This is a genomic window from Arthrobacter sp. A2-55 (assembly GCF_025548615.1).
In the GTDB taxonomy this organism is placed as follows: Bacteria; Actinomycetota; Actinomycetes; order Actinomycetales; family Micrococcaceae; genus Specibacter; species Specibacter silviterrae.
On record NZ_JAJLOZ010000032.1, the window covers coordinates 1 to 46,907 of the forward strand.

Annotated in this window: 37 protein-coding genes and 2 tRNA genes; 25 read left to right on the forward strand and 14 right to left on the reverse strand. The window is 68.2% G+C overall.

Annotated features, from left to right (window positions below; all coding sequences use genetic code 11):
* Both LPN03_RS10525 and LPN03_RS10530 read left to right on the forward strand, forming a co-directional pair.
* The coding region (locus tag LPN03_RS10525; RefSeq protein WP_262454205.1) for a UrvD/REP family ATP-dependent DNA helicase at window positions 1–2,128 on the forward strand (2,128 nt) is incomplete at its 5' end.
* The gene (locus tag LPN03_RS10530; protein WP_262454206.1) at window positions 2,125–5,628 is read left to right on the forward strand and encodes an ATP-dependent helicase; all 3,504 of its coding nucleotides are present in this window, start codon (window positions 2,125–2,127) and stop codon (window positions 5,626–5,628) included. The genes LPN03_RS10525 and LPN03_RS10530, both read left to right, overlap by 4 nt.
* A gap of 46 nt (window positions 5,629–5,674) precedes the next feature.
* Here LPN03_RS10530 and LPN03_RS10535 read toward each other — a convergent pair whose 3' ends face one another.
* Window positions 5,675–6,931: a phosphotransferase gene (locus LPN03_RS10535; protein ID WP_262454207.1), complete on the reverse strand. Its 1,257-nt coding sequence runs from the start codon at window positions 6,929–6,931 to the stop codon at window positions 5,675–5,677.
* A 156-nt stretch (window positions 6,932–7,087) separates the two neighbouring features.
* On the opposite strand from LPN03_RS10535, the gene nudC reads away from it, so the two are divergent.
* Window positions 7,088–8,095 (forward strand): NAD(+) diphosphatase, encoded by a 1,008-nt coding sequence (nudC, locus tag LPN03_RS10540; RefSeq protein WP_262454208.1) that lies wholly within the window; start codon window positions 7,088–7,090, stop codon window positions 8,093–8,095.
* Window positions 8,092–10,239 carry an ATP-dependent DNA helicase UvrD2 gene (locus LPN03_RS10545; protein ID WP_262454209.1) on the forward strand — a complete coding sequence of 716 codons (2,148 nt, stop codon included), beginning with the start codon at window positions 8,092–8,094 and terminating at the stop codon, window positions 10,237–10,239. The genes nudC and LPN03_RS10545 overlap by 4 nt, the downstream gene beginning before the upstream one ends.
* Here the strand turns inward: LPN03_RS10545 and LPN03_RS10550 are convergent.
* Window positions 10,200–11,303: a ThiF family adenylyltransferase gene (locus LPN03_RS10550; RefSeq protein WP_262454210.1), complete on the reverse strand. Its 1,104-nt coding sequence runs from the start codon at window positions 11,301–11,303 to the stop codon at window positions 10,200–10,202. The genes LPN03_RS10545 and LPN03_RS10550 overlap by 40 nt on opposite strands.
* A 167-nt stretch (window positions 11,304–11,470) precedes the next feature.
* Here LPN03_RS10550 and LPN03_RS10555 point away from each other — a divergent pair, with 167 nt between their 5' ends.
* On the forward strand, window positions 11,471–12,262 hold the full coding sequence (locus LPN03_RS10555; RefSeq protein ID WP_165181942.1) for a M48 family metallopeptidase: 792 nt from the start codon (window positions 11,471–11,473) through the stop codon (window positions 12,260–12,262).
* Window positions 12,263–12,267: 5 nt separating this feature from the next.
* Here the strand turns inward: LPN03_RS10555 and LPN03_RS10560 are convergent, their stop codons facing one another.
* Window positions 12,268–13,668 (reverse strand): zinc-dependent metalloprotease, encoded by a 1,401-nt coding sequence (locus tag LPN03_RS10560; RefSeq protein WP_262454211.1) that lies wholly within the window; start codon window positions 13,666–13,668, stop codon window positions 12,268–12,270.
* Window positions 13,669–13,911: 243 nt separating this feature from the next.
* On the opposite strand from LPN03_RS10560, the gene LPN03_RS10565 reads away from it, so the two are divergent.
* The 4 genes from LPN03_RS10565 to LPN03_RS10580 all read left to right on the forward strand — a co-directional run bounded on the left by LPN03_RS10565 (window position 13,912) and on the right by LPN03_RS10580 (window position 19,415).
* The gene (locus LPN03_RS10565; RefSeq protein WP_262454212.1) at window positions 13,912–15,015 is read left to right on the forward strand and encodes a PDZ domain-containing protein; all 1,104 of its coding nucleotides are present in this window, start codon (window positions 13,912–13,914) and stop codon (window positions 15,013–15,015) included.
* 116 nt (window positions 15,016–15,131) lie between these two features.
* On the forward strand, window positions 15,132–18,161 hold the full coding sequence (locus LPN03_RS10570) for a UPF0182 family protein (RefSeq protein WP_262454213.1): 3,030 nt from the start codon (window positions 15,132–15,134) through the stop codon (window positions 18,159–18,161).
* Window positions 18,162–18,302: 141 nt separating this feature from the next.
* Window positions 18,303–18,376 (forward strand) — tRNA-Met (locus tag LPN03_RS10575).
* 148 nt (window positions 18,377–18,524) lie between these two features.
* On the forward strand, window positions 18,525–19,415 hold the full coding sequence (locus tag LPN03_RS10580; RefSeq protein WP_262454214.1) for an SDR family oxidoreductase: 891 nt from the start codon (window positions 18,525–18,527) through the stop codon (window positions 19,413–19,415).
* 356 nt (window positions 19,416–19,771) lie between these two features.
* Here LPN03_RS10580 and LPN03_RS10585 read toward each other — a convergent pair whose 3' ends face one another.
* A complete protein-coding gene (locus LPN03_RS10585; protein WP_262454215.1) occupies window positions 19,772–20,443 on the reverse strand; it encodes a TetR/AcrR family transcriptional regulator in 672 nt (223 codons plus the stop codon).
* On the reverse strand, window positions 20,440–21,291 hold the full coding sequence (locus tag LPN03_RS10590; protein WP_165181934.1) for an enoyl-CoA hydratase-related protein: 852 nt from the start codon (window positions 21,289–21,291) through the stop codon (window positions 20,440–20,442). Before LPN03_RS10590 ends, LPN03_RS10585 begins: the two co-directional genes overlap by 4 nt.
* Before the next feature lie 70 nt (window positions 21,292–21,361).
* Between LPN03_RS10590 and LPN03_RS10595 the strand changes: the two genes are divergently transcribed.
* The 7 genes from LPN03_RS10595 (at window position 21,362) to LPN03_RS10625 (ending at window position 30,696) form a co-directional block, all read left to right on the forward strand.
* Window positions 21,362–22,519, forward strand: coding sequence for an acyl-CoA dehydrogenase family protein (locus LPN03_RS10595; protein ID WP_262454216.1), 1,158 nt, complete (start codon window positions 21,362–21,364; stop codon window positions 22,517–22,519).
* Window positions 22,520–22,562: 43 nt separating this feature from the next.
* Window positions 22,563–23,786, forward strand: coding sequence for an acetyl-CoA C-acetyltransferase (locus tag LPN03_RS10600; protein WP_165181930.1), 1,224 nt, complete (start codon window positions 22,563–22,565; stop codon window positions 23,784–23,786).
* Window positions 23,787–23,790: 4 nt separating this feature from the next.
* Window positions 23,791–25,959 (forward strand): 3-hydroxyacyl-CoA dehydrogenase NAD-binding domain-containing protein, encoded by a 2,169-nt coding sequence (locus LPN03_RS10605; RefSeq protein ID WP_262454217.1) that lies wholly within the window; start codon window positions 23,791–23,793, stop codon window positions 25,957–25,959.
* Window positions 25,959–26,834, forward strand: coding sequence for a crotonase/enoyl-CoA hydratase family protein (locus tag LPN03_RS10610; protein ID WP_262454218.1), 876 nt, complete (start codon window positions 25,959–25,961; stop codon window positions 26,832–26,834). The genes LPN03_RS10605 and LPN03_RS10610 overlap by 1 nt, the downstream gene beginning before the upstream one ends.
* A 99-nt stretch (window positions 26,835–26,933) precedes the next feature.
* Entirely contained in the window at window positions 26,934–28,529 is a 1,596-nt protein-coding gene (locus LPN03_RS10615; RefSeq protein WP_262454220.1) for an acyl-CoA synthetase, read from the forward strand.
* The gene (locus LPN03_RS10620) at window positions 28,529–29,662 is read left to right on the forward strand and encodes a CaiB/BaiF CoA transferase family protein (protein WP_262454221.1); all 1,134 of its coding nucleotides are present in this window, start codon (window positions 28,529–28,531) and stop codon (window positions 29,660–29,662) included. The genes LPN03_RS10615 and LPN03_RS10620 overlap by 1 nt, the downstream gene beginning before the upstream one ends.
* On the forward strand, window positions 29,659–30,696 hold the full coding sequence (locus LPN03_RS10625) for an MBL fold metallo-hydrolase (protein WP_262454222.1): 1,038 nt from the start codon (window positions 29,659–29,661) through the stop codon (window positions 30,694–30,696). Before LPN03_RS10620 ends, LPN03_RS10625 begins: the two co-directional genes overlap by 4 nt.
* Before the next feature lie 69 nt (window positions 30,697–30,765).
* Here LPN03_RS10625 and LPN03_RS10630 read toward each other — a convergent pair whose 3' ends face one another.
* Window positions 30,766–31,302 carry a MarR family winged helix-turn-helix transcriptional regulator gene (locus tag LPN03_RS10630; RefSeq protein ID WP_165181922.1) on the reverse strand — a complete coding sequence of 179 codons (537 nt, stop codon included), beginning with the start codon at window positions 31,300–31,302 and terminating at the stop codon, window positions 30,766–30,768.
* Between the two features lie 193 nt (window positions 31,303–31,495).
* Between LPN03_RS10630 and LPN03_RS10635 the strand changes: the two genes are divergently transcribed.
* The 8 genes from LPN03_RS10635 to LPN03_RS10670 all read left to right on the forward strand — a co-directional run bounded on the left by LPN03_RS10635 (window position 31,496) and on the right by LPN03_RS10670 (window position 38,579).
* On the forward strand, window positions 31,496–32,263 hold the full coding sequence (locus LPN03_RS10635; RefSeq protein ID WP_262454223.1) for an electron transfer flavoprotein subunit beta/FixA family protein: 768 nt from the start codon (window positions 31,496–31,498) through the stop codon (window positions 32,261–32,263).
* A 12-nt stretch (window positions 32,264–32,275) separates the two neighbouring features.
* Window positions 32,276–33,241 (forward strand): electron transfer flavoprotein subunit alpha/FixB family protein, encoded by a 966-nt coding sequence (locus LPN03_RS10640; protein ID WP_262454224.1) that lies wholly within the window; start codon window positions 32,276–32,278, stop codon window positions 33,239–33,241.
* Between the two features lie 108 nt (window positions 33,242–33,349).
* Entirely contained in the window at window positions 33,350–34,282 is a 933-nt protein-coding gene (locus tag LPN03_RS10645; RefSeq protein ID WP_262454225.1) for a cytochrome b/b6 domain-containing protein, read from the forward strand.
* 76 nt (window positions 34,283–34,358) lie between these two features.
* Entirely contained in the window at window positions 34,359–35,498 is a 1,140-nt protein-coding gene (locus tag LPN03_RS10650) for an acyl-CoA dehydrogenase family protein (RefSeq protein WP_262454226.1), read from the forward strand.
* On the forward strand, window positions 35,495–36,631 hold the full coding sequence (locus LPN03_RS10655) for an enoyl-CoA hydratase/isomerase family protein (protein ID WP_410468582.1): 1,137 nt from the start codon (window positions 35,495–35,497) through the stop codon (window positions 36,629–36,631). The genes LPN03_RS10650 and LPN03_RS10655 overlap by 4 nt, the downstream gene beginning before the upstream one ends.
* Window positions 36,628–37,566 carry a 3-hydroxyisobutyrate dehydrogenase gene (gene mmsB, locus LPN03_RS10660; RefSeq protein WP_262454227.1) on the forward strand — a complete coding sequence of 313 codons (939 nt, stop codon included), beginning with the start codon at window positions 36,628–36,630 and terminating at the stop codon, window positions 37,564–37,566. Before LPN03_RS10655 ends, mmsB begins: the two co-directional genes overlap by 4 nt.
* A gap of 13 nt (window positions 37,567–37,579) precedes the next feature.
* Window positions 37,580–38,356 carry an enoyl-CoA hydratase gene (locus tag LPN03_RS10665; RefSeq protein WP_262454228.1) on the forward strand — a complete coding sequence of 259 codons (777 nt, stop codon included), beginning with the start codon at window positions 37,580–37,582 and terminating at the stop codon, window positions 38,354–38,356.
* Between the two features lie 149 nt (window positions 38,357–38,505).
* Window positions 38,506–38,579 (forward strand) — tRNA-Met (locus tag LPN03_RS10670).
* 81 nt (window positions 38,580–38,660) lie between these two features.
* Here the strand turns inward: LPN03_RS10670 and LPN03_RS10675 are convergent.
* The 7 genes from LPN03_RS10675 to LPN03_RS10705 all read right to left on the reverse strand — a co-directional run bounded on the left by LPN03_RS10675 (window position 38,661) and on the right by LPN03_RS10705 (window position 44,893).
* Entirely contained in the window at window positions 38,661–39,728 is a 1,068-nt protein-coding gene (locus LPN03_RS10675) for a sulfate/molybdate ABC transporter ATP-binding protein (protein ID WP_262454229.1), read from the reverse strand.
* Window positions 39,725–40,654 (reverse strand): ABC transporter permease, encoded by a 930-nt coding sequence (locus tag LPN03_RS10680; RefSeq protein WP_262454230.1) that lies wholly within the window; start codon window positions 40,652–40,654, stop codon window positions 39,725–39,727. Before LPN03_RS10680 ends, LPN03_RS10675 begins: the two co-directional genes overlap by 4 nt.
* Complete coding sequence (gene modA / locus LPN03_RS10685; RefSeq protein ID WP_262454231.1) at window positions 40,632–41,435, reverse strand: molybdate ABC transporter substrate-binding protein; 804 nt, start codon at window positions 41,433–41,435, stop codon at window positions 40,632–40,634. The genes LPN03_RS10680 and modA overlap by 23 nt, the downstream gene beginning before the upstream one ends.
* The gene (locus LPN03_RS10690) at window positions 41,432–41,839 is read right to left on the reverse strand and encodes a molybdopterin-binding protein (protein ID WP_165181902.1); all 408 of its coding nucleotides are present in this window, start codon (window positions 41,837–41,839) and stop codon (window positions 41,432–41,434) included. The genes modA and LPN03_RS10690 overlap by 4 nt, the downstream gene beginning before the upstream one ends.
* Before the next feature lie 134 nt (window positions 41,840–41,973).
* Window positions 41,974–42,957, reverse strand: coding sequence for an NAD-dependent epimerase/dehydratase family protein (locus tag LPN03_RS10695; RefSeq protein ID WP_165182001.1), 984 nt, complete (start codon window positions 42,955–42,957; stop codon window positions 41,974–41,976).
* A 74-nt stretch (window positions 42,958–43,031) separates the two neighbouring features.
* The gene (locus LPN03_RS10700) at window positions 43,032–44,003 is read right to left on the reverse strand and encodes an aldo/keto reductase (RefSeq protein ID WP_262454232.1); all 972 of its coding nucleotides are present in this window, start codon (window positions 44,001–44,003) and stop codon (window positions 43,032–43,034) included.
* Window positions 44,000–44,893, reverse strand: a complete 894-nt coding sequence (locus tag LPN03_RS10705; protein ID WP_262454233.1) for a helix-turn-helix transcriptional regulator — start codon at window positions 44,891–44,893, stop codon at window positions 44,000–44,002. The genes LPN03_RS10700 and LPN03_RS10705 overlap by 4 nt, the downstream gene beginning before the upstream one ends.
* A gap of 166 nt (window positions 44,894–45,059) precedes the next feature.
* On the opposite strand from LPN03_RS10705, the gene LPN03_RS10710 reads away from it, so the two are divergent.
* Window positions 45,060–45,911 (forward strand): aldo/keto reductase, encoded by an 852-nt coding sequence (locus LPN03_RS10710; protein ID WP_262454234.1) that lies wholly within the window; start codon window positions 45,060–45,062, stop codon window positions 45,909–45,911.
* Window positions 45,912–46,014: 103 nt separating this feature from the next.
* On the opposite strand, the gene LPN03_RS10715 is transcribed toward LPN03_RS10710, so the two are convergent.
* Window positions 46,015–46,800 (reverse strand): PspA/IM30 family protein, encoded by a 786-nt coding sequence (locus tag LPN03_RS10715; RefSeq protein WP_165181894.1) that lies wholly within the window; start codon window positions 46,798–46,800, stop codon window positions 46,015–46,017.
* Window positions 46,801–46,907 lie beyond the last annotated feature (107 nt).

The window sequence follows — 46,907 nt, forward strand, 5'->3', positions numbered from 1 at the left end:
TGCCCACCTGGTGGCCTCCGAAGTCCACGAACTGCGGCTGGTGGCTGAACGCATCCTGCACCTGCAGCACCTGGCCGGGCACAGCCTCAGCGAGATCGCCGTGATTGTCCGCACCGGCTCGGCGCTCGCGGAACTGCAGCGCTACCTCAGCGGGCTGGGCATTCCCGTCAAGGTGCCGGTGGCCGAAAACCCCGTCCGCGACGAGCCCGCCGTGCGTCCCCTGCTGGAGGCCTTCCGCGTGGCGCTGGACCCCTCCGTGCTGGATGCGGAACTGGCCGTGTCGCTGCTGACCTCGCGCCTGGGCCGTTCCACGGCGCTGCACCTGCGCCGCCTGCGCCAGTCGCTGCGCCAACAGGAGCTGCATTCCGGCGGCGGCCGGGCCAGCGACGAACTCCTCGTCGAGGCCCTCGGCAACGCAGAAAAACTGGCCCCGCTGGGCTGGGAGGCCCAGAACGCGGGCCGGATCGCCGCCATGCTCGCAGCGGGCCGGAATGCGGTGGCGGAGCCCGGCGCGAATCCTGAAACCGTGCTGTGGGCGCTCTGGGATGCCTCGGACTGTTCGGGGACGTGGGAATCGCAGGCGCTGCGCGGGGGGCCCACGGGCATCCGGGCGGACCGGGACCTGGACGCCGTCATGGCCCTGTTCCAGACGGCGGAGCGCTACGTGGACCAGCTGCCAGGCTCCAGCCCGCAGCAGTTCCTGGACTACCTCCTCAACCAGGAACTGCCCATGGACACGCTGGCTGCCCGCGCCCAGCGGAGCGACGCCGTGGAAATCCTGACCCCTGCCAGTGCCGCCGGCCGCGAATGGCCGGTGGTGATTGTGGCCGGGCTCCAGGAAGGCGTGTGGCCGAACACCCGGCTGCGCGGGGAAATGCTGGGCAGCCAGTTCCTCGTGGACGTGCTGGAGCGCGGCCCCGCCGTGGCCGCGCAGGTCGACCCTGCCGCGCGGCTGCGAGAAATCCGCTATGACGAGCTGCGCAGCTTCGCCGCCGCCATCTCCCGTGCCGGGCGCCAGCTGATCCTCACCGCGGCCTCGGGGCACGACCTCCAGCCGTCGCAGTTCCTGGACCTTGCGGCCCCGTACCTGCCCGTGACGGACTCCGGCGGCGAATCCCAGTACCCGGTCCGCCCCGTGGAACAGGTGCCGCGGCCCATGACGCTGCGCTCGCTCGTGGCGGAGCTGCGCCAGGAATCGGAAATGCATGCCGAGCCCGAATCCGCCCGGATCCTGGCCATGCTGGCCTCCGAGAACGTTCCCGGGGCCTCGCCGTCGGACTGGTGGGGGCTGCTGCCGCTGAGCTCCCAGGCCCCCATTGTGGCCGACGGCGAACCCGTCACCGTCTCCCCGTCCAAGGTGGAAGCCGTGCTGAAATCCCCGCTGAACTGGTTTGTGAAGGCGGCCGGCGGCGAGGCCACCACCGACTTCGCCCGGAGCCTGGGCACGCTGATCCACTCCATCGCCGAGCACATTCCCGAAGGTGCCGGGCATGAGTACTTGGCGGAGCTGGAAAAGCGCTGGCCGTCCCTGGGCATGGGGGACTCCTGGGAGGCCGACGCCGACTATGGGCGCGCGCAGGAAATGCTGCGCAAGCTGGCCCAATACGTGGTTGATGCCCGCCAGCAGGGCCGGAGGCTCCTGGGCGTGGAGATGGACTTCTCGGTGGACATTCCCGGCGGGGAGAGGGCGGCGCGGCTCCGCGGACAGGTGGACCGGCTGGAAGCGGATGCGGACGGAAACCTGGTGGTCATTGACCTGAAAACAGGCAAAACAAAACCCACCGGGGCGGAAATTGAGCACCACCCGCAGCTGGGCAGCTACCAGGCGGCCGTGCTGGCAGGGGCGTTTGCCGACGTCGCCGCATCGGCCGGCATTGTGTCCACGCATGCAGGTGGCGCCGCCCTGCTGCCCTTGGGCGACGGCACGAAATCCGTCAAGACCCAGGACCAGGCCGCCCTGGCCGCCGGCCCTGACGACTGGGCCACACCCAAGGTCCTGGAGGCGGCCCTGCTCATGGCCCGGGCCACGTTCCCGGCCCGCCACGGGGCGGACTGGACCGAACGCAGCGGCTGCCCCCTGCCGTCCATCTGCCCGCTGTGCCACGAAGGAAAGCAGGTCACCGAATGAGCCAAGCGGCCCCCGAACCCACCGCCGTCCTGGACCGCCTGCTCAGCCCCGCAGAACTCGCCGGGCTCCTGGGCCAGTTCCCGCCCACCGCGGAGCAGGCCGCCATCATCTGCTCGCCCCTGGAGCCGCTGCTGGTCATCGCCGGGGCCGGCTCCGGCAAGACCACCACCATGGCGGACCGGGTGGTGTGGCTGGTGGCCAACGGGCTGGTGCGCCCGGAGGAAATCCTCGGCGTAACCTTCACCCGCAAGGCCGCCGGCGAGCTTGCCTCGCGCATCCGCGGGCAGCTGGCCAAGCTCGGCACCCTGGCCCGCTCCGGCGCCGTCGAGCTTGCCCCGGCCGCGGCCGCCCTGGACGCCCTGGAGCCAAAGGTGTCCACCTACCACTCCTACGCCAGCGGCATTGTCACCGACTACGGGCTGCGCCTGGGCATTGAACGGGACGCCGTGGTGCTCGGTGCCGCCGAATCCTGGCAGCTGGCCAGCGACGTGGTCGAGGCGCACGACGGCGGCCACACCCACTTCACGGCCGCCAAGTCCACGCTCATCCAGTCCGTCATGGACCTGGCCGGCGAATGCGCCGAGCACCTGCAGGACCCCGCGGACGTGCGCGCGGAACTGGACGCTTGGGTGGCTGAATTTGAGGCCCTGCCCTACATTGACGGGACGGCCAAGCCCCGAACGCTGGCCGCCAACAGGCTGCTGGATATCCTGCGCACCCGCGCCACCGTGGTGGACCTGGTGCAGCGCTATGCGGAGGCCAAGCGCCGTCGCAACGCCCTGGACTACGGGGACCTGGTTGCACTGGCGGCCCGGATTGCCGGCGAGGTGCCGCATGCCGGGGAGACGGAGCGCCAGCGATTCAAGGTGGTGCTGCTGGACGAATTCCAGGACACCTCCCACGCCCAGCTGCAGCTCTTTGCCCAGCTGTTTGGCGGCGGCCACCCCGTCACGGCCGTGGGCGACCCCCACCAGTCCATCTACGGCTTCCGCGGAGCCTCCGCCGGCCAGCTGTTCCGGTTCCCGGAGATTTTCCGCAGGCACGACGGCGGCTGGGCGCCGACAGCCGAGCTCACCATTGCGTGGCGCAACTCGGCGCACATCCTGGCTGCCGCCAATGTCATGTCCGCCGAGCTGGCCGCGGCCCAGGTGCGCAAGGCCAATGCCCGGCTCGCCGCCGGGCTGACGGCGGGGGAGCGTGCCGCAGCCGGCCCGCAGGTGGTGGTCTCGCCCCTGCGGGAAAAGCCCCAGGCGCCCGACGGCGAGGTGGTGCTGGCCCGCTTTGACACGGCACTGGCTGAGGCTGAGGCCATTGCCGCGGAGGTGCTCTCGCGGAAGGGCGACTTCACCTCCCGCCGCGGTGCCCAGGGCGCCATGACCGTGGCCGTGCTGTGCCGCCGCCGGGCCCAGTTCGGCACCTTCCAGTCGGTGTTTGACGCCCACGGCATCCCCTACGAGATTGTGGGCCTGGGCGGGCTGATGTCCACGCCCGAAATTGTGGACCTCGTGGCCACCCTGCGCGTCATTGCCGACCCCGGCCGCTCCGACGCCCTGATGCGGCTGCTGACCGGTGCGAGGTGGCGGATTGGCCCGGCGGACCTCATGGCCTTTGCCGACTGGTCCCGGTACCTGGCCCGGCGGCGGGAGTGGGCGGCAAAGGCCGGCGTGGCCTTTGATGCTCAAGCGCTCCAGGCGGAGGGAGTTGGTGGTGCGGCAATGGACAGCGAAGCCGTTGCCGGGGACGGCACGGGGCCTGCGGAGGAGCGGGTGGTGACCTCCGACGTCGTCGATGCCGCATCCCTGGTGGAGGCGCTGGACTACCTCAGCCCGGACTTTTGGCCGGATTCCGCCCGGCCGCTGACGGACACGGCGCGCACCCGCCTGCTGGCGCTGCGCGACGAGCTGCGCGTCCTGCGCACCTTTGTGGGCGACGACCTCAGCAACCTGCTGGGAGTGGTGGAGCGGACCATGCTGCTGGACATTGAACTGGCCTCGAAGCCCGGCTCCAGCATCCACCATGCGCGGCGCAACCTGGACGCCTTTGCCGACGCCGCGGCCAGCTTCATGCAGGCCGCCGAACGGGTGGACTTGGCGGCGTTCCTTGCCTGGCTGGAAACGGCCGAGTCGGAGGAGGGCGGGCTGGAGCTGGCAGCCGTGGAGACGAATCCGGATGCGGTGCAACTGCTGACGGTGCACGCGTCGAAGGGGCTGGAATGGGATGTGGTTTTTGTGCCGGGCATGAACACCGGTGCGTTCCCCAGCGCCAAGGCCGACAGGTGGACCACGGGGGCCAAGTCGCTGCCGTGGCCGCTGCGCGGGGACCGGGACGACCTCCCCGCCTGGGACGTGAACGTGCCGGACGTGAAGACCCTCATGGAGAACGAGAAGCTGTTTGCCGATGACGTGAAGCTGCATGCGGAGGAGGAGGAACGCCGGCTGGCCTATGTGGCGTTCACGCGGGCGCGGGACTTTTTGATGTGCAGCGCCACCGTGTGGGGGATCGGGAAGGCGCCGCTTGAACCCTCACTGTTCCTCGCCGAATTGCTCCCGCTCAGCACCGGCGCCGCCCAAACCGCCCAGGTGGTCCACTGGGAGGAGGATCCGGAGGACGGCGCTGAGAACCCGGTGGCCGCGGGGGAGGAGTCCGCCCAGTGGCCGTACGACCCGCTGAACGGGCCCGTCATTGAGGGCCGTCCCGGGGTTGCCGCCCGGCCGGGCCGGCGCGAGAACGTCGAGGCGTCGGCCGCTGCCGTCCGCGCCGCCCTCGTTGAGGTTGGAGATCACCACCTCCCCTCCGAGCCGGGGGGCGCCGCGTTTCTTTCCGCCAACCCCCGGTGGGGGCGGGAGGCGTCCGTGCTGCTGGCGCAGGAGGGGGCCGAATCGGACCAGCTGCGGGTGGAACTGCCCCCGCACATTTCGGCTTCGCGCCTGGTGGCCTTGGGGGAGGATGCCGAGAAGGTTACCCGGGCCATGCGCCGGCCCGTGCCCGCCAAACCTGGGATGGCGGCCCGCAAGGGCACGGCGTTCCACGCCTGGATCGAGGAATACTTTGGCACCACGGGCCAGCTGGACCTGGACGAGCTCCCGGGGGCCGACTCCTACGTTGACGAGGCCTACGGCCTGGCGGACATGCAGGAGACATTCAGGAACTCTGCCTGGGCCGGCCGGACCCCGGCGGAACTGGAGGTCCCCATCGAAACCCGGGTGGCCGACGTCGTGGTCCGCGGGCGCATTGACGCCGTCTTCCGTGATGACGACGGCGGCTGGGACCTCATCGACTGGAAGACCGGCATGGTGCCGTCCAAGGCGCAGCTGGCGGTGCGCGGGGTGCAGCTGGCCGTCTACCGGCTTGCCTGGTCGCGCTTGAAGGGCGTGCCGCTGGAACAGGTCAGGGCCGCCTTTTACTACGTCGGGCAGGACAAGCTGATCCGGCCTGTGGACTTGGCAGGGCAGGCGGAATTGGAGGCGATCGTCACCAACGCGTACTCGTCCGGCAGTTGAGCTATTTCGTGGAAAACACAGTGACCCAGACCCTTGAGTCGGCGGGCTAGTTGTTGGAGGCCGGCTTGAGGGGAATGACTTTCAGCGCAGTCGTGTCGACGTCCTCGGGGGAACTGGCGGCTGGCATTCCCTCGTCCACCGCGTGGACGTCGTCCCCTGCCGGTTCGGCAGCGCCACTTTCCGATTCGACGGCGGAGGGGCCGCCGTCGTCGTCCGGTTCGGACTCGCTAGGCCCGGCCTCCGGGGCATCGACAATGGGCATCGCCCCCGTGGGTGCTTCACTGGCCGCGGCGGCAGTGGAACCCGGCACCGCCTCCCCGTCGGATCCGGACTCGGGCACGGGAGCCACGGGCGTCTCGGGCACGGGCGACGGCTCGGTGCTGATGGGCTGGCCGCCGTGGGCGTTGATGTCTGCCTCCAGGGTTGCCAGCATGGCTTCGGCGTCCGCCACCATGCGGGCCGAATCGGCAGCAAAGCCCTTGACCAGCCACTGGGCCAGGGCAAACTCGGCGCTCAGGGCGGCGCGGCGCAGCAGGTGCGGGTCAGGGGATTCGCGCCGTGCCGCCGAATAGGCCTGCACCACGGTGTCCACGAACTCCGGGTTGTTAATGGCCACCAGCCACGCAAAGTCGTCGGCGGGATCGCCCACGCGGAGGTCGGTCCAGCCCATGACGGCCGTGACCTGCGTGCCCTCGAGCAATATGTTGTCCTCGTGCAGGTCCCCGTGGACCACCGAGGCATTGAAGCGCCACAGGGCCACGTCTTCCATGGCATGTTCCCAGCGGCGCAGCAGGGACGGCGGGATCTTGCCCGTGGTGGCCGCCTGGTCCAGTTCATTGAGCTTGCGCTGGCGGAATTCATTGGCCGTGTAGCTGGGCAGGTCGGCGTTGGTGACCAGTTCCTGCGGCAGGTCGTGGATCGCGGCGATCGCGGCCCCGATTTCCATGGCCAGCGCGGCGCCGCCGGAGGCCATCTCCTCCACGGACTCGGCCTTGCCGGCAATGTGCGAGTACACAAAGGTGATCAGTTCGCCCTGGCGCACAGTCCCCGCCACAGTGGGCAGCAGGAACGGCAGCTCGGCCCGGATGCCGGGGGCAAAGGCGCGCAGCACCTGGCGTTCTGTCTCCAGCCGGGCACTGGCCTCTACGTGCTTGGGGGAGCGCACCCGCCAGCGCCGGTTTTCCGAGTCCACCAGCAAGGCGGAGCTGAAATCGGCGGCGTCGTCCGGCTCCGGGGCAAATGCCGTGACGTTAAGGCCGGGCACAGCCGCGCTGGCAACAGCGGCCAATTCGATTGCACTCATTCGTCTCACCCCTCCACCGTAAAGGTCCAAGCTGGCAACTGGCTGCGCTTGCGGCGGCGAGTCGCGATAAGTCGGCGGCGCGGCCTGCGCCACCCGCTGTCCACAGGCAGCCTTCCCGGAATGTAAAAAGTGGGGCAGACTGCGTACGGTAGAACCATGATCCAAGCCTTGCCTTCCCCCGCAGCCGTGCTCGAAAGAAACTGTGAACAACGCAGCGAGAGCGGGTACCTGGAGCAGGTGCAGGGCAGCCCGGACCACCGGATCGTCCTTTTCCGCCGAGGCCGTGCCCTCGTGGTGTCCGGCGGCCTGGCCTTTCTGGAGCCCGCCGGGGTGGCCGGCCGCCTGCCGGCCGGGACTGTGACCGTCTACCTCGGCCAAACCATAGATTCCGGACCGCTGCCGGCCGGAACCCACCTTGTCCTGAAGGTTGTCCCGGACGACGCCGGTGAGTTGCCTTGGGTGCCTGCCGGCACCTTTTTCTCGGGATACAGGGACGTGGGTGACACGCTGGGTGAAACGGATGCGGCCATTTTCATTCAGGCGCAGGCCGTGGCGAACTGGCACGGCAGCCACCGTTTTTGCCCGCGCTGCGGCGCGCCCACCATCCCGGAACACGCGGGCTGGATGCGCCGCTGCACGGAGGACGGCTCCGAACACTTCCCGCGGACCGATCCTGCGGCCATCGTGGCCGTTGTTGGTGCGGACGGGCGAATCCTGCTGGCCAGCAATTTTGCCTGGGAACCCAACAGGTACTCCACCGTGGCCGGCTTCATTGAAGCAGGTGAAAGTGCCGAACAGGGTGCCGTCCGGGAAATTGCCGAAGAAGTGGGCGTCCACCTGCACACCACCCACTATGCCGGGTCCCAGGCCTGGCCGTTTCCGCGGTCCCTCATGCTCGGCTTTGTTGCCTACACCGATGACACCCTGGCCATTCCGGACGGGACGGAGGTGCGGGAGGCGCGCTGGTTCAGCCGCGCCGAACTGCAGGCAGCCGTGCTGAGCGGGGAGGCCATCATCTCCCGGCGCCTCTCCATTGCCCGGGCCCTCATTGAACACTGGTACGGCGGAACCATCCTGGAACCCGGGGAAGGCCCGGACCGGGAAGATGCGGCATCCGTGGAACCCGGGGCCACCGGACACGCCCCCGCAGGCGGGCGGGCATGACGTACGACCCCCGGCAGGCAGGCCTTCCGGTCATGGACGAACGCACGGCGGAAGAACGCATCCTGGCCGGGCTGGACGATGAACAGCGCGCCGTCGCCACCACGCTGGCAGGGCCCCTCTGCGTCCTGGCAGGTGCCGGAACCGGCAAGACCCGCGCCATAACGCACCGCATCGCCTACGGCGTCCACACCGGCGTCTACAACCCCAACAGGCTCCTGGCCGTCACTTTCACGGCCAGGGCGGCAGCGGAAATGCGCACCCGGCTGCGCGACCTTGGCGTGGGAACCGTCCAGGCCCGCACCTTCCACGCCGCCGCCCTGCGGCAGCTGCAGTATTTCTGGCCCCACGCTGTGGGCGGCCAGCTGCCCGGGCTGCTCGAACACAAGGCCCAGGTCATTGCCGAAGCCGCACGGCGCCTGCACCTGCCCACCGACAGGGCCGCCATCCGTGACCTGGCAGCCGAGGTGGAATGGGCCAAGGTCTCCATGCTGACCCCCGAAACCTACGTGGGCAAGGCGGAGGACCGGGGTGAACCCGGCGGACTGGACAAGCTGGCCATGGGCCGGCTGTTCCAGTCCTATGAGGATGTGAAGGCGGACCGGAACCTCATTGACTTTGAAGATGTCCTGCTCATCACCGTCGGAATCCTGCAGGAGGACCCCCGGGTGGCGGCAACCGTCCGTGAGCAGTACAGGCACTTTGTTGTCGACGAGTACCAGGACGTGTCGCCCCTGCAGCAGCGCATGCTTGACCTGTGGCTGGGCGGGCGCGACGAGCTGTGCGTGGTGGGCGACGCCAGCCAGACCATCTACTCCTTTACGGGAGCCACGCCCAGGCACCTGCTGGACTTCCCGGCACGCTATCCCAAGGCCAACGTGGTGAAGCTGGTCCGTGACTACCGCTCCACGCCTCAAGTGGTGGGCCTGGCGAACACGCTGCTCAAGAGCCGGCGCAGCGGCGGACTGGCCGCGGACGCCCTCTGGTCCGCGCCGCTGGAACTCAGGGCGCAGCGGGCGTCCGGGCCGTTGCCGGAGTTCCTGGAATGCAGCGACGATGAGGCCGAAGCGGCAGCCGTGGCCGGGCGCATCAAGATCCTCATTGACCATGGCACCCAGGCCAGCGAAATTGCCGTGCTGTTTCGCACCAACGGGCAGTCGGAAGCCTACGAGCGCGCCCTGGCAGCCGCCGGGGTCGGCTACCAGCTGCGCGGCGGGGAACGCTTCTTTGCCCGCAAGGAGGTCCGCGACGCCATTTTGCAGTTGCGGGCAGCCTCGCGCTCGGCGGAAGATGAGCCCCTGGGCCAGCTGGTCCGCGACATCCTGGCCAACCTCGGCTGGCAGGCCGAGGCGCCGAAGTCCGGGGGGGCCGTGCGTGAACGCTGGGAGTCCCTCGCGGCGCTGGTGGCCCTCGCCGACGACCTCGTCGCCTCACGCAGCACGCCTGAACACGCATTCACCGTGGTGGACCTGGTGGCCGAGCTCCAGGAACGGGCGTCAGCCCAGCACGCCCCCACCGTCCAGGGCGTGACGCTGGCGTCCCTGCACTCCGCGAAAGGTCTGGAGTGGGACGCCGTTTTTCTGGTGGGGCTGAGCGAGGGCCTCATGCCCATCTCTTTTGCCGACACCGCGGAAACCGTGGATGAAGAGCGGCGCCTGCTCTATGTGGGCATCACCCGGGCCCGCGAGTTTCTGAACTTTTCCTGGTCCACGGCCCGCACGCCGGGCGGGCGGGCCAACCGCCGGCCGTCGCGGTTCCTGGACGGGCTCCGGCCCGGCTCGGCGGCAGGGACGGCAGCCGGGCCACGGATGGCGACCACCCGGAAGGCGCGCAAGACGGCAGCCCCGTCCGTGTGCCGGGTGTGCGGCAAGGTGCTCACCACCGGCGCCGAGCGAAAGATCGGCCGCTGTTCCACCTGCCCCGCCGGCTATGACGAGGCAGTCTTCGAGGAATTGCGTGCCTGGCGGCTGGGGGAGGCCACCTCGGCGGAGGTACCTGCCTTTGTGGTCTTCACGGACGCCACGCTGATGGCCATTGCCGAGGCCGCCCCGAAGGACCTGGCGGAGCTGGCAGCCCTGCCCGGCGTGGGGCCCTCCAAGCTGGAGCGCTACGGCGAGGCCGTGCTGGAAATCGTGGCCAGCGCCTGACGCTGCAGCTGGCAGCCGCAGTCCGGGTGGGCCGGGTACTCCTGCCTGCTCCACCGCCCATTGGCCGGATGGAACGTCATGACGGACGACCAGGCACCGGGCTGGTTCACGGCATCCAGAAACAGGAGGACCTGGGCCGCCGCCGTGCCCGCCAGGGCGGTGGCCAGCGCTGCCCCCTCCAGCAATTCCGTGCGTGGCCGCCGCCCTTCCGGCGCTGCCGGCCCGGCACTGCCCGCGGCGAGCTGCTCGCAGACCTCGTGCCACAGGGGATCGCCCGCGCCGCGGTGGCGCTCCACACATTCCGCGCACGCCGTTTCGCCGGGCAGCACCAGCGGCCCCACCGTGCCGTCCTGCTCGCGGACCAACACAAAGAGGTGGGGACGGTCAGTGCTCATGAACCGGGCGGCCGTTTCAGCGCTGACGGCGTCGTGGGCCACCACCACGGCCAAGTCCAGGCACCGGGCGTCCGGCCCGCCGGAGCCGCCGTCGTGCAGCACGTGGGCGTGGCAGCTGGGATCCTCCCGCAGCAGGTGGCGGCGCACCGCGGCTGAACGGGCAAGCCCGATGTCCGCCAACCTGAACGATCCCGGGCTGACATCCACTGCGGTGACTGTTTGGTCATCCTCCAGCAGGATGGTGCCCACCCCGGCACTGACCAGCGCCCGGGCCAGCGCCGCCCCCGTGCGGCCCAGCCCCATGACATGCACGACGCCGTGTTCCCGCCTGTCGATGTACGTCCGGCTGGGTGTCCGGTACAGGCCCAGCATGGCCGAGCGTTCCGGCTCGAGCCGTTCGGCACGAAAACCGTGCACCGCCAGGTCTGCGTCCCCAAAGAGCATCCCGTTCAGGGTTGCCAGGATTTCCTGCGCCCGCCCCTGGGTCAAGCCCAGGGACTCGGCGCAGCCCGCCACCTGGCCGTCAGGGATGCCACGGCGAAGTGCGTCAATGAAAAGCAGGTCGTCCGGCTGCAGCCCGTCAATGACGGTGCCCCCGGCCCCCACCCCGATTTGGATGCTGTGGGCTCCGCGGCGGACCACCCGAAGCCCGGGGTTGATGGTTGTCATGTCGGCCTCCTGCAGCACTGGCTCCCTGCCCGCGACCCGGGCAGGGATGCTGCCTTGATTTTGGCACGGGACCGGTAATCCTGCCCGAAGTTATCCACAGGCGGCAGTTGTCCACAATTTGGCTTTTCCGTTCGATGGCGCTGCCGCCGGCGTTGTACGGTCGATGCATGGCAGCACAAATCCTTCCGGCCTCCAACCGTCCGCCGCAGCCCGGCCAGCAGCGGCCCGAGCCCCGCCGTGCGCCCTTGGGCAGGGGAACGCCGGGGCCGCTCGGCGATTCCATCTCCGCGCACCGTGCAGCGAACGGTGCCCCGGTGGTGGTGAGGCGCACCCGCCGTCGCAAAACAGGCATCGCCGCGTTTTGGGAAGCGGGCCGGGCCGTCATCGCCGTGCCGGCGCGCATGACCCTGGAGGATGAGGACTACTGGGTGCCCCACATGGTCTCCCGCCTGGATGCCGACACGCGCGCCAGGGCCGGGGGCCGGCGTCGTGCTGCGCCCGCCAGCGATGACGCGCTGATGCAGCGGTGCCGGCTGCTGTCGGCGCGGTACCTGGGTTCGCGGGCCGAGCCGGATTCCGTGCGGTGGGTGCGCAACCAAAACGGCCGGTGGGGCTCGTGCACCCACGCACGCCGGACCATCCGCATTTCACACCATGTGCAGGGAATGCCCGAATGGGTCCTGGACTATGTCTTGCTGCACGAGCTGTCCCACCTGATCCACCCCAACCACAGCGCAGCCTTTTGGGCGGAGCTTGCCGGCTACCCCCACCTGGAGCGCGCCAAGGCATTTTTGGAGGGGGCTTCCTTTGCCTCGGCGCGCAACATCCAGGGCATGGCCGGCGACCTGGACGACGAATCCCCCGGTGACGGGGAATCACCGGGGGACCAGGGGGACGGCGTCGACGGGGACGCCGGCGGACCGGGCTCCGGGGAGCAGTGGGCCGCCGAACTGTTCTGAGGCAGTTACTGGCCCGTCTCAGGCCCTTCCGGGTGCTCAGGCCCTTCAGGGGTCTCTTCCGGGGGGACTTCGTCAAAGCCGCCGTCCAGGAGCTTCGCCAGGGCCGCGTCAACGTCGGACTCGGACGCATCCGAGGCGGAGCGGCGGGCGCTGAAGCCTGCAGCGTCATCCAGGTCCGCGGAGGTGGGCAGCAGGTCGGGGTGCGCCCAGATGGCGTCGCGCCCGGCAATGCCGCGCTGTTCCTTGAGGGAGGACCACAGCGCCGCAGCCTCGCGCAGGCGCCGCGGGCGCAGCTCCAGGCCCACCAGGGAGCCGAACGCGTGCTCGGCGGGGCCGCCGGTGGCCCGGCGCCGGCGGATGGTCTCGCGGATGGCCGCCGCGGCAGGCAGGTTCGCGGCCGCGGCGAAGGTGACTTCATCCACCCAGCCCTCCACCAGTGCCAGGGCCGTTTCCAGCTTGGACAGGGCGGCTTCCTGTTCCGGCGTGCGGGCCGGCATGAAGACGCCTTCGGACAGGGCGGCCTGCATTGCCTCAGGGTTGGAAGGGTCCAGGTTGTGGGCCAGGTCCTCGATGCGGGACATGTCGATGTGGATGCCGCGGGCGTAGGACTCAATCGCGCCCAGCAGGTGCCCGCGCAGCCACGGCACCTGCACAAACAGCCGCGCATGTGCGGCCTCGCGCAGGGCCAGGAACAGGCGGATTTCCTGCTCGGGAACTTCCAGCCCTTCGCCAAACGCCTTCACATTTGCCGGCAGCAGCGCCATTTGCAGGTCCGCCAGCGGAATGCCGATGTCGGTGGAGCCCACCACTTCCTTGGCCAGCGCACCCACGGCAGCACCGAGCTGCAGGCCGAACAGGGCCCCTCCCATGTTTTGCATCATGGAGGCCGCACCGCCCATCATGGACTTCATTTCCTCGGGGAGCTGCTCATTCATGGCGGTGGAAATGGCGAACGCAATGCTGTTGGCCACGGGCTCGGTGAGGCGCTGCCAGGTGCCGAGGGTTTCCTCCACCCATTCCGCGCGGGACCAGGCCTTGCCGATGATCGCCGTGGCGGCCAACTCGGTGAACGGATCCAGCCACATTTCGGCCAGCCGGAGCGCCTCATCCACCTCACGGGACTGGGCCGGTGTCACGGACGGGTCATCGCCGGCGGCCGCCTTCCTGGCGGCGTCCCGGGCCAGGTCCCAGTTGACGGGGGTGTCGGAGGATCCGCTCATCATGGCCTGGACCTGGGAGAACATTTGGGCCAGGACCTTGGGGTCCGACGGCAGGCCGGCAGCCTTGGCCAGTTCGGCAGCATCAAAGCCCTCCATGCCCTGTCCACCCAGCAGATTGGCCAGCATTTCGGACAGCGGATCCTTCGGCGTGTCGTCGTCGTCGTTGTTTGCTGGTGTGGGTGACATGATGGCCCGATCGTTGCAGGGGATGCTGATGAGGTTCACGTTACCGCCGCCGTGCACGCTTGTCTCCCCGCGGGTCAGTCCTGTTCGCTACAGGCAAAGGTGCCCCAAACCGCCACAAAACCGGGCGCCTGTTCCCGGTGCATTCACAGCCCGGACACGGGCTGACACAGTAGGCTGGTGGATGGTGTTCGCCGCCCGGCGGCACAGGGCCCACCGCCGCGCAGCCTGGAAAGGTACAAAGAATTGAGCCAGCAGAACCAGGAGGACCGGCCCGCCGCCGCACCCCGCACAGGGACCCGCGACAGGCGGCTGCCGCTCATGGCGGTCTCCGGCGTGGTGGCCCTGGTGCTGGCCGTTGCGGCCCTGGCCATACCGGTTCCCTACGTGGTTGAATCGCCCGGCCCGGCCATCAACACGATCGGCAAGGTGGACAACCAGCCAGTCATCAGCGTTGCGGGCCACGACAGCTTCCCGGCCCACACAGGCAGCCTTGACCTGACCACGGTGCACCTCACCGGCGGGCTGCCCGGGAGCCAGGTGAACCTTTTCGAGGTCCTCGCTGCCTGGCTCAACCCCTCGGACTCGATTTACCCCGAGGAGCTCATTTATGCGCCCGGCGTCAGCCAGCAGGCTGTCAACAGTGAAAACACCGCGGCCATGACCGGCTCCCAGGAAAACGCCACGGCCGCGGCCCTGACCGCGCTGAACATCGGCTACAAGACTGTGCTGGCCGTGGCCTCCGTGCCGGCCGACGGCGCCTCCGCCGGCATCCTCAAGCCCGACGACGTCCTGGTCTCCATTGGCGGCAAGCCCGCCTCTGCGCTAACCACCATCCAGGGCGTGCTGGCTGCCGGCCAGGGCGCCCCCGTCACGGTGGACGTATTGCGCGGCGGGGCTGCCAAGTCCGTCACGGTCACGCCCCGCAAAGGCACGGACGGAAAATACCTCCTCGGGATTGCCCTGCAAAACAAGTTCACCTTTCCGTTCGACGTGAAAATTTCGCTGAGCAACATTGGCGGCCCCAGCGCCGGCATGATGTTTGCCCTCGGCATCATGGACACCCTGACACCGGGTGAACTGACGGGCGGGCGGCATTTTGCCGGCACGGGAACCATTGACAACACGGGCAATGTGGGCGCCATTGGGGGCATTGCGCAAAAAATGGTGGGCGCCCGCAACAGCGGTGCCGACTACTTCCTGGCACCTGCCGCAAACTGCACCGACGTGGTGGGCCACGTCCCCAACGGGCTTCAGGTCATCAAAGTCGCTACCCTGAAGGAAGCATATGACGCTGTTTCTGCCATTGGCTCCGGCAAGGACGGATCCAGCCTGCCCACATGCAAGTAACAATTGAGCATCATGCGGAACCCGGCCGCGCCGCCATTCGTGGCACCAGTGTGGCCGGATTGCGCAAGGACCGCCCGGCACCACCGTCGAATCACCACCAGTAAGCAGAGGTAAGAGTGACATCCCGCCCAGCACCGTCCCCGAGCAGTTCCGCCAGGCCCAGACGCCGCAGTGCCCTCCTGCCCACCATCATCGTGGTGGCAGCGCTGGTCATTGGCCTGGTGATTTTCGCCGGCGTCTACACGGACTTCCTCTGGTTTGACCAGCTGGGCTACAGCACCGTGTTTTGGCGAGAGCGCCTGGCCAAGCTGATCATTTTCCTCGCAGCCTTCCTGGTCATGGCCGTTGCCGTGTACTTCTCCATCCGCGTTGCGTACCGGGCCCGCCCCATTTATGCCCCGGACAACGCCCGCGACGACAACCTCAACCGCTACCAGGTGCAGCTGGAACCCATCCGCCGCGTGGTGATGGTGGGCGTGCCTGTGGTGTTTGGGCTGTTCGCCGGCACCGCCGCCATGGCGCAGTGGGAGAAGGTGCTGCTGTTCCTGTACCGGGTGCCGTTCGGGAGCACCGACCCGCAATTCCACCTGGACATCAGCTTCTACACGAACACCCTGCCGTTCCTGGGCCTGCTGATCGGGCTGTTCATCAGTGTCGCCGTCGTTTCCTTCATTGCCGGCCTCCTCACGCACTACCTCTACGGTGCCGTCCGGCTGACCGAGCGGGGCATCTTCACCTCCCGCCAGGCGCAGATCCACATGGCAGTCATAGCCGCCGTGTTCCTGCTGCTGCTGGGCATCAACTTCTGGCTGGACCGCTACGCCACCCTCCAAGACAACGGTGGCTACCGTGCCGGCGCCATGTTCACTGACGTGCACGCCGTCATCCCCACCAAGTCCATCCTGGCTGCAGCCGCCATCATCGTGGCGATCCTGTTCGTCGTGGCCGCGTTCATGGGCCGGTGGAAGCTTCCCCTCATCGGCACCGGGATGCTGGTGGTCACGGCCATCGTGGCCGGCGGGATCTACCCCTACGCCATCCAGCAATGGCAGGTCAAGCCTTCCGAGGGCGACGTGGAAGCCACCTACATCGGCCGCAACATCGACATGACAAGGCAGGCCTACGGCCTTTCCGACATGACGGTGACCCCCTACAACGCGACGACGACGGCGACTGCCGGGGCCCTGCGCAAGGACGCCGACACCGCAGCGAACATCCGGCTGCTGGACCCCAACCTGATCTCCTCAACATTTGCACAGCTGGAACAGTACCGGCCGTACTACGAGTTCCCCAAGACGCTCAATGTGGACAGGTACACCATTGACGGCAAGGTTCAGGACGCCGTCATTGCCGTGCGTGAACTCAACCCGGCAGGCATCAACCCCGGCCAGCAGACCTGGTACAACCAGCACCTGGTCTACACGCACGGCTATGGCGTGGTGGCCGCCTACGGCAACACCGTCACCTCCGACGGCAAGCCGGTGTTCATGCAATCCGGCGTCCCCTCGACGGGCGTGCTCGGCACGGACACCAGCTACCAGCCGCGCACCTACTTTGGCCAGTCCATGACGGACTACTCCATTGTTGGCGCGCCCGAAGGCGCCACCCACGTGGAACTGGACCGCCCCCAGGGTTCCAGCACCACCTCCACCGACACCACCGGCACGGCCGGGGAGTCCATGACCACCTTCACCGGCAACGGCGGCCCCAGCGTGGGCAACTGGTTCAACCGGCTCATGTACGCCCTGAAGTTCCAGTCCTCCGACCTGCTGCTGACCAACGGGGTCAACAGCAAGTCGCAGATCCTCTACGACCGCACCCCGGAACAGCGCGTGTCCAAGGTGGCCCCGTACCTGACCATCGACGGCAACCCGTACCCCGCCGTCGTCGACGGGCGGATCAAGTGGATCGTGGATGGCTACACCACCAGCTCCTACTACCCGTATTCGCAGCAGCAGCAGCTCCAGGACGCCACCACCGACTCACTGACCACCGCGAACGGCGTGGGCGCCCTGCCCAACACGTCCGTCAACTACATCCGCAACTCGGTCAAGGCCACGGTTGACGCCTATGACGGTTCGGTGCAGCTGTACGCCTGGGACACCGAGGACCCCATCCTGAAGTCGTGGGAAAACATCTTCCCCACCACGGTCAAGCCGCTGACGGACATGTCCGCGGACGTCATGTCCCACGTTCGCTATCCGGAGGACCTGTTCAAGGTCCAGCGCGAGCTCCTGGGCCGCTACCACGTGACCGATCCGAAGACGTTCTACAACAACACGTACGCGTGGAGCGTGCCGGATGATCCCACCACGGCGGCCGTGGACAAGCAGCCGCCCTACTACCTGTCCCTGAAGATGCCCGGCCAGCAAAAGACTGCGTTCTCCCTGACCACCGACTTCATCCCGCAGGTGGTGTCGGGCACCGAATCCCGGAACATCCTGTACGGCTTCATGGCCGCCAATGGCGACGCCGGCAATGTCAAGGGTGTCAAGAGCCCCGACTATGGCAAGCTGCAACTGCTCGAACTCCCGCCGGACACCCAGGTGCCCGGACCGGGTCAGGTGCAAAACACCTTCCAGTCGGACCCCACCGTTTCGGAGCAGTTGAACCTGCTCAAGCTGGGACAGTCCGACATCAAGAACGGCAACCTGCTCACGCTGCCCATGGGCGGCGGCCTGCTGTACGTCCAGCCCGTGTACGTCCAGTCCACCGGCTCCACGTCCTACCCGACGCTGCAGCGCGTACTGGTCGCCTTCGGCAACAAGATTGGGTACGCCGCCACGCTCAACCAGGCGCTTGACCAGCTGTTCCAGGGCGACTCGGGTGCGCAGGCGGGTGACGCGAATGTCCAGAAGGACAAGTCTGCGGCGGGCAGCTCCGTTTCGGGCGGCACCGGCGGGGCCACGGGTTCAAACCCGGCACTGACCAAGGCGCTCAATGATGCCAGCCAGGCGATGAAGGACAGCCAGACGGCCCTGACCAAGGGCGACTTTGCCGCCTACGGCGTGGCACAGAAGGCCCTGGACGCCGCACTCCAGGCGGCCATCGCCGCGGAGGGTGCGGCCGCCAAGACAGGCACGACGCCGAGCGCCAGCCCCGGCGCCACGGCCAGTCCCAGCGCCAAGGCAACCCCGACGCCGTAGGCGACGGACCCACACGGCTGGCAGGGCATCCCTGAAGGGGTGCCCTGCCAGCTTTACTTGGCCGCCGGATGAACGGGAGACGAACGTCACGTGGCGCAAATTTGGCGGCAGGGGCGCCCCGGCGTAAAGTTGAGACCACATCGCGGGGTGGAGCAGTTCGGTAGCTCGCCGGGCTCATAACCCGGAGGTCACAGGTTCAAATCCTGTCCCCGCAACGAAAATATGGAAAGTTCCCGGTCCTCGGACCGGGAACTTTCCAGTTTAACTCCGGGCCCCGACTTTCCCACGCAGACTTTCCCACAGGGACTGTTGCCCGCATGGCTGGCGCCGTACAGTGGCCTCACGGGACCACGAGGAGGAGCCATGGCAGCGACGGACCATGAAGCAGGCACAGACGCAGGCCCAGACGCAGGCCCAGGCACAGGTGCTGCCAGCCTGGCCGGGAAGACAATCCTGATGTCGGGAGGGTCCCGTGGGATCGGCCTGGCGATCGCGCTGCGCGCCGCCCGGGACGGGGCCAATGTGGTCCTCCTGGCCAAGACGGACAAGCCTGACCCGCGGCTGGAAGGCACCATCCACACGGCTGCCGCCGCCATTGAAGCGGCCGGCGGCAGGGTGCTGGCCGTCGTGGGGGACGTGCGCAGCGACGAAGCCGTCTCGCGCGCCGTGGAAGGGGCGGTGAGCGCCTTTGGGGGCATCGACGTCGTGCTTAATAACGCCAGCGTGCTCACGCTGGCGGGCACCCTTGAGCTGACGCCCAAGCGCTACGACCTCATGCAGGACGTCAATGTGAGGGGGACGTACATGCTGACGCGGGCCGCGCTGCCGCACCTGCTGCACGCCGGGAATCCGCACATCCTCACGCTGAGCCCGCCGCTGAACCTTGCACCCCAGTGGCTGGGCAGCCACCCGGCCTACACGCTGGCCAAGTACGGCATGACGCTGTGCACGTTGGCGTTCGCCGCCGAATTCGCCGGCCAGGGGGTGGCCGCCAACGCGCTGTGGCCGCGCACCACGATCGCCACGGCAGCCGTAGCCAACATTCTGGGCGGGGCGGAGATGGTGCGGCGCTCGCGCACGCCGGAGATTGTGGCGGATGCCGCCCACGCCATCCTCACCACGCCGGCACGGGAGCTGACGGGGCAGGTGCTCATCGACGAGGACGTGCTGCGGGAACGTGGCATGGAAGACTTCAGCCAGTACGCGGTGGACCCGTCCGAGGAGCTCATGCCCGACTTGTACCTGAACCCCTAACCCGACGCTCCATCACGTTATGTGGTCTTTCCCCCGACGCTCGGTCACGTCATGTGGTCTTTCCCGTGACGCTCGGTCACGTTATGTGGTCTTTCCCCCGACGCGTCTGCACTTAGTGGTGCCGAGTCGCAGAATTCGTGCCGGAAGCTGATGGAGCGTCGGCTGGGAGGCCCCGAAAGGTGATGGAGCGTCGGCCGGGAGACCGCATAAGGTGATGGAGCGTCGGCCGGGAGACCGCATAAAGTGATGGAGCGTCGGCCGGGGGACCCCGAAAGGTGATGGAGCGTCGGCCGGGAGACCGCATAAAGTGATGGAGCGTCGGCTGGGAGGCCCCGAAAGGTGATGGAGCGTCGGGGTTAGATGGCCGGGATGGCTTCCTTCACTATGACGCGCAGGGTGCTCGACAGCAGCGCGTGCGCCTGGGCCCGGGTCAGCGTCTTGCGCAGCAGCCACTCGCGGGCGGCGCTGCGCGCCAGCTGGGCATAGACCCGCATCATGGCGCGCACCTCCTCCTGCCCCGTGTGGCGTCCGGCCAGCCCCATGGCCTCCAACAGCCGCTCCACGGAGTCGTTTTCCGCCTCCACCAGGATGCGTTCCAGGTCCGGATCCCGGCCCATGCCGCCGGAGCCCAGCGCCAGCCACGTGCCGCCTGTGCGCTCCAGCGCCTCCAGGAACCAGTGCACTGAGGCGTCGATCCGCTGGTCCAAGCTTCCCTCCGGCAGCCCGGCCACGGCCATTTCGGGGACCGTGGAGTTCAGCCGCACCACCTCCAGGTACAGCCCGCGCTTGTTGCCGAAATAGTGGTTCACCAGCCCCCGGGCCACCCCGGCAGCGGCCGCAATGTCCGTCGCCGACACGTCCTCATACGGCCGGTCGTTGAACAGCCGCTGGGCGCAGGCAAAAATTTGCTGGCGCCGCTGGTCGGGGGCCAGGCGCTGCCGCCGGGGGCCCGTCCCGCCACCGGAAAGTTCGACGCCGGGCACCTCGGTCTCCGGGTCGGGGCGGAGCCGCACGGGGGCCGCGTTCACGGCGTGGTCCCTGCGGAGCGCCAGGGCAGCCACGGCGGGAGGTCGGCCGGAACGGCCAGGGGGAACCGCGGTGCCCGTTTTTCCAGGAAGGAGGCCACTCCCTCCGCGGCGTCGGGGTTGGATCCCAGCCCGGCGATGAGTCGTGAGTCCACCGCATGGGCGGGGTAGGGCGATTCCATTCCGCTGAGCCGGTTGAGCATTTGCCGGATCACGGCAGTGGAGACCGCGGACGTGTTGGCGATGAGGTCTCGGGCCAGGGCATGCGCCGCCTCCAGCACCTGGTCCGGTTCGTGGACGGAGGTGACCAAACCGGCGTCGAGCGCTTCCTGCGCGCCAAAGAGGCGGCCCGTCAACATCCAGTCCGCAGCGCGCGTCATGCCCACCAGTCGCGGCAGGTACCACACCGAAGCACCTTCGGGAAAGATGCCGCGACGGCTGAACGGGAAGGAAAAGCGGGAGTCGGTGGAGGCCAGGCGGAAGTCACAGGACAGGGTGATGGTGATGCCGCCCCCCACGGCCACCCCGCGCAGGGCCGCGATGACGGGTTTGTCCATGCCATAAATGGTTTTGGAACAACGCCCCGCCGGCTCCTGCCACGATTCGGGGTCCACTCCCTCCGGGACCAGGTCGAAGCCGCCGCCGCTGAGGTCGGCGCCCACGGAAAAGTCCGGCCCTTCGCTGGTGAGGACCACCACGCGGACGGCGGGGTCGGCGTCGGCCGCCTTCAAGGCGCGCTCCAGTTCATGGGCCATGGTGGGCGTGTAGCCGTTGCGGGCCCCGGGCCGGTTCAGCGACACCGTGGCAACCCCGGCGTCGAACGTGCATTTGATGGCGGTGTACGTGCTCATGATCATCACTTTCCCGATTAACCCCGGCGTGCCATTGACACGCTGTCAATAGTTAAGCACTATTGGCAGTATGTCAACAAGTACTTATTCCGCGCCATGGATCGATGAGGATTTGCGCGACGTTGCCGCGCTGCTGCAGGACTATTTCATCAAGGAAGTGGCGCCGCTGGAAGAAAAATTCCAGGCCCAGGGCCACCCGGACCGGGAACTGTATGCGCGGGCGGGGGAGCTGGGCCTGTGCGGCATGAGCATCCCTGAGGAATATGGTGGCGGAGGCGGCACCTTTGCCAACCTGGCACTTTTGCTGCAGGAGCAGACCGCAGCCGGAGCGGGCTCCCTGGGCTTTGCCGTCAGCGAGGGCATTGTGGCCCACTACCTGCTGGCCTACGCCACCGAGGAGCAGAAGCTGCGCTGGCTGCCCAAGCTGTGCAGCGGCGAATGGATCGGCTCCATTGCCATGACCGAGCCCGGCGCCGGCTCCGACCTGCAGGGGATCACCACGCGGGCACGCCTCGACGGGGACCACTACGTGGTGAACGGTTCCAAAATCTTCATCTCCAACGGCCAGCTGTGCGACCTGGTGGTGATTGCCGTCAAGACGGACACCAGCCAGGGCGCCAAGGGCGTATCCCTCCTGGTGGCAGAGGTGGGCGATGAAACCCCCGGCTTCACAAGGGGCCGCAACCTGGCCAAGATCGGGCTGAAGGGGCAGGACACCTCGGAGCTGTTCTTTGACGGACTGCGCATCCCGGCCGCGAACATACTGGGCGGGACCGAGGGACAGGGCTTCTACCAGCTCATGAACCAGCTGCCGCAGGAACGGCTCATCACCGCCATCATGGCCCAGGGCATCGCGGAGGCCGCACTCGCCGCCACGCTCGAGTACACCAAGGGCCGCGAGGCGTTTGGCAAGCCGCTCTTTGAACTGCAAAACACCCGCTTTGAACTGGCCGAATGCGCCACCATCAACCGGGTCAACCGCGTCTTCCTGGACGACTGCATCACCCGGCACGTCGCTGGCGGGCTCGACGCCGCCACCGCCTCCATGGCCAAGTACTGGATCACCGACAGGACGGGGGAGGTGGTGGACCGCTGCCAGCAGCTCTTTGGCGGCTACGGCTACTGCATGGAATACCCGATCGCCGGCATGTATGCCGACAACAGGGTGCTGCGCGTGCTGGCCGGGGCCAACGAGGTCATGAAGGAACTCATTGCCCGTTCGCTCTAAAAACCCACAACGCTTGAAACCGATTGGAAGGACCTGGCCCAAGGTGAGCCCACAAGGAAACACACAAGCATTTGTCTATGACGCCATCAGGACCCCGCGCGGCCGCGGCAAGAAGGGATCACTGCACGGCACCAAGCCCGTGGACCTGGTGGTGGGCCTGATCAACGAGCTCCGCAGGCGCCACCCCGGGCTGGATGAAAACCTCATTGACGACCTCATCCTGGGCGTCGTCTCCCCGGTGGGGGACCAGGGCGCCGTCATTGCCCGCACGGCCGCGCTGGCCGCCGGCATGCCGGACACCGTGGCCGGCATGCAGATCAACCGCTTTTGCGCGTCCGGGCTGGAGGCGGTGAACACCGCGGCCCAAAAGGTCCTTTCCGGCTGGGACCACCTCATCATTGCCGGGGGCGTGGAGTCCATGTCCCGCGTGCCCATAGGGTCCGACGGCGGCGCCTGGGCTATGGACCCCGCCACCAACTTCGACACCTACTTTGTGCCCCAGGGCGTGGGTGCCGACCTCATTGCCACGATCGAGGGCTTCAGCCGAACGGACGTGGACAGCTACGCGGTGCGTTCGCAGCAGCTGGCGGCAGCGGCCTGGCGGGAGGGCCGCTTCGCCAATTCCGTCATCCCGGTCCGCGACCGCAACGGCCTGGTGGTGCTGGACCATGACGAGCACATGCGCCCGGACTCCACGGTGGAGTCCCTGGCGGCCCTGAAGCCCTCCTTCGCGGGCATGGGCGACGCCGGCGGTTTCGACGCCGTGGCCCTCCAGAAGTTCCACACCGTGGAGCGCATCAACCATGTCCACACGGCGGCAAACTCGTCGGGCATTGTCGACGGCGCCGCCCTGGTCCTGGTGGGCAGCGCCGACATGGGGGAGCGGCTGGGGCTGGTGCCCCGGGCCCGGATTGTGGCAACCGCAACGTCCGGTGCCGACCCCACCATCATGCTTACCGGCCCCACCCCTGCCACCCGGAAGCTGCTGAAAACGGCCGGGCTGACGGTGGACGACATTGACCTGTTCGAGATCAACGAGGCCTTCGCCGCCGTCGTGCTTAAGTTCCAAAAGGACCTGGGCATCCCGGACGACAAACTCAATGTCAACGGCGGCGCCATTGCCATGGGGCACCCCCTGGGAGCCACAGGCGCCATGATCCTGGGCACCATGGTGGACGAGCTGGAAAGGCGCAATGCCCGCCGCGCCGTCCTGACCTTGTGCATAGGCGGCGGCATGGGCGTGGCAACCTTGATTGAGAGGGTCTAAAAACGTGACTGACACCAAGAACACCATCCGCTGGGACCGGGACGCCGACGGGGTGGTCATCCTCACCATGGACGACCCGGACCAGTCGGCGAACACCATGAATGACGCCTACTCGGCGTCCATGCAGGCCGCCGTGGCCCGGCTCACGGCCGAAAAGGACTCCATCACCGGCGTCATCCTCACCTCCGCCAAGAAGACATTCTTCGCCGGAGGGGACCTCAACGACCTCATTGCGGCAGGGCCCGGGGACGCCCAGCGGATCTTCGACCTCGGCCAGGCCATCAAGGCCCCGCTGCGCGCGCTGGAAACACTGGGCCGCCCCGTGGTGGCCGCCATCAACGGCGCAGCGCTGGGCGGCGGCCTGGAAATTGCCCTGGCCGCCCACCACAGGATTGCGGCGGACACCCGCGGCTCGGTGATCGGCCTGCCCGAAGTCACCCTGGGCCTGCTGCCCGGCGGCGGCGGAATTGTCCGCACCGTCCGCCTCATGGGCGTGGCCGACGCCGCCATGAAGGTGCTGCTGCAGGGCCAGCGGTACAAGCCCCGCGACGCCCAGGCCATTGGACTGGTGGATGAGGTGGTGGACACCGTGGAGGAGCTCATCCCCGCCGCCAAGGCCTGGATTGCCGCGCACCCGGACGCCGTCCAGCCCTATGACCAGCCCAAGTACAGGATTCCCGGCGGCACCCCGGCCAGCCCCGGCTTTGCCGCCATCCTGCCGTCCTTCCCGGCAAACTTGCGCAAGCAGCTCAAGGGCGCCAACTACCCGGCCCCGCGGGCCATCCTGGCGGCCGCCGTCGAAAGCACCCAGGTGGACATCGACACGGCCCTGGAAATTGAGTCGCGCTACTTCGTGGAGGTGGTGGCCGGCCAGGTCTCCACCAACATGATCAAGGCGTTTTTCTTCGACATGGCGCACATCAAGGCCGGCGGCAGCCGCCCGCAAGGATTTGGGAAATACACCGCCAGGAAGGTGGCCGTCCTCGGAGCTGGCATGATGGGGGCCGGCATCGCCTATGTGTGCGCCCGCGGCGGCATGGAGGTGGTGCTCAAGGACATCTCGCTGCAGGCGGCGGAGCGCGGCAGGGAGCACTCGCGGACGCTGACCGCCAAGGCGGTGTCCCGCGGCAAGTCCACGCAGGCCGAAGCCGATGAATTGCTGGCGAGGATCACCCCTACGGCGAATGCGTCGGACACGGCGGGTGCGGACCTGGTCATCGAGGCCGTGTTTGAGAACGTGGACGTCAAGCAACAGGCCTTCCAGGAGATCCAGGACCTGGTGGCCGAAGGCGCCGTGCTCGGCTCCAACACGTCCACGCTGCCCATCACCCAACTGGCCGGCGGCGTCCGGGACCAGCCCCACTTCATCGGCCTGCACTTCTTTTCGCCCGTGGACAAGATGCCGCTGCTGGAAATCATCGCCGGCAAAAACACCTCCGACGAGACGCTGGCGCGCGCCTTCGACATTGCCCAACAGATCCACAAGACGCCCATTGTGGTCAACGATTCCCGCGGCTTCTTCACCTCCCGCGTGATCGGAACGTTCCTGAACGAGGCCATCGCCATGGTGGGCGAGGGCATTTCCGCGGTCTCCGTGGAACAGGCCGGTGCGCAGGCCGGGTATCCGGCCCCGCCGCTGCAGCTGGCCGACGAGCTGAACCTGACCCTCATGTCGAAGATCCAGAAGGAAACCAAGGCAGGCCTGGAGCACGACGGCGGCGTGCAAAAGTACCAGCCCCACCCCGCCTACGAGCTTCTGGACCGGATGATCGGGGAATTTGGGCGCAAGGGCAAGCTGGGCGGTGCCGGCTTCTACAACTACGACGGCGACCACCGCACCGGGCTCTGGGAAGGCCTGGCGGAAAACTGGGGCGGCACGGCGGAAATCCCCTTCGAGGACATGAAAGAGCGCATGCTTTTTGCCGAGGCCCTGGAAACCGTCAAGTGCCTGGACGAGGGGGTGCTGCGCAGCGTGGAGGACGCCAACATCGGCTCCCTCCTGGGCATCGGCTTCCCCGGCTGGACCGGCGGGGTGGTCCAGTTCATGAACGGGTACGCGGGCGGCCTGGCCGGTTTTGTGGCCAGGTCCCGTGAGCTTGCCGCCCGGTACGGCGACCGTTTCCTGCCCCCGGACTCGCTCGAGGCCAAGGCCGGGCGCGGGGAAAAGTACTGATGGCCGCCGGTTCCGCAGCGTCCGTGGCCGGTGGTGCCATGGGCCAGGCCTGGACGGCGTTCACCGTGGAGGCGGGGCCCGCCCCGGGTGTCGCCGTCGTCCGGCTGTGCGGGCCCGGCCGGGGCAACATGATGGGCCTGGACTTTTGGGCCGAACTGCCCCTGCTGTTCGCCGCGCTCGACGCCGACCACTTCGTCCGCGCAGTGGTCCTCGCCGGCACGGGGAAGCACTTCAGCGTGGGGCTCGACGTGCAGGAGGTGTTGGGCCCGTGGCTGCTGAAGCTCAATGCCGAAACCGGCCCCACGGCGGCCGTCCGGTCCGAGTTGCTGCGGCTCATAGGCCAATTGCAGGACGGCGTCACCTCCGTCGCGGCCTGCCGCAAGCCCGTCATCGCGGCGGTCTCCGGCTGGTGCATCGGGGGCGGGGTGGACCTCATCAGCGCCGCGGATGTGCGCCTTGCCTCGGCGGAGGCGAAGTTCAGCGTCCGGGAGGCACGGCTTGCCATCGTGGCCGACGTCGGCAGCCTGCAGCGCCTGCGCGGCATCATCGGCGAAGGCCAGCTGCGCGAGCTGGCACTGACGGGCAAGGACATTTCGGCGCAGCGTGCGGAGAAAATCGGCCTGGTCAACGATGTCCACCCAGACCCGGATTCCTTGCTGTCGGCCGCGCTGGAAATGGCCGCTGAGATGGCCGCCAATTCGCCGCTGGCAGTGGCCGGCACGAAGGCCGTGCTCAACGAGGAACGGGAGGAGCGCATTGCCCGCGGGCTGCGCCACGTGGCCCTGTGGAACTCGGCGTTCCTCCACAGCGGGGACCTCGCGGAGGCCGTTGCGGCCCTCGGGGAACGCAGGCCTGCCGAATTCCGGGGAAGGTGAGGGCCGGCGTCGAACGCCAACCGTCCGGCAGCCGTGCCGGGCGCCGTTTTACACACTGCTTTTTTGATTGTCACCCACGACATGGATTGAGGAGTCACCGTGTATCTGACCCAAGGACTGCACCGTTCGCTGCAAGCCACGCCCCGCGCCATTGCCACCATTTACAAGGACCGGCAGCGCACTTATGCCGAACATGGTGACAGGGTGGCGCGTCTTGCCGGGGCCCTGCAACAACTGGGTGTGGCTGCCGGGGACAGGGTGGGAATTGTCTCGCTCAACTCCGACCGCTTTGCCGAATACCTGATGGCCGTGCCGTGGGCGGGTGGCGCCGTGACGCCCATCAACATCCGCTGGACGCCCGCTGAAGTCGCGTATGCCATGAACGATTCCGGCACCAGGGTGCTGCTGCTCGACGACGCCTTCGCCCCCATGGCGGCCGTGCTGCGGGAGGCCGCCCCGGGCGTCCAGACGTACATCCACTGCGGCGACGGCCCCACCCCAGCCGGCATGCTCTCCTATGAGGAGCTGGTGGCCGGATCGGAACCGGTGGAAGACGCCTACCGGCACGGGGAGGACCTGGCCGGGATCTACTACACCGGCGGCACCACCGGCTTCCCCAAGGGGGTCATGCTCAGCCACACGAACTTCGTGACCTCGGGCCTGGGCACCGTGGCCACGGGCGAGCTGCTGGAGGCCGGCGCCACGCTGCTGCACGCAGCACCCATGTTCCACCTGGCAGACCTGGCCGCCTGGAGCGGGCTCACCATCCTGGGCGGAACACACCTGATGGTGCCGTTCTTCGAGCCGGTTTCCGTCATGGCCGCCATCCAGGAACACCGGCCCACCGACGTGCTGCTGGTGCCCACCATGATCCAGGTCCTGGTGGACCACCCGGAGTCGGCGAACTACGACCTGTCCTCCATGAAGCGGATGCTGTACGGCGGCTCCTCCATCGCCGAGGGCGTGCTCCGGCGCACCATGGAGCGGCTGCCGGGACTGCGCCTGGTGCAGGCCTACGGGCAGACGGAGGCTTCGCCGGTAGTCACATTGCTGTTGCCGGAGGACCACCACGGCGACTGGCTGCGCTCCGGCGGCCGGGCGGCGCCGCACTCGGAGGTGGCCGTGCTGGACCTGGACGGGCGCCCTGTGGCGGACGGCGACGTCGGGGAAATCTGCTGCCGCGGCGCCCACGTCATGCAGGGGTACTGGAACAAGCCCGAACAAAGCGCCGAAGCCCTGCGCGGGGGCTGGCTGCACACCGGGGATCTGGGCTACCTTGACGCCGACGGCTTTGTGTTCGTGGTGGACCGGCTCAAGGACATGATCATCACGGGCGGCGAAAACGTGTATTCGGCGGAGGTGGAAAACGCGCTCAGCATGCACCCGGCAGTGGCGTCCTCAGCCGTCATTGGCGTTCCCGATGAGAACTACGGCGAGCGCGTGCACGCCGTGGTGGTGCTGGCCGCCGGTTCTGGGACGGAAGGGGAGGCGGCCACCGCGGCGGCCTTGCAAGCCTTTTGCAGGGAGCACATTGCCGGGTACAAGGTGCCGCGCAGCTTCGAATTCCTGGAGGCGCTGCCAGTGTCCGGCGCCGGCAAGATCTTGAAGCGGGAGCTGCGGGAGGGCTACGCGGCGGCTCAGGAAACGGCGGCACAGGAACTGGCGGCGCAGGAAACGGCCGGGGCGCAGGGGTAGTGGGTGGAACGCTGGCGGGCCTGAGGGTGGTGGAACTGTCCGGCATGGGGCCTGCCCCGCACGCGGCCATGATGCTGGCGGACCTGGGCGCCGAGGTGGTGCGCGTGGTGGGCCCGGCACCTCCCGTGGGCGGGTACCGTGTGGACACCCACCTCCAGCGCTCCCGCACCACGGTGCGCGCAGACCTGAAGAACGACGGCGAGCTGGCCTCGGTCCGGTCCCTTGTCGCCGCCGCCGACGTTTTGCTGGAGGGCTACCGCCCCGGGACCGCGGAACGGCTGGGGCTGGGTCCCGCGGAGTGCCTGGCCGCCAACCCCCGGCTTGTATACGCCCGCATGACCGGCTGGGGCCAGGACGGGCCCCTGGCGCAGCGGGCCGGGCACGACATCAACTACATTGCCCTGACCGGGGCCCTCCATGCGATGGGCCCGGCAGACCGGCCAGTCCCGCCGCTGAACCTGGTGGGCGACTTTGGCGGCGGCTCCCTGTTTGTGGTCACCGGCATCCTGGCCGCCCTCTGGGAGCGGGAGCGTTCGGGGCTGGGCCAGGTGGTGGACGCGGCCATGGTCGACGGCGTCAGCGTGCTCTCCCAGCTCATCCTCGAGCTGCGCTCCGTGGGGCTGTGGAACGACACCCGCGGAGCCAACCTGCTGGACGGCGCCGCCCCCTTTTACCGCACTTATGAATGCGCCGGCGGCGGATTCGTTGCCGTGGGCGCCATCGAGCCGCAGTTTTACGCGGCGCTGCTGGAGGGACTGGGGCTTGCCGGTTCCGGAAGCGCCGGTTCCGGAAGCGCCGGTTCCGGGTCCGGCAGTGCAGGCCTGCCCGACCGGGACGACCCCTCCCAGTGGCCGGCGCTCGCCGCAGTCCTGGCGGCCGCCTTTGCAACGCGGACACGGGACGCATGGGCGGAACTGTTCGAAGCCACTGACGCCTGCGTGACGCCCGTATTGACGTTTGCCGAAGCCGCCTTGCATCCCCACGTGGCCGCCCGCGGGACGCTTTCAGGCTCCGGGGCTGACATTGTGGCTGCCCCGGCTCCGCGTTTTTCCCGATCGGTAGCGCCGCCGTCTGGGACGGATGCGGCGGCTGCGGACATCGAGTCAATTCTCAACGCCTGGAGGGCACCATGATCAGCATTACGGGCCACGACCAGTTCACGGCGTGGCAGAACAAGGTGATGCCGCCCGTGGAGGAAGTCCGCCCGGGCGTGTGGTCCATCCCAGTCCCGTTTCCGGGCAACCCCATGCGCTACACCCTCGCCTACCTCCTGCTGGGTGACGGCGAGGCAGCGCTCGTGGACCCGGGCTGGGAGTCCGCCGAAGGGTGGGAAGCGCTCAAGGCGGGCTTTGCCGCGGCGGGGGCAACGGCGTCGGACATCACCGGCGTCGTGGCCACCCACTACCACCCCGACCACCTGGGCATGGCGGCGCGGCTGCGGGCAGGCGGGAGCAGCTGGATGGCCCTCGGTGAAAGGGAACGGCTGCCGGCGGACTGGTCGGCGGACATGGGGACGTTTGTGGCCGGCGACCGCACACAGTTCACGGCGTGGGGTGTGCCGGAGGCCTTGTTGGGCGAGGTGACGTTCCGGGCGGGGCAGTGGGAGGGGCTGCGCAGCATCGCGGAACCCGAGCTCAGGCTGGCGGACGGTGCCGTGCTGCCTGTGGCGGGCCTGGCCGTGCGCGTGCTGGCCACGCCGGGCCACACGCCGGGGCACATCTGCCTGCTCGACACGACAAACTCACTGCTCCTGACCGGGGACCACGTCCTGCCGCGGATCACCCCGCATGTCTCCCTCGAGGCGCACGGGCACGACAATCCTGTGGGGGACTACCTCCGTTCGCTGGACGTCCTGGCCGACGGGAACGCCATGGAGGTGCTGCCGGCCCACGAATACCGTTTCCGGGGGCTCGCGGCAAGGGTTGCCGAACTGCGCCGCCACACCCTGGGGCGCTCCGGCGAGGTGGCAGCCGTGCTGGTGGCCGGGAACGCCCGGACGGTGTGGGACGTGGCGAAGGAACTAACCTGGTCACGCGGTTTCGACTCGCTGCGCCACTTCACCCTGCGCCTGGCGCTCGCCGAAACGGCCAGCCACCTGGTGTACCTGCGCGGGCAGGGTGCGACCGTGGACATTGACATCCCCCGCGGCGCCTCCCGGGTTCCTTGAAAACTGGTGAGGCAGGTGCTGCACCGCCGATCCGGCAACACGCAGGTGCTGCCAGCAATGCGGCAAGGCCTACAGCGGCTCGGGGCGCTCCGGCGGGTCCGTGAAATCGCCCGCGGCGCGGCGGAAGCGGGCCAGGATGCCGGTCAGCGTGAGGAGGTCCTCCTCGGGAATGCCGGGCTGTTCAAACACGGCGCCGTTGAGCACGCGGGTGGCCCTTTCCACCAGCGTGCGCCCGGTGCCGGTCAGCACCACCAGGGTGGCACGGCCGTCGGTGGGGTGGGCCTCCCGGCGCACGAAGCCGTCCTTTTCCAGCCGGTCCACCACATTGGTCACGGACGTGGGATGCACCTGGAGGCGGGCGCTGGCGCTGGCCATGGGAAGCGCCCCGTCACGGGAAAAGGACAGCAGGCGCAGCATTTCCAGCCGCGCATAGGACAGCCCCAGGGGCTTGAGCACGGCATCAACCCGGCTGTACATGAGCTGGTGGGCTCGCATCACGGAAGAGAAAGCGGCCATGCCGTCCGCCGCATCGGTCCAGCCGTGCACAATCCACTGGCGCCTGGCCTCGGCGATGGGGTCCATGGGCAAGGGAACTGAAGCGGCCATGGGAATCCTTTCTCGCGGCTGGCGGTTCGGCCGGCGGTCGGACTGGCAGCTGGGGCCGGCGGTGGGGCCGGAACTGGGGCGGGTGACCCGCAGCTAAGCAACAATTTACTTGGAATACCTAGTAAATACTAGTAGTTCCTAGTAATCTGGACGCAGTGCCACCATTTTGGCAATTCCAGCAAAGGGGCTGTACATGAAGATCGTTGTGTTGATCAAGCAAGTGCCTGACACCTCGGATGAACGAACGCTTGACCCTTCCACCGGGTGGCTCAACCGAGACGCCGGGGACAACATCTTTGACGAGATCAACGAGCGCGCCCTGGAAGTGGCGCTCCAGGTCAAGGACAAGGACAAGTCCACCGAGGTGGCGGTGCTGGCCATGGGGCCTGCCGAAGCTGCCAAGGCCATCCGCAAGGCGCTTTCCATGGGAGCCGATTCCGGCATCCACATCCTGGACGATTCCCTCGCCGGGGCCGACGCCGTCAGGACGGCGGCCGTGCTGGCCGCGGCGCTGAAGGACGCTGGCGCCGACGTCATCCTGGCGGGCAACGAGTCCACCGACGGCCGCGGCGGCGTGGTCCCGGCCATGATCGCCGAACACCTGGGCCTGCCCCTGGCAGGCTCGCTGTCCACCATCACGCTGGCTGGAGACAAGGTTTCCGGGGAGCGCCAGGACGACAACGGAACGCTGTCCGTCAGTTCCGGGCTCCCCGCCGTGGTGACCGTGACCGAGCGCACCGCCGAGGCCCGCTTCCCCAACTTCAAGGGCATCCTGACCGCAAAGCGCAAGCCCGTGGCCACCCTGGCGGTGTCCGGGCTGGACGTTCCGGCAACCCCTGCCCGCACGGTGATTGTCTCCAGTGCAGAAAGGCCGGCCCGTGTGGCGGGCACCAAGATTGTTGACGAGGGCAACGCCGGCACGCTGCTGGCCGAATACCTCATTGAAAACCGTTTGGTCTAGGAAGGGCTGGGCATGGCAAACATTGTGGTTTTTGTTGAACTGAACCGCCAGGGCGGCGTTTCGGCCTCGGCCCGCGGGCTGCTGGCTGCGGCCGCATCCCTGGGCACCCCCGTGGCCGTGGTGGCGTCCCCGGCAAACCTGACCGACGACGCCGTCGCCCACCTGGGCGGGCTGGGCGCCACCGCGATCTACCAGGCTGTGGGGGCGGATGCCGCCACCGTGCTGGGCACGCCCGCCGTGGACGCGCTGGCCAACGCCGTGGCAGCCCTGGCGCCCGCCGCCGTGCTGGCCGCACACTCCGTCGACGGGCGCGAGGTTGCAGCCCGGCTCGCCGTTCGGACGGGCGGGGCGCTGATTGCGGACGCCGTGTCCGTGCGGGAGGACGCCGGGCGGATCGTGGCCGGGCACTCGGTCTTTGGCGGCACATATTCAGTGGAGTCCGCGGTCGACGGCGGACTGCCCGTCATCACCATCCGCCAGGGAGCCATCGACGGTGCCGCCCCCGCTGCCACCGCCGAAGTCAGCACCGTGGCCCTGGCGCCCGGCAGCGGGGCCCGGATCGATTCCGCCAACGACGCCCCGGCAACCAGCAGCCGCCCCGAGCTGCGGGCCGCCAAGACGGTGGTCTCCGGCGGGCGCGGCTTGGGCTCGAAGGAAAACTTTGTCCTGGTGGAACAGCTGGCCGACGCGCTCGGCGCGGCCGTCGGGGCATCCCGTGCCGCCGTCGACGCCGGCTATGTGGCCCAAACGGCGCAGGTGGGCCAGACGGGCGTCAGCGTATCGCCGCAGCTCTACATTGCCCTCGGCATCTCCGGCGCCATCCAGCATAGGGCGGGCATGCAGACCGCCAAGACCATTGTGGCCATCAACAAGGACGGCGACTCGCCCATTTTTGACGTGGCCGACTTTGGCGTGGTGGGCGACGTGTTCACCGTGGTGCCGCAGCTGATGGAGGCACTGGCGGCCCGAAAGGCGTAACGGTGGCCGGCCCCAGCGGGCATCTGCCTCCCAGACCTGTTAGAAATAAGGCAGTTGAAAGGCGCCCGCGGTGCCGCAGGAAGTTTTCCCGAAAGAGGTTCATAACTGATGTCGACCCCCGCAAAGAATAAGTCCGGGAGCAGCAACCGGTGGGCCAAGCCTGCCATGGTGGGGGCCGGCGTCGTCCTGGTCCTGCTGGTGCTGGTGCTGGCCGCGCGCTGGTTCACGGGCCTGGACGGGGTGAAGTCGTGGATGGTGACGTACCCGGGCCAGTCCGAACTGCCCGCCACGGCGCCCGTCGGGTTCCCGGCCTGGCTGGGCTGGCAGCACTTTTTGAACGTGTTCTTCATTGTGCTGATCATCCGGTCAGGCTGGCAGGTGCGCACCTCCAAGCGGCCCCCGGCCCACTGGATCCGCAACAACAAGGGCCTCATCAAGACGAAGAACCCACCCACCAAAATCAGCCTGGACCTGTGGTTCCACCTGAGCCTGGATGCCTTGTGGGTGCTCAACGGGCTGATCTTCATCATCGTCATCCTCGCCACCGGACAGTGGCTGCGGATTGTGCCCACCACCTGGGACGTTTTCCCCAACGCCGTCTCGGCGGGGCTGCAATACCTGTCCCTGAACTGGCCCACGGAGAACGGCTGGGTGAACTACAACTCGCTGCAGCTGCTCACCTACTTCCTGACCGTGTTCATTGCCGCGCCGCTGGCGATCCTCACCGGCATCCGGATGTCGGGCGCCTGGCCGAAGAACGCCAAGGCATTGAACAGGGCCTACCCCATTGAGCTGGCCCGCAGGGTCCACTTCCCCGTCATGCTGTATTTTGTCCTGTTCATCATTGTGCACGTGACGCTGGTGCTGGCCACCGGCGCGCTGCGCAACCTCAACCACATGTATGGTTCCAGCGACGCCGTGAACTGGTGGGGCTTTGGCATCTTTGCCTTCTCCCTGCTGGTCATTGTGGGCGCCTGGTTCGCTGCCCGCCCCCTGTTCCTGAGGCCGATCGCCTCATTGACGGGCAAGGTCAGCAAGTAAGGTCCCGCACCCGGCCCACCAGGCACGGGCGGGACGGAACGATGGGCCAAGGCCCGCAAACGTCAAGGGAGACGCCATGTATTCACTCACCGAGGACCAGCAGGCAATTGTGGAAATGGTGCGTGACTTTGCCGCCACGTCGCTGGCCCCCCACGCCGCCGACTGGGACGAGAACAAGCACTTCCCGGTGGACGTGCTGGCCGAGGCCGGGGCCCTGGGCATGGGCGGCATTTACGTGGGCGAGGACTACGGCGGCTCCGGGATGACCCGCACGGACGCCGTGCTGATCTTTGAGGAGCTGGCGGCGGCCGATCCCTCCATCGCCGCCTACATCTCCATCCACAACATGGTGGCCTGGATGATCGACGCCTTTGGCAATGACGCCCAGCGGGCCCGCTGCCTGCCGGGACTGACCGCCATGACCGAGCTGGGCAGCTACTGCCTCACCGAACCCGGGGTGGGCTCCGACGCCGGTGCCCTGGCAACGCGTGCCGTGCGCGACGGCGGCGACTACGTCATCAACGGCACCAAGCAGTTCATCTCCGGGGCCGGCACCTCGGCCTGGTACGTGGTCATGGCCCGCACCCAGGACACCGGCAGCCACGGCATCTCCGCCATCATCGTCCCCAACGGCACGCCCGGCCTGTCCTTCGGCGCGGAAGAGAAAAAGATGGGCTGGCGGGCCCAGCCCACCCGCCAGGTGGTCTTTGAGGACGTCCGGGTCCCCGTCTCCAACCGGCTGGGCGAGGAGGGCGACGGCTTCATGATCGCCATGAAAGGCCTCAACGGCGGCCGCGTCAACATCGGCGCCTGTTCGCTGGGCGGGGGCCGGGCAGCCTTTGAAAAGTCCGTGGCCTACCTGAAGGAACGGCAGGCCTTCGGCGGCCCCCTCATCAAGCAGCAGCACCTCCTCTTTGAGCTGGCGGACATGGACACCGAGTTGGAGACCGCCCGCACCATGCTGCTGCGCGCGGCCGCGGCCCTGGAGGACGGGGACGCAGACCTGGTCAAGCTGTGCGCCATGGCCAAGCGCGTGGCCACCGACACCGGCTTCCACGTGGCCAACCAGGCACTCCAGCTCCACGGCGGCTACGGCTACCTCTCCGAATACGGCCTGGAGAAGATCGTCCGCGACCTCCGTGTCCACCAAATCCTGGAGGGCAGCAATGAAATCATGCGCCTGATTGTGGGCCGCTTGGCGGTGGAAAAGGCATGAGCGAAAACAGGGAACGTGCCGCGCGTGAGGGTGCGGCGGGCGGCAAGTTGCAGGAGGATGGGCCTATGGAGAACACTGACGTTCTGGTGCAGCGCACCGGACACCTGGGCCACATAGTCCTCAACCGGCCGCAGGCCATGAATGCGCTCAACCACGGCATGATCCAGGCCGTGGCCCGGGCCCTGGACGCCTGGGAGACGGACGACGGCGTTGCCACCGTCCTGATTTCCGGTGCCGGTGAGCGGGGCTTGTGTGCCGGCGGGGACATCGTCACGATCTACCACGACGCCCGCACCGGCGGCAACGCCACTGAGCAGTTCTGGCGCGACGAATACCACCTCAACGCCCGCATCAAGCGCTACCCCAAACCCGTGGTGGCCCTCATGGACGGTGTGGTCCTGGGCGGGGGAGTGGGCATTTCCGCCCACGCCTCCCACCGGGTGGTCACCGAGCGCTCCCGCGTGGGCATGCCCGAAACCGGCATCGGCTTTGTCCCCGACGTGGGCGGGAACTACCTGCTCTCCCGCGCCCCCGGGGAGCTGGGCACGCACGCAGCGCTCACCGGCAGCATGGTCAGCGGCGCGGACGCCGTGGCCATGGGACTGGCCGACCACTTCGTGGACTCCGCGAACCTGGCCCCGCTGGTGGCCGCACTGTCCGAGCGGCCCGCAAGCGCCGCCGTCGCACTTTACGGGCAGGTCCCGCCGGCCTCGGCACTGCTGGCCGAGCGGGCCTGGATTGACGACGCCTATGCCGGGGACGACGCCGGCGCCATCGTTGCGCGGCTGGCCCGCCGCAGCGAGCCGCTGGCCGCCAAGGCCGCGGCCACCATTGCGGCAAAGTCGCCCACGGCCGTCACCGTGACCTTGCAGGCCCTGCGGCGGGCGCGCGTGCTCGACTCGCTCGAGGACGCGTTGGACCAGGATTTGAGGGTGTCCCTGCGGGCACTGCGCTGGCCCGACTTCGCCGAGGGGATCAGGGCGCAGCTGGTCGACAAGGACCGCAACCCGGCCTGGTCCCCGGCAGCGCTCGCGGACGTGCCCGCGGAAGTGGTGGCAGGCGCATTTGAAGACCTCGGCCCGCATGAACTGGGCCTGGGAAAGCTACGGAATGGAATGGTGGCAGGGCAATGAGCAATGACGCAGCGAAGCGGACTGTTGGGTTTATCGGGCTGGGGCACATGGGCGGGCCCATGGCGGCGAACCTGGTGAAGGCCGGGTACCAGGTCACCGGCTTTGACGTGGTGCCGGCGGCCCTGGAAGCGGCGCGGTCAGCCGGAGTTTCGGTGGCGGCTTCCTCTGCCGAGGCTGCCGCGGGCGCGGACGTGGTCATCACCATGCTCCCGGCGGGAAAGCACGTCTTTGCCGCCTACGAAGGCGACGGCCCCGGCGGCGGGCTGCTCGCCGCGGCCAAGCCAGGCTCCCTGTTCCTGGAGTGCTCCACGATTGCCGTGGAGGACGCCCGGACGGCACACGAAATGGCGCTGGCCGCCGGCCACCACAGCCTGGATGCGCCCGTCTCCGGCGGTGTCATGGGTGCCGAGGCCGGGACGCTGACGTTCATGGTGGGCGGCACAGCGGACGACTTTGCGGACGCCGCCGAGATTTTTGAAGTCATGGGCCGGCGCATTGTCCACTGCGGCGGGCCGGGTGCCGGGCAGGCCGCCAAGGTCTGCAACAACATGATCCTGGGTGTTTCCATGATCGCCGTGAGCGAGGCCTTCGTGCTCGGCGAGCAGCTGGGCCTGACCCACCAGGCGCTTTACGACGTCGCCGCGAACGCTTCCGGCCAGTGCTGGGCGCTGACCACCAACTGCCCCGTCCCCGGGCCGGTCCCCGCCAGCCCGGCCAATCGCGACTACCAGCCCGGATTCGCCGGCGCCCTCATGGCCAAGGACCTGGGCCTGGCCGTGGAGGCGCTGAACGCGACGGGCGTGGAGGCGTCCTTGGGGCGTGCCGCCGAGGAAATCTACCGCGAGTTTGCCCTGGGCGGCGGGGCTGGAACCGACTTCTCCGGCATCATCAACACCATCCGGGCGGCATCCCACGCGGCCGCCCCCGAACAGTAAGGCACACCCGCCAATGGGCACATATTCCTTGATCCTGACCGAACAGCGCGGCCGGGTGGGCCTCATCACGCTCAACCGCCCGGAGGCCCTCAACGCCCTCAGCGACGCCATGGGCCGCGAAATCCTGGCCGCCGCGCAGGCGTTCGACGCCGACCCGGGAGTGGGTGCCATTGTCATCACCGGCTCCTCCCGGGCCTTTGCCGCCGGTGCGGACATCAAGGAAATGGCGGGGAAGTCCTCCGTGGAGATGTACCAGCTGGACTGGTTCTCCGCGTGGGACGCCCTGGCCCGGGTGCGCACCCCCATGATTGCCGCCGTCGCCGGCCATGCGCTGGGCGGCGGCTGCGAGCTGGCCATGATTGCCGACTTCATCATTGCCGCCGACAACGCCAAGTTCGGCCAGCCGGAAATCAAGCTGGGAGTCATTCCCGGCATGGGCGGCTCGCAGCGGCTCACCCGCGCCGTCGGCAAGGCCAAGGCCATGGAAATGGTGCTGACCGGGCGCATCATGGGCGCCGTGGAGGCCGAGCAGGCGGGCCTCGTGGCACGCGTGGTGCCCGTGGATTCCCTGCTGGACGACGCCCTCGCCACGGCCGCAGAGATTGCCGCCATGTCCAAGCCCGTGGCCATGACCGCCAAGGAGGCCGTCAACGCCGCCTACGAGTCCACCCTGGCGGAGGGCGTGCGCCTGGAACGCCGGCTCATCTTCTCCTGCTTCGCCACGGAGGACCAGAAGGAAGGGATGGCGGCGTTCACCGAAAAGCGCCCCGCCGAGTTCAAGCACCGCTAGCCTGCCGGCGGCTGAGCCTGTCGAACCCCCAGGGATACCGGAACGGACAAATGAGTTTGATATATCGGGATCCATTGTCCGTTCCGGCATCCCGCCGAACCCCGCCGAGTTGGTGATCCGCCCAAACGCATGTACTGTTGAGGACGCAACGCGGGGTGGAGCAGTTCGGTAGCTCGCCGGGCTCATAACCCGGAGGTCACAGGTTCAAATCCTGTCCCCGCAACCGAGATGAGGAAAGTCCCCGGCCGGCTGGCCGGGGACTTTCCGTTTTCCGGGTGCGATTCGCAGCCTGCCGGACAGGTCTCTACGCCGGATAAATAGCCACCTCGGCCGCCTTGACCACAAAGAAAACGGCCGATCCCGGCTCCAGCCCCAGGTCCGCCATGGCCGCGGGGGAGATGTCCGCCGCCAGCCGGCCGGCCCGCACGCGGATGTGGTCACCGTGCGGTTCCAGCTCCGTCACCGCCACCGGAAAGCAGTTGCGTGGGCTGCCCTGCGGCGGAGCCAGGAACACTGACACGGCCGACGGCGGGAACGCCGCCAGGCCCTCCGTCCCACCGCCCGCGGGGGTGCCGGCCCCTGCGAAGCCGCCGGTCAGGCGGCCGGCGACCAAGCCGGCGTCGGCCGTTTGGACGGAGGTGCCGGTGACGGAACCGGTCAGGACATTCAGCCCGGCCAGCGAGGCCGCAAAGCTGCTCCGCGGATGGGCCAGGACGGCAGCCGTGGGCCCGGATTCCACGATCCGGCCGCGGTCCATGACGATGATCCGGTCTGCGAGCATGAGGGCGTCGAGGACATGGTGGGTGACGATGATGGCGCGTCGGCCGGCCAGCACCCGCTTGAGCAGGCTGCGCAGGAACGGGGCGCTGTTGATGTCCAGGGCGGCCATGGGCTCGTCCAGCAGCAGGAGTTCCGGATCGGTTGCCAGTGCCCGGGCCAGGGCCACGCGCTGGGCCTGCCCGCCGGAGAGCTGGGCGGGCCTGCGGGCGGCAAGTTCCAGGGCGTCCACCTCGCCGAGCCAGTGCCGTGCCACGGCGCTTGATTCCGCCCGGCCCAGCCCTTTGCTGCGCGGGCCGAAGGCAACGTTGTCCAGCACGCTCAGGTGTGGGAACAGCAGTGGATCCTGCGCCAGCATTCCCACCCCGCGGGCGTGTGGGGGCAGCCACAGCGGTGCCGGCCCGGTGCGGAACAAGGCGCGGGCACCCAAGGTGGCGTGGCCGGCGTCGGGCTTGAGGAGCCCGGCCACAATCTGCACCACCGTGGATTTGCCCGCCCCGTTGGGGCCCATGACGGCCAGGGTTTCGGCCGGGCCCACGGACAGCGACACGTCAAGGTGGCGCCCGGCGATGGTGGCGTTGAGTTCGAGGGTCACGGCCGGGCCGCATCTGTGCCGGTGTCCGCCGGGATGTCGGCGCGGGCGCCACCTTGCGGGTCCCGGCCGGAGGCCCCACGGGGCGGCAGCCGCGGCGCGCGGTACGTCAGCCCCACCACCACCACGGCCACGGCGATCAGCAGGAAGGACAGGGCCACGGCGGCGTCGGGATCGGTCTCTCGCTGCAGGTAGATTTCCAGTGGAAGCGTGCGGGTGACTCCCTGCAGGCTGCCGGCAAAGGTCAGCGTGGCGCCGAATTCGCCCAGGCTGCGGGCGAAGGCCAGCACGGCCCCGGACACCAGCCCGGGCAGCACCAGGGGCAGCGTGATCCGGCGCAGAACGGTGGAGGGGCGCGCGCCAAGGGTGGCGGCGACGGCCTCATACCGCTGCCCGGCCGTGCGCAAGGTGCCCTCCAGGCTCAACACCAGGAATGGCAGGGCCACGAATGCCTGCGCCATGACCACCGCCGTCGTGGAAAAGGCGATGTTGATTCCGGCCAGGGACAGCGACTTGCCGATCAGCCCCTCCCGGCCAAAGGTGTACAGCAGCGCCAGGCCGCCCACCACCGGCGGCACCACCAGCGGCAGCAGGATCAGCGCCCGCAGGATCCGCTGCCCGGTGAACCGCGCCCTCGCCAGGACCAGCGCCAGCGGGACGCCAAAAACAATGCAGAGCGCCGTGCTGGCTGCGGCCGTCTTGAGGCTCAGCAGCAGGGCGGCACGCGAGGAATCCGAGGTGATGAGGGGGATGAAGTTGCCCCAATTGACCTTGGCCACCATGCCCAGCAGCGGCAGCAGGATGAAGAGTGCGCCGGCCGCCGCCAGGGCGAAAACCCACCGCGGCACCGCCTGGTACTCCCACCTCTTGACGGCCTTGCGGCGGCCCGGCCCAGGCGGTCCCGCGCTATGGTGCGCCAAAACCGGCATCGCCGAGCACCTTCTGCCCGTCAGGCCCCGTGACCAGTTTGATGAAGGCCGCAGCCAATTCCGGGTTTTTGGTGGTGGAGACCGTGGTGATCGGGTACTTGTTGACAGTGGGGTTTGCGAGCGTGAGCGGCACCGCCTTGACTTTGCTTCCCGCCGTCGTGGCGTCCGTGACGTACACCAGGCCGGCATCGGCCTCGCCGGAGGTGACCTTGCCCAGGACGCTGGTGACGTTAAGTTCCTCACTCACCGGTCTAACCACGACGCCGGCGCTTGCCTCGTCTGCCTTGGCGGCGGCCCCGCAGGGGACCTGGGCGGCGCAGACCACCACCTTGACGCCCGGCTTGGCGAGGTCGGCAAAGGAGGTGATGCCCGCCGGGTTGTTGGGCGGCACCACGATGGTCAGGACGTTGGTGGCAAAGACGGCGGGGGTGCCGGAGACCAGTTTGGCATTGCTGAGCTTCTTCATGTTTGCCTGGTCGGCCGAGGCAAAAACGTCCGCCGGGGCCCCTTCAACAATCTGGGTGACCAGCGTGGAGGAACCGTCAAAACTTAGGGACACCTTGACCTTCGGGTTGGCCGCCTCAAACTGCGTAGCCAGCTCGCTAAACGTCTTTTTCAGCGACGCGGCTGCAAACACCGTCAGCGTTCCGGAAAGCCCGGCCGTGCTGCCCGCCGATGTCGACGCACCGGGTGTGGCGGCGCCTCCCGAGCACGCGGCCAGGGACATGGCGACAAGGACGGCGGCTGCTGCGGCGGCCGGCTTGCGGAACAGCTTCTTCATGGCTTGGCCCCTTGGGGGATTTCGATGATCACGGTGGTTGACTTGACCACGGCGGTGGCCACGGAGCCGGGTTCCAGCTTCAGGTCCCGGACGGCCTCGCTGCTCATGAGGGACACCACGCGGAACGGGCCGCACTGCAATTCCACCTGCGCCATCACCTTGTCCATGATGACGCTGGTGACCAGGCCCACGAACCTGTTGCGCGCCGAACTGCCCACGCCTGTTGGATCGTCCGGCAACTGGGACTGCGCCTTGGCCAGTTCCGCCAGCTCCGTCCCCTCAATGGCGATGCGCCCCTGCTTGTCCTTGTGGCCATGGAGCGTGCCGTTGTCCAGCCAGCGCCGGACGGTGTCGTCGCTGACGCCCAGGAAGCGGGCGGCTTCGGAAACGCGGATTAGTGCCATTTCGGCAGTCTATAACCTCAACTGCGGAAGTCCAAGGGTGTTTCAGCCGTAGATGCTGAAACGGTGATTGTGGCTCGGAACTGTCCGCAGCGGCGGCTCGGGACTGCGGAACGGGCAGGGAGTTTCAGTCCCGGCTACAGCCCCGCCAGCCGGTCCGAAAGTGCCATGTGCCCGGCATCCACCACGCGGGCCTCGGGGTGGTCCACGTGCCACGCCATGATTTGCCGCGCGCCGGTGGCGTACGGAATGCGGGCGGCAAAGCCGGGCACGTAGCGCTTGATCTTGGCGTTGTCGAAAATGACTGAATGGGACTTGTCGCCCAGCAGCCCGGGTCCCAGCTCCGGAGCGGCGGCGGCAATCGTGTCGCTGGCAACGTGAACCAGCACGGGGTCATCGACGTCCGCCGCGGCGGCAACGGCGCGGTACACGGCATCCCACGGCAGCACCTCGTCGGAGGTGATCGTGAAGGATTCACCCACGGCCGCGGCCAGTCCGAGCAGGCCCGTGAACGCGACGGCAAAGTCGTCGGCGTGCGTGAGCGTCCACAGCGAGGTCCCGTCCCCGTGCACCACCACCGGCAGCCCGGCGCGCATGCGGTGCACATCGGTCCAGCCAAACAGCAGCGGCAGCCGGGTCGCGTCATAGGTGTGCGAGGGGCGCACCACCGTGACGGGGAACCCCTGCGAGCGGTACGCAGTGACAAACACGTCCTCGCAGGCGATCTTGTCCCGTGAGTACTGCCAGAACGGGTTGCGCAGCGGCGTGGACTCCGTGATGGGCAGTCTCAGCGGCGGCTTCTGGTAGGCCGAGGCCGAGCTGATGAAAATGTACTGCCCGCAGCGCCCGGCAAAAAGCTTCACAGCCGCCCGGGCCTGCTCCGGCACAAAGGTGACAAAGTCCGCCACCACATCAAAGCGCCGCCGCCCAAGCACCGCGGACACCGCAGCAGGGTCGCGGACATCCGCCACCAGCTGCTCGACGCCGGCAGGCACCGGCCGCTCGGACCCCACCCCGCGATTGAGCACAGTGACGTTGAATCCGAGGGCCACGGCCCGGGCCACTGCGGCCGCACTGATGACGCCTGTCCCCCCGACAAACAGCACCCGCAGTCCGGGCAGTGCTACAAGTGGGCCCGGACGTGCGGTGCCGGGTCCGGGCTGGTCCAGCCACCGCAGGTCGTCGTTGTAGCCGCTCACCAGGCGTAGTCCTCCGGGGCAGTCTTGGGGCCGGGGAAAATTTGGTCCAGCTGCGCCAGCGCGTCAGCATCCAGGGAGACCTCCAGTGCGCGGAGCCCGGCCGCCAGCTGATCAGAGGTCCGCGGCCCGATGATGGGTGCGGTCACTGCCGGCTGGTGCAGCAGCCAGGCCAGGGCGATGTCGCCCGGCTCCTGGCCCCGCTGTGCGGCAAACGATTCAAACGCCGCGATGTCGTCAGCAAAGGCTTCCAGCGCCTGGGCGGCGCGGCCACCCAACCGGCGGACGCCGTCGTGCTCCTTCTTCAGCACCCCGCCCAGCAGGCCGCCGTGCAGGGGCGACCACGGCAGCAGCCCCAGCCCGTAGTGCTGGGCCGCCGGGATCACCTCGCGCTCCACGCTGCGCTGCATGAGGCTGTAGATGGACTGCTCGCTGACCAGGCCGGTGACGGGGCGGCGCGCGGCGGCCTCCTGCGCGGCGGCAATGTGCCAGCCGGCAAAATTGGAGCTGCCGGAGTAGATGATCTTGCCTTGCTGGACCGCCACGTCCACCGCCTGCCAAATCTCATCCCACGGTGTTCCGCGGTCCACATGGTGGAACTGGTAGAGCTCAATGTGGTCCGTCTGCAGGCGCTTCAGGCTCGCATCCAGGGCGCGGCGGATGTTCAGCGCGGACAGGTGCGAGTCGTTGGGCTTGTGGCTCATCCGGCCGTAGACTTTCGTGGCCAGCACCGTGTCATTCCGCCGTCCGCCGCCCTTGGCAAACCAGCGGCCGATGATTTCCTCGGTCCAGCCCCGGTGGTCCTCGCCGCCGTAGGCATTGGCCGTGTCGAAGAAGTTCAGCCCTGCCTCGCGCGCCTCATCCATGATGCGGTGGGCGTCGGCCTCCTGCGTGTGCGGGCCAAAGTTCATGGTGCCCAGGCACACCCGCGAAACCTCCAGCCCGCTGCGGCCCAAATGTGTGTACTTCATGGCAGTTTGATCCCTTCACTGGTGGATGCCGGCTGCCCGCCTGGCGCCTGCTTGCCCGCAGCGTGGCTGCCTGCCCAGGAGGACAGCAGCTTGAGGGCGTCCTGCGACGGGGAGCCGTTCCGGGCGGTGAAAGTCCGCACGCTTTGCTCGGGGTCGTCCGGCAGCAGGAGCTGCTCAAAGTCGAGCTCAAGGTCCCCGACCACGCCGTGGTGCAGCCTCAGCGTGCCGGAGGACCTCCGGGCCACTGTGTGGCGTGCCCACCACTGGCGGAAGTCCTCGCTGTTGACCGCCAGCTCGCCCACCAGCGCGCTGGCCTGGGGGTCGCCGGGGTGCCGGCCCACATCGGCCCGCAGGGCTGCGACGGCATCTGCCGCGGCCCCATGCCAGTCCCGGAACAGCACCCGGGCGGCGGGGTCCAGCATGATCCACCGCGTGTAGTTCCGCTGTTCGCGCGCCATGGCCGGAAAGTCGGCCAGCAGCAGGCGGCCCATCCGGTTGGCTGCCAGGACGTCCGTGCGCCGTCCCAGCACGACGGCGGGCACGTCGCCCAGGGCGTCCAGCAGCTGCCGCACGGGTGGCCGCACCCGCTGGGCGGCCGGCGGGTCCACGGCCTGCCCGCCGCAATTGTCCAGCAGGTCAAGCATGTGGGCCGATTCGGCCTCGCTCAGCTGCAGCGCGCGGGCCACGGAGGCCAGCACGGAGCGGGAGGGGTGGATGTTGCGGCCCTGTTCCAGCCGTGTGTAGTAGTCGGTGGAGACGTCCGCCAGCCGGGCCACCTCCTCCCGCCGCAGCCCCGGCACGCGCCGGGCGTTGTAGACGGTGTCCGGATCCGGTTGGAGCCGGGCACGCATGGCGGACAGGAACTTGCCGAACTCAACGCTTTGACCCATGCCACCATTGTGCCCCGGCACGGCGGATCAATCCATCGCCGTGGGTAGGACTGTGAAACCTAGGATGGGCCCGCACCTGCTTGTGGCTCCTTCCGCGGCCGGCGGGCCGTAGGCTGGGGGAAACCGCTTTCTCTGGGCGGCTTGCATGAAAGGAAAAAAGTTGGACATGACTGAATCAACCCCGAGGGGAACGGCCGTACCGGAGCTGGCCCTTAACAACGGCGTGCGGATCCCGCAACTGGGTTTCGGCGTCTTTCAGATACCGCCGGAGGAAACGCGCGTTGCCGTGGGGGAGGCCCTCAGGGCAGGCTACCGCCACATTGACACTGCTGCGGCGTACCGCAACGAGTCCGGCGTGGGGGCCGCCCTGGCGGAGTCAGGCCTGCCGCGCGGGGACGTCTTCATCACCACCAAGCTGCGCAATGGCGAACAGTCCAGCCCCCGGGCCGCCTTCGAGGCCAGCCGCAAGGCACTGGGCGTTGACTGGATCGACCTGTACCTGATCCACTGGCCCGTCCCGTCGCAGGGGCTGTTCACCCAGGCGTGGAAGGAATTGGAGTCCCTGCAGGCGGACGGCATGGTCCGGGCCATCGGCGTTTCCAACTTCCTGCCGGAGCACCTCGACGAACTGCTGGCCGGAGCCACCGTGGTGCCGGCCGTCAACCAGTTTGAGCTGCACCCCACGTTCCAGCAGGCGGAGCTGGCGGCCAAGAGCCGCAGCCACGGCCTGGCCGTGGAGGCCTACAGCCCGCTGGGGCAGGGCAAGGACCTCGGCAGTGCCGCCGTCACGGGGCTGGCGGCGAAATACGGTGCCACGCCGGCGCAAATCGTGCTGGCCTGGCACCTGGGGATGGGCAACATCGTGATCCCCAAGTCCGCCACGCCCGCACGCATCCGGGAGAACCTGGCTGCAGCGGCCATTTCGCTGACCCCGGAGGAACTGGGCCTGATCTCAGCCCTGGAAACTGGCGAACGCATCGGGGCGGACCCTGCCCTCGCGGCGTTCACGCAGATGTAGGCCGCCCGCCGGACGGTCCAAATCCGGACGGTCCAAATCCGCCGAAAGCACAGCAATGGCGGGCAGATGTGGAATCTGCCCGCCATTGCTGTGCAGTCGGCGCCTAGAGCTTGTCGAAATCCGCCTCGTCTACGGTGTCGGTCTCCGCAGCCGGCGCGATGGCGGCCTGTGCCGGTGCGCCGCCGGACTTCAGGGCGGCCAGGCGGGCTTCCACCTCGGTCTGCTCGCCCAGGTCCTCCAGGCTGTTGAACTGTGCGTCCAGGCTGGAGGCTGCGAGCTCGTTCTGGCCGCGGACCTTGGCCTCTTCGCGGCGGATCTTGTCCTCGAAGCGGCTGACCTCGCTGGTGGGGTCCATGATGTCGATGCTCTTGAGGGCGTCGTTGACCTGCAGCTGGGCATCCGCCGTCTTGGAACGGGCAATCAGCTCGTTGCGCTTGCTGGCGAGTTCAGACAGCTTGCCCTGCATTTGCTGCAGGCCGGTCTTGAGCTTGTCCACCACATCCGTCTGGGCGGCAATGTTGGGTGCGGCAGCCTTGGCCTCGTTCTCCGAGGAAATCTGGCGCTGCAGGGCCACCTTGGCGAGGTTGTCAAACTTCTGCGCGTCCGTGGGATTGCCTGCCGTGCGGAACTCGTCGGCCTTGCGGCTGGCGGCGAGGGCCTTGGAGCCCCAGTCCTGGGCGTTCTTCACGTCCTCGTTGTAGTCGTCTTCGAGCATGCGCAGGTTGCCGATGGTCTGTGCCACCGCGCCCTCGGCCTCGGTGATGTTCGCCTTGTAGTCGCGCACCATCTGGTCAAGCATCTTCTGCGGATCCTCGGCCTGGTCCAACAGCGAATTGATGTTGGCCTTCGCCAACTGTGCAATCCGGCCGAAAATTGACTGCTTTGCCATTCTTTTCCCCTTATTTTTGCTATTGAAGAACATCAGTGGTCGGTCTCTTTGCGTCGTGCTGGCCAAACATTTCCTTTGAGTCTAGCGACTCCGTTACCTGCTGAACG

Excerpts from the sequence above, each read along its gene's own strand:
- LPN03_RS10690 (WP_165181902.1), bottom strand. The coding sequence starts at position 41,839 with ATGGCACTAATCCGCGTTTCCGAAGCCGCCCGCTTCCTGGGCGTCAGC.
- LPN03_RS10545 (WP_262454209.1), top strand. The coding sequence starts at position 8,092 with ATGACGTACGACCCCCGGCAGGCAGGCCTTCCGGTCATGGACGAACGC.
- LPN03_RS10665 (WP_262454228.1), top strand. The coding sequence starts at position 37,580 with ATGGGCACATATTCCTTGATCCTGACCGAACAGCGCGGCCGGGTGGGC.
- LPN03_RS10700 (WP_262454232.1), bottom strand. The coding sequence starts at position 44,003 with ATGAAGTACACACATTTGGGCCGCAGCGGGCTGGAGGTTTCGCGGGTG.
- mmsB (WP_262454227.1), top strand. The coding sequence starts at position 36,628 with ATGAGCAATGACGCAGCGAAGCGGACTGTTGGGTTTATCGGGCTGGGG.
- LPN03_RS10710 (WP_262454234.1), top strand. The coding sequence starts at position 45,060 with ATGACTGAATCAACCCCGAGGGGAACGGCCGTACCGGAGCTGGCCCTT.
- modA (WP_262454231.1), bottom strand. The coding sequence starts at position 41,435 with ATGAAGAAGCTGTTCCGCAAGCCGGCCGCCGCAGCAGCCGCCGTCCTT.
- LPN03_RS10530 (WP_262454206.1), top strand. The coding sequence starts at position 2,125 with ATGAGCCAAGCGGCCCCCGAACCCACCGCCGTCCTGGACCGCCTGCTC.
- LPN03_RS10590 (WP_165181934.1), bottom strand. The coding sequence starts at position 21,291 with ATGAGCACGTACACCGCCATCAAATGCACGTTCGACGCCGGGGTTGCC.
- LPN03_RS10715 (WP_165181894.1), bottom strand. The coding sequence starts at position 46,800 with ATGGCAAAGCAGTCAATTTTCGGCCGGATTGCACAGTTGGCGAAGGCC.
- LPN03_RS10650 (WP_262454226.1), top strand. The coding sequence starts at position 34,359 with ATGTATTCACTCACCGAGGACCAGCAGGCAATTGTGGAAATGGTGCGT.
- LPN03_RS10550 (WP_262454210.1), bottom strand. The coding sequence starts at position 11,303 with ATGACAACCATCAACCCCGGGCTTCGGGTGGTCCGCCGCGGAGCCCAC.
- LPN03_RS10630 (WP_165181922.1), bottom strand. The coding sequence starts at position 31,302 with ATGGCCGCTTCAGTTCCCTTGCCCATGGACCCCATCGCCGAGGCCAGG.
- LPN03_RS10595 (WP_262454216.1), top strand. The coding sequence starts at position 21,362 with ATGTCAACAAGTACTTATTCCGCGCCATGGATCGATGAGGATTTGCGC.
- LPN03_RS10625 (WP_262454222.1), top strand. The coding sequence starts at position 29,659 with ATGATCAGCATTACGGGCCACGACCAGTTCACGGCGTGGCAGAACAAG.
- nudC (WP_262454208.1), top strand. The coding sequence starts at position 7,088 with ATGATCCAAGCCTTGCCTTCCCCCGCAGCCGTGCTCGAAAGAAACTGT.
- LPN03_RS10705 (WP_262454233.1), bottom strand. The coding sequence starts at position 44,893 with ATGGGTCAAAGCGTTGAGTTCGGCAAGTTCCTGTCCGCCATGCGTGCC.
- LPN03_RS10560 (WP_262454211.1), bottom strand. The coding sequence starts at position 13,668 with ATGTCACCCACACCAGCAAACAACGACGACGACGACACGCCGAAGGAT.
- LPN03_RS10655 (WP_410468582.1), top strand. The coding sequence starts at position 35,495 with ATGAGCGAAAACAGGGAACGTGCCGCGCGTGAGGGTGCGGCGGGCGGC.
- LPN03_RS10645 (WP_262454225.1), top strand. The coding sequence starts at position 33,350 with ATGTCGACCCCCGCAAAGAATAAGTCCGGGAGCAGCAACCGGTGGGCC.
- LPN03_RS10640 (WP_262454224.1), top strand. The coding sequence starts at position 32,276 with ATGGCAAACATTGTGGTTTTTGTTGAACTGAACCGCCAGGGCGGCGTT.
- LPN03_RS10680 (WP_262454230.1), bottom strand. The coding sequence starts at position 40,654 with ATGCCGGTTTTGGCGCACCATAGCGCGGGACCGCCTGGGCCGGGCCGC.
- LPN03_RS10555 (WP_165181942.1), top strand. The coding sequence starts at position 11,471 with ATGGCAGCACAAATCCTTCCGGCCTCCAACCGTCCGCCGCAGCCCGGC.
- LPN03_RS10580 (WP_262454214.1), top strand. The coding sequence starts at position 18,525 with ATGGCAGCGACGGACCATGAAGCAGGCACAGACGCAGGCCCAGACGCA.
- LPN03_RS10535 (WP_262454207.1), bottom strand. The coding sequence starts at position 6,931 with ATGAGTGCAATCGAATTGGCCGCTGTTGCCAGCGCGGCTGTGCCCGGC.
- LPN03_RS10635 (WP_262454223.1), top strand. The coding sequence starts at position 31,496 with ATGAAGATCGTTGTGTTGATCAAGCAAGTGCCTGACACCTCGGATGAA.
- LPN03_RS10610 (WP_262454218.1), top strand. The coding sequence starts at position 25,959 with ATGGCCGCCGGTTCCGCAGCGTCCGTGGCCGGTGGTGCCATGGGCCAG.